Below are 57,169 nucleotides of genomic sequence, written 5' to 3' on the forward strand. Positions count from 1 at the left end.
CCGCTCGACCAGGTCGTGTACCGCTGGAGCTACAGCAGCCTGCTCGGCCGCAAGGGTATGGGCCCGGTCGCGACGTCCCTGACGTACGAGGAACTTCGGGACTGGCACGGCGAGTTGGACAACCACGTCTCGATGGACCGGTCGCTGCCCGAGACGCCGGCCTGGAGCATGTGCCGGGTGCGGTTGGAGGAGCGGTACGCGCTGATTCTGCGCGAGGCCGCGATACACGGCACCAACCGGCCCGGCAACAACGCGCACATCCTGCTCGACCCGGCGCGGACCGTCGAGTGGCACAGGATGCTCGCGACGGCGTGGCTGCACGGCCGGCGCGGGGGCGGACTGACCGGGTCGGAGGTGCCGCTCGCCGACGTGGCCGACGGGGCGCCGATGCGCGCCGCGCCGCTCCGCCGGGACGCGCTGGACGGGCACGTGTACGAAGAGATCCGCAGAACGGCGCGGGACAAGGCGGAGCTCCTGGAGGTCGTGCTCGCGGCCGTGCTGCGCGACCCCACCAAGGCGTTCACGCTGCACGTGGACGACGTCGGCGCCGACATCGTGCCGCTGCTGTGGGGCGTGTTCGAACTCGCCCAGCGGATCGCACCGGGCACCTGGACGTTCTCGACCTACGAGACCAGCGACGCATCGGTGAAGCCGCGCTTCGTGCTGGTGCCGCGCTGGCCCCACACGCCGGAACCGGCGAACCGGCTCCGGATCGACCCGGCGAGCGAACCGCAGCCCGGCCTGGACCAGTTCCGCAACGCGGCCGGCGTCCTGGTGCAACTGTTCTGCACCCTTCCGTGGCCGGAGGTGGACGCCAAGCTCGTGAAGGTCGCCGCGGCGGCGCGGGCGATGAACGCGTCGAACCGCGAGCGGGCGGTCCTGGTGCTCGAACTGGATCCGGACGCGACCGGGTTCGTTCAGGCTTTCGTGCCGCCGCTGCCGGTCGACGACCCGCCTCGGGGGTACCCGGCGCGGCCGGAACAGGGGCACGGGCGCGGGGACGGGCGCGGGGACGGGGCGTGGTTGGGATCGGGGCTGGAGCCGGGGCGGGGGGCGGGGGCGGAGTCGGGGGAGTCGGACGAGGGGGAGGCGTCCGGTTATTCCGATACCTGGTCCCGTCGGGACGAATCCGAAGAGTCGGGTGAATCCGACGAGTTCGGTGAGGTCGGCGAATTCGACGCGTCCGATGGGTTCGGCGAATCGGGTCGGTCGAGTCGGTCGAGTCGGTCGGGTCGGTCGGGTCGGTCGGGTCGGTCGAGTCGGTCGGGCGTCTTCGACGAGCGGGACGGGCGCGAGGACTGGGGCCGGCGGGACGAGCGGGACGAGCGGGATGTACGCGATGGGCGCGGCGAGTCGGACCGGCGGGATTCGGTCGGGTGGGCGCCTCGCCGTGAGCGGGACGAGTGCTATGAGCCGGATGACCGGGCCGCGCTGGGAGACCGGGCCGATCGGGTCGACTCGGGTGACCGGAGCGAACCGTTCTTCCGGGTGGGCGGGGGCGTGTCGATGGGCGACGCGGATCGGCCGGCCCGGCCCGTGCCACCGCGGCCGGAGCAACTCGCGCCCGCCCGGCCCGGGGTCGCCGCGGCCGGGAGCCGGCCGGCGCTGCCCTCGACCGGGGCCGACGGGCGGCCCTGCGCGGGGCGCCCGACTGGCCCGCGTGGGAGCGGCTGGAGGCGACCCGGGCCGGCTACGAAACGCTGGGGACGGCCGCGGCGGCGCTGGCCAGGGCCGGCGGGAGCGAGTCGCGCGAGTTCCGCGCCGCGCTCGAACAGGCGGACACCGCCTCGCTCACGGTGGCCCTGCTGCTGGCCGAGCCGCCGTTCCTGACCCACGTCGTGTACCGCCTCGACGAACTCGTCGGCCGGGCGTACGAGCAGAAGCGGCGCCCCGAACGGCACACCAGGGCCGCCTACGTGGCCGTGTTGACCCGGCTGCACGAGGACATCCGAACCCTGGACGAATGCGGGATACCGCGTGCCCTGCTGGGGCGGCTGATCTACCGGCTGACCCGGCTCACCATCGACCGAGTTCGGGATCACTCGAAGTTCGGCGCCAGGGTGGCGGGCACGGTCTGGGGTCTCAATACGTCATACCGGTTGTACGCCGAATACCAGCGGGCCTTCGTATGGGCGCTCTGGGGCACCGGCTACCAGGAACCGTTCCTGGCCGAGTACGGCCGGCTGGCCGTGGACCACCTCGACCTCACGCCCCAAGGGACGGATCGGGAGCAATGACGCTACGGACGGCGCAGCCGGGAGGGAACGACATGGTGGTCGATGCCGGCACGACCGGGTTTCGGCAGATCGTCTACCGGCGCCAGGACGACAGTCTGCTCGGCGGGCGCGGCCTGGGACCGATCGCGACCTCCGTGACCCGGGACGAACTGCTGCGCTGGCACGACGAGGTGCGCGAGCACGTGGCGATCGACGCGGACGACCGCGGCGCGCCGGTGACCAGCGTCGCGCTCGTGCACACCGGCCGCGGCGCCGCGGTGATCCGGCGCGAGTACGTGGTCGACGGCAACAACGCGCGCGTCCTGCTCGATCCCGGGCGCGACCTCGGCCCGCACGCGGCCCTGGTGCTGACCCAGGACGCGGTGTGGGCGGGGGAGCCGGCCCTGGAGGACATCCCGCGCGGCTACGGCCTGGCGCCGCTCGCCCCGGACTTCGTCGCCCACGCGCTGGACGGGCACGCCGAACGGCTGCGCGGGCGGGCCCGCGACCAGGCGTACCTGCTCGAGGTCGCGGTCGCGGCCGTGCTGCGGCACCCGGGCCGGTTCTTCTCGTTCCGGCAGGCGGACGTCGGGATCGATCCGGTGCCGATGTTGTGGGGCCTGTCCGACCTGTTGCTGTGGCTGGTGCCGGTCTCGTTCACGTTCTCCACGTTCGAGACGCTCGACCACTCCGGCAAACCGAGGTTCGTCGTGCTGCCGCGTCGGCCGCGCGAGGCACAGCCGTGGGCGGGCCGCTACCGGCTGGCGGTGCCGGAGGAGCCCAAGGCCGGCTCGGACGTGCACGGGCACGCGGCGGCGCTGCTGGTCAGCCGGTACACGGATACCGACTGGCCGGGCATCCACCGGCTCCTGGAGGGCATGCGCGACCTGCGCCGGTTCCCGCACGAGCGGGCCGAGGAGCGGTCGCGGGAGATCTGCGCGCGGCTGGGCAAGCCGACGTCCGCGTCGCGGGTACCGGTTGCGAAGGTCGTCGAGCGCGAGCCGGAGCGCGCCCGCGAGCCGGAGCGCACCCGCGAGCCGGAGCGCGCCCGCGAGCCCGAGCCGGAGCTGGTCGCGGCGGTGGCGCCGGTGCGGGTGGAGCGGGAGCCGCGCGTGGTCACGGTGTCGGCGGCCGAGGAGGAGCCGGCGTTCCCGTACACGGCGGAATCGGCGCGGCCGAAGCCGGAACCGCGGCCCGAGCCGCGGCCCGAGCCCGAGGACGTGACGTGGTACGCCGACGACGGCGCGGTGTTCGAGGAGATCGAGGACGCGTTCGCCGGGCCGTGGCCGGGCTTCGAGGAGGAGCGCGGCGAGTTGCCGATACCGGCACTGCCGCTTCCGGACGAGCCGGAGGACGACGACCTCGACGCCGACTTCGACGCGTCGGCGCCGGAGAGTCCGCCGACCCCGGGCGCGCTGCCCACGAGTGCCGGGAACGCGCCGTGGAGCATGTGGGCGGGCTACGGGATCCCGGACACCGAGGTCGACAAGATCCGGCGGGCCGTCAAACGCCTCCCGGAGAAGCCGACCCTGCGCGAACGCGCGTTGGGTGGCGGGGCGGCGAAGACCGCGGTGGCCGGCATCGACAACATCGTCACGCTCGCGGTCGCGTTGCGGTTGGCCGACCTGCGGGTGCTTCCGGTCCTCGCGGACCGGTTGACCACGCGGCTGGAGCAGCGGCGCCGTCAGCTCGCCCCGGAGGCATGGAACCCGGACGACCTGGTCGCGATGCGCGAAACGCTTCTGGACGCCGAGCAGTTCGGCGATCGCCTCGAGGCATCCGGCGCGGGCGAGAAGCGCACCCGCAAACTCCTCGAACAACTCCTCGTTGTCGTTCTGGCGCCCAAGACCGACACCAAGGGCGTCCTCCGCCAAATCGCGATCTGCGTTCTCTCCGACCGCCGAGACCGTTCCCCGAACCCCCTGATCGAGGAGATCCTCCTCAACTCCCAATGGTCCGAAGACTTCCGCACCGAACTCGGCCGCCGCTGGTCCGAACAAAACCCCCCACGCTGAGCGCCGTGCGGCACCTGGGTTGGCCTCAAGCGCATAGCGCCGTGCGGCACCTGGGTTGGCCTCAAACGCATAGCGCCGTGCGGCACCTGGGTTGGCCTCAAACGCATAGCGCCGTGCGGCACCTGGGTTGGCCTCAAACGCATAGCGCCGTGCGGCACCTGGGTTGGCCTCAAACGCCGGCCGGGCTGATCGACCCGGCCTTCGGCCGAGGTGGCCTCAAGCGCCGGCCGGGCTGATTCGGCCTCAAGCCTATTCACAGCCCGTCCGGCGTTTGAGGACAGCGGGCCGCAGGCCGGTCCGGGAGGAGGCGGGGCTTTCAAGCCGGTTCGGCGATTGAGGACGCCCGAGCCCGGCCGGCGATTGAGGCCGCCCCGTCAGCGTTGGACCGTCCAGCCGCCGGTTCGCAGGGCCACCGTGAGGGCCTCGGCGCGCGTCGGATCCACCTGCAATTCGACCAACCCGGCCGGGCGGCCCTGAGCATGGTCGATGCGGATGTCCTCGATGTTGACCTCCGCCCGCCCCACGTCCGCGAACAAGCGCGCCAACTCCCCCGGCTTGTCCCCCACGACCACCGGCACCGCCTCATACCGCGCCGCCGGCTGCCCATGCTTGCCCGGAATCCGCGCGTGCCCGGCATTGCCACGCCGCAGCACCCCCTCGATCCCACGCGCGCCCACGTCCCGCTTGGCCTCGTCGTCCGCGGCCAGCGACCGCAGCGAGCCGACGACCGTGTCCAGGTCCGCCGCGAGGCCGGCGAGCACGTCCGCGACCGCGTTCGCGTTGGCGCCGAGGATGTCGATCCACAGCTGCGGGTCCGACCCCGCGATCCGGGTCACGTCCCGCACGCCCTGGCCCGCGAGCCGGGTGTCGGTGTCCCGCGCGTACTCCAGCCGCGCGGCCATCAGCGCCGACACCAGGTGCGGCGCGTGCGACACCAGCGCCACCGCGTGATCGTGGTCGCGCGGCGCCATCACCACCGGCACCGCGCGGCACAGCGACACCATCTCCAGGGCCCGGTTCAGCGTCTCGGTGTCGGTGTTGCGCGACGGCGTGAGCACCCACGGCCGACCCTCGAACAGGTCGGCCCGCCCCGCGAGCGGCCCGGAGCGCTCGCGCCCGGCGAGCGGATGGCCGCCGATGTACCGCGAGACGTCGCACCCGAGCGCCTCGATCTCGTGCAGCGGCTGCTCCTTGACGCTCGCGACGTCGGTGTAGCTCAGTGCGAGGTTCTCCGCCTGCACCACCTTGAGCGTCTCGCCGATCCGACCCGGCGGGACCGCGAGCACCGCCAACTCCACCGGCTCCGGCGGCACCGCGTCGAGCCCGGCGCCCATGGCCGCGGCCGTCTGTACCGCGGTGCTGTCGTGGTCCCGGAGATACACCGTGACCCCACGCGAGGTCAGCGCGAGCGCGACGGATGTACCGATCAGTCCGGTGCCGACCACGGCGGCGGTACGCATGACGGGAACTCCAGGGGGCGGGTGACGGGATAATGGGGTAACCGATGAAGGCTATCCGTGACGGTACCCTCGGGCGGTGTCCTATCGCCTTTCGGTATCCGCCCCGCCGCCGCCCGGCTCGGCGATACCTTCGGCAACACCCATGCCGGCAACACCCGTGCCGGCAACAATCGAAAGGTCCGCGACCGTGGAAGCCCGTACGCCGCTCGCGACAGCCGTGGTCGCCATCGACGGCCCGTCAGGGTCCGGCAAGTCCAGCGTCTCCCGTGCGGTCGCCGCCCGGCTCGGACTGCGTTACCTCGACACGGGCGCGATGTACCGGGCGATGACCTGGTGGATGCTGGCCAACGGCGTCGACGTGCACGACCCGGTCGCCGTGGCCGCCGCCGCCGACAAGCCGCAGATCCTCTCCGGGACCGCCCCCGAAGCGCCCACCATCACGGTGGACGGCCAGGACGCGGCCGGCCCGATCCGCACCGACGCGGTGACCAAGGCGGTCAGCCCGGTCAGCGCCGTCCCCGAGGTGCGCACGCGCCTGGTCGACCTCCAGCGCGCGGTGATCGGCGAGGGCGGGATCGTCGTCGAGGGCCGCGACATCGCGAGCGTGGTCGCGCCCGACGCGCCGCTCAAGGTGTACCTGACCGCGTCCGAGGCGGCCCGCGCGGCCCGCCGCAACGCCGAGCTGGCCGGCGCCCAGGCCATGAGCGTCGAGGACACCCGCGCCGACCTCGCGCGCCGCGACGCGCTCGACTCGGGCCGGGCGGTCGCGCCCGCCGGGATGGCCCCGGGCGCGATCCTGGTGGACACCACCGAGCTGAACCGCGAGCAGGTCGTCGACCACCTGCTGGCCCTGGTCGCGGAACACGTGCGGTGACGGCGGCCGTCGGGACCACCTCGAAGCCCCCGCTGGCCGGGGCCGCGCACTTCATCGGCGAACCGCTGCTCCGCAGCTTCTGGCGGATCCGCGCGCTCGGCTCGTGGCACGTGCCGATGGCCGGCTCGGTGATCCTGGCCGGCAACCACGCCAACTTCGTCGACGGGCCGATGCTGTTCGCCTTCGCGCCGCGGCCCACCCAGGTGCTGGTCAAGCGCGAGATGTTCGCCGGCGCGCTCGGTCCGATACTGCGCGGGATCGGCCACATCCCGGTCCAGCGCGGGGTCGCCGACCGCAAGATGATCACCGATTCGCTCGCCGTTCTGGCAGGCGGCGGCGCGCTCGGGGTGTTCCCGGAGGGCACGCGGGGACAGGCCGACTTCTCGGCAGTGCACAATGGACTTGCATATCTGGCATTGCGCTCCGGGGCACCCATCGTCCCCGTGGCCTGCCTCGGCACCGGTGCGCGGGGATCCTCGATCGGTGCATTGCCGGGTCTGCGCTCCCGGATCGACGTGGTCTACGGCAAGCCGTTCCAGGCGGTCGAGAACGCCGACCGCCGGGCCACCCGCAAGGCCGTCCAGGCCGCGTCGGACCGCATCGTCGAACGGCTCACCGCGCACCTGCGCGAGGCCGAGCGGATGACCGGCCGCGCCGGCTGACCGATTTTTGACCCGTACAGCTACCCGAACGAGGAACACCCCCATGGAGCAGCACGCCGACGCCACCACCGAGGGCGCCTTCGACCCGGAGGCGTGGGAGGCGGGCTACGACCCCGAAGAGTGGGTGGACCTCGACGGGGACGCCCCCAACCGCTCCGACGGCGACGGGGAGTCCGGCGGCCCGCTGCCGGTCCTGGCCGTCGTGGGGCGGCCCAACGTGGGCAAGTCCACGCTGGTCAACCGCATCATCGGGCGCCGCGAGGCGGTCGTGGAGGACACCCCCGGGGTGACCCGCGACCGCGTGCACTACGAGGCCAACTGGAACGGCCGACGGTTCACCGTCGTCGACACCGGCGGCTGGGAGCGCGACGTCGTCGGGATCGACCTGTCGGTCGCGGTCCAGGCGGAGTACGCGATCGAACAGGCCGACGCGGTCATGTTCGTGGTCGACGCGATCGTCGGCCCGACGGACAGCGACGAGGCCGTGGTCCGGGTGCTGCGCAAGGCCGGCAAGCCGGTCGTGCTCGCCGCCAACAAGGTCGACAACATGGCCCAGGAGGCCGACGCGGCCGCGCTGTGGTCGCTCGGCCTGGGCCAGCCCTGGCCGGTCTCGGCCGTGCACGGCCGCGGCAGCGGCGACCTGCTCGACGCCGCGCTGGCGATTCTCCCCGAGGCCCCCGCGCAGCGCTTCGGCCTGCAGGAGGGCGGCCCGCGCCGGGTCGCGCTGCTCGGCCGCCCGAACGTGGGCAAGTCCAGCATGCTGAACAAGGTCGCCAACGAGGACCGCGTCGTCGTCGACAAGGTCGCCGGCACCACGCGCGACCCGGTCGACGAGCTGATCCAGCTCGGCGGCAAGACCTGGAAGTTCATCGACACCGCGGGCATCCGCCGCCGTGTGCACCTGACCCAGGGCGCCGACTTCTACGCGTCGCTGCGCACCACCTCGGCGCTGGAGAAGGCCGAGGTCGGGGTCATCCTGATCGACGCCAGTGAGCGGCTCACCGAGCAGGACACGCGGATCATCACGCTCGCGGTCGAGGCCGGCCGCGCGATCGTGATCGCGTACAACAAGTGGGACCTCATGGACGAGGAGCGCCGCTACTACCTCGAACGCGAGATCGAGCAGGACCTCGTGCAGGTCACCTGGGCACCGCGGGTGAACGTCTCGGCGCTCACCGGCCGGCACATGGAGAAGCTCGTCCCGGCGATCGAGACCGCGCTGGCGAGCTGGGAGAAGCGGATCCCCACGGGTCAGCTGAACGCGTTCCTGGGTCAGCTGGTGGCCGCCCACCCGCACCCGGTCCGCGGTGGCAAGCAGCCGCGCATCATGTTCGCGACCCAGGCCGGCACCAAGCCGCCGCGCTTCGTGCTGTTCACCAGCGGCTTCCTGGAGGCCGGCTACCGCCGCTTCATCGAGCGCCGGCTGCGCGAGGAGTTCGGCTTCCCGGGCACGCCGATCGAGATCCGGATGAAGGTCAGGGAGAAGCGCGGCCGCAACAAGCCGACCCGCTGACCCGACCGCACCACGCACGACCGCACCACGACGAGGGCCCGGACGCACCACGCGTCCGGGCCCTCGGGCATGGCCGTCCCACCTCCCGCGCTACAACGGAAGGTGGCCCTGCGGCGGGACGCGCGGGGGCTGGGCGGGGACCAGGGAGGTGCCGCGGTGGCGCCCGTAGGCGGTGTAGCCGCCAAGGTCGCCGGTGGCCTGGACCGGCAGGGTCAGGCTCGGGTACGGGAGGTCCTGCGCGTACGTGTTGGTGATCGCCGGAGGCGCGCCGTACGAGGGGCGGCTCGCCGCGTAGTCCTCGTTCGAGCGCTCGTGCGGAATGGCGCGGAACATCCGCCGCCACTCGCTCTCCAGCGAGTTGTAGATCGGGGTCAGTAGGTCGTGGGTCGGCGCCGCGGGGACATCCACGGCGACGACGGGGTGGCCGAGGGCCCGGCTGCTGATGGAGTCATCGAAGCTGAACACACCAAGCCCAACGAACGTGACGCGCAGGCGTTGCGGTCTCGACCCCGAACCGTCACCAAAGCCACACGCGACGCGAGCGCGTCGATGGGTGTCCGGGCCCGCCCGGGCCCTGTCCGGGGGACCTCGGCCGGTCCGACGACCACCTCGCTACGCGAGCCCGCGGACCACGTCCACCATCGCGCCGGTCACGGTCGCCAGATCGTCCGGGCCCATCACGTACGGCGGCATCGTGTAGACGAGCCGCCCGAACGGCCGGATCCACACGCCCCGTTCGACGAACGCGGGCTGGACGACCGTCATGTCCACCGGCTCGGCCAGCTCGATCACGCCGATCGCGCCCAGGACCCGGACGTCGGTCACGGCCGGCAGGTCGCGGGCCGGGGCCAGGCCCTCGCGCAGGCCCGCCGACAGGGTTCCGACGGTTTCCCGCCACGGCCCGGACAGCAGCAGGTCCACGCTCGCGCCCGCGATGGCCGCCGCGAGCGGATTGGCCATGAAGGTCGGGCCGTGCATGAACGCGCCGCCCTCGCCGCGCGAGATGACCTCGGCCACCTCGTCCGTGCACAGCGTCGCGGCCATCGTCAGATAGCCGCCGGTCAGCGCCTTGCCCAGGCACATGATGTCCGGCGCGATCCCGGCGTGGTCGCACGCGAACAGCTCGCCGGTCCGCCCGAAGCCGGTGGCGATCTCGTCCGCGATCAGCAGCACGCCGTGCAGGTCGCACAGTTCGCGCACGCGGCGCAGGTAGGCGGGGGAGTGGAAGCGCATGCCGCCCGCGCCCTGCACGATCGGCTCCAGGACCACCGCCGCCACGGTCGAGCCGTGCCGGTCGAGCAGGTCCTCGATCGCGGCGGTGTCCTCGGCGCGCGGGTCGGTGTCGAAGCCCGCCGGCGGAATCGGCGCGAACAGGTGCGCCGGCAGCACGCCGGAGAACAGGTGGTGCATCCCGCCGACCGGGTCGCACACCGCCATCGCGCCGAAGGTGTCGCCGTGATAGCCGCCGCGCACGGTCAACAGCCGGGTGCGCTCGGGCCGGCCGCGACCGCGCTGGTATTGGAGCGCCATCTTGAGCGCGACCTCGACCGCGACCGAGCCGGAGTCGGCGAAGAAGACCTTGTTCAACGGCTCGGGAGTGATCTCGACCAGGCGCCGCGCGAGCCGCACGGCCGGCGGGTGGGTGAGCCCGCCGAACATCACGTGCGCCATCGCGTCCACCTGGGCGTGCGCGGCCGCGTTCAGGACGGGGTGGTTGTACCCGTGGATCGCCGCCCACCACGACGACATCCCGTCGACGAGCTCGCGCCCGTCGGCGAGCCGGAGCCGGACACCCTCGGCGCCCACCACGGGAAACAGCGGCGAGCTGCCGTCCGTACTCGCGTACGGGTGCCAGATGTGCCGCCGGTCGTAGGAAACCAGTTCGTCGCCGTAGGCCGCGTCGTAGTGCTCCATAGGCCCGGCACGCTATCGGAACTCGGGAGGCGGCCCGGAATCGGCCGCCTCCCGATCACGCGCGGGGCGACGACCGTCGGGTCCTCGCCCAAGGTGATGGCTCGTCAGATCCCGCTGACCGGCACCGATCCGGCCGCGAGCAGGTTGCGCCGGCCGGCCTCGTCGAGCGCGGCGGCGAGCTCGTCGTTGCCGGTGTGGATGCCGATCGTGCCGACCGGGGCCGCGAACAGGAGCACGACGCCGTGCGTCTTCGCGGCGTTCAGCCACGCCTCCGGCACCTCGGCCGGGGTCTGCGCCTGCCACCACGCCTCGGTCCGGCCGCCCGCGCCCGGGAACAGGACCGCGGTCAGGTAGCCGTCGCTCATCTGTACCGACCAGCCGCCGAGCAGCGGCGGCAGCGTCTCGTCGGGGGTGGCGATCGGGGCGAACCCACGCTCGCCCAGCAGCGACAGGAACTCGTCCTGTGCCCCGGGCGTGCCCGGGCGGGCCACCGCCGCGCCGGGCTCGACCACGAGCGCCGCGTAGGTCACGCCCGCGCACACGACCATGCTGCCGGTGATCGAGATCGGCACCGGGCCGCCCGGCACCACCGTCTGCACCGCGAGCCCGGGGTTGGCCTGCGCCGCGAGCAGCGGTTCGACCGCGGCCTCGGACACCGGGATCACCTGCGAGGGGATGCAGCGGGTGTGCGCGAACGCGAGCACGGCCGTCTCCTCGGCGAGGTACAGCAGCGCGCTGGTCTCCACGGAGGTGGTGTCGCCCTCGCCGCGGCAGGAGGCGCACGCGTAGGTCTGGGGGCCGGTCTCCCCCGCCACCAGGCGGGCGGCCTCGTCGTCGCCGATCTCGGCGCGGACCTCGGGGCTGACGTCGAGCAAGCGTGACACGGAAGGCTCCATCGGTAGGGGGGTGCGCGGGGAACGTGGGGGATCTCCGTCTGCGTTGTCGCGCCGGGACGTTACCGCCTGGTGACGTTGTGTCACCTGGTGATTGGGAGAACGTCACCCCTATGGGGCATGCGCGCCCTGAAAGCGCCTGGGCCATTCGGGGCACGGCGCCGGAGTGCGCGCCCGGGCACGAGCGAGTGCGGCACGAGGGGTTCGATCTTTGCTTCACGTGCGCGAATAATCACGCAGAGTTGATTTGATATCGAATCGGTTGCTTATTGATCACCGGAGAGTCACGGGAAAAACGATAGGCAAAGTGCGGCGATATACCCATGAAACCGGACATAAAACCACCTATTTATGCGATGAGAGCCTCGGTATGTTTCCCTGAAGAGACCCCCGGGCAAGTCACGCCCGGTAACAAGTGCGGGATACAACCTTCCCTCGGGACAGCCTGAGGGAGAGGGCGTTCCACCCCGGACGTAACGCCGCTGCCGTGACGTTTTTGCGGCGGCCGTATCCCGCACCCGTAGCCCGCGACGCCGGTGTCCTCATCACGGCGGCACACCGGCCCGGAACCGAAATTTTCGGTTCCGTCCCGTCGCGGCCCTAATGACGAGGTGCATGTGTCCAGACTCCGGGCCGAAGGCCTGTACAAGATTTTCGGCCGACGGGCCGACGACGCGGTCAAGCGGCTTCGGGCCGGCGAGAGCCGCGACGATGTCCGCAAGAACAACGTCACGCCCGCCGTCATCGACGTCTCCTTCGAGGTCGCCGAGGGCGAGATCTTCGTCGTGATGGGCCTGTCCGGCTCCGGCAAGTCGACACTCCTGCGGATGCTCAACGGCCTCCTGGATGCCACCGCCGGCGCCGTCTACATCGACGACCGGGATCTGACCTCGCTGCCCGGCAAGGAACTGCGCGACGTGCGCGCCCGGCGCATCAGCATGGTCTTCCAGCACTTCGCGCTCTTCCCGCACCGCACGGTCCTGGAGAACGCCGGCTACGGCCTCTCCGTCCAGGGCGTCCCGGCGGCCGAACGCGACCGGCGCGCCCGTGAGGCGCTCGCGCTGGTGGGTCTCGAAGGCTGGGAGGACTCCGCGCCCGGTCAGCTCTCCGGCGGCATGAAGCAGCGGGTGGGCCTGGCCCGCGCGCTCGCCACCGACGCCGACATCCTGCTGATGGACGAGTCGTTCAGCGCGCTCGACCCGCTGATCCGCCGCGAGATGCAGGACCAGCTCCTGGAACTCCAGGAGAAGCTGCACAAGACCATCGTGTTCATCACGCACGACCTCAACGAGGCGATGCGCCTGGGCGACCGGATCGCGATGATGCGCGACGGTCGCGTCGTCCAGATCGGCACCGCCGAGGACATCCTGACCGACCCCGCGAACGACTACGTGGCGTCCTTCGTCGCCGACGTGGACCGCACCCGGGTGCTGACCGCCGGATCGATCATGGAGGACTCGCGCGCCACGGTGACGTGCGGCGAGGGGCCCCGGGTCGCGATGCGCACGATGCGCGAGGCGCAGACCACGGCGGCCTTCGTGGTGGACACCCGCGAGAACGGCCGCCGCCTCCTCGGCGCCGTCACCGACGCGGCGGTCACCGAGGCCGCGCGGGTGGGGGACCGGACGATCCAGCCCGAGCCGGGCCTGGACGTGGTCACCGTGACCCCGCAGACGCCGGTCGCCGAGCTGTTCACGCCCTGCGCCGAGAGCCGGCTGCCGCTCGCGGTGGTCGACGAGGCGATGCGCCTGGTCGGGGTGATCCCGAGGGTGAGCCTGCTGGCCGCGCTCGGCAACGCGGCGCAGACGATGTCGACCGACTCCGACGGCACACTCGGGGTGACCGACACCGGCAGCGTCAAGATGCTCGTGCCCGTGGGCGCGGGGGAGAAGCTGCTCCCGGTCGGCGCCGAGACCGCGGACGGCGAGGTGCGTCACGATGCCTAGGATCCATCTCGGAGACTGGGCCGAGAGCCTCGTCGACTTCATGCGTGACAACTTCGGGTGGCTGTTCGACTTCATCACCGACGTCGTCGGCGGTGCGGTCACCCACCTGGCCGACTGGCTGACCGACTCGCCGCTGCCCGCGGTGGTCGTGCTGTTCGCGGCGATCGGCTGGGCCGTGCGCGGCCCGGTGTTCGGGCTGATCGCGGTGGCCGGGTTCCTGCTGATCGACGGCCTGGACATGTGGGCACCGGCGATGGCCACGCTGGCCCTGGTGCTCGTGTCGGCGGTCGCCGCGCTGATCATCGCGATCCCGCTGGGCATCCTGACCGCCCGCAGCCGCGCGGTCGGCACGGTGGTCAAGCCCGTGCTCGACTTCATGCAGACCATGCCGGCCTTCGTGTACCTGATCCCGGCGATCACGTTCTTCGGTATCGGTGAGGTACCGGGCGTCGTGGCCACCGTGATCTTCGCGCTCCCGCCGGGCGTGCGGATGACCGAGCTGGGCATCCGCAGCGTCGACGCGGAGATGGTCGAGGCCGGCGAGGCGTTCGGCACCAGCGAGTGGAGGATCCTCAAGGACATCCAGTTCCCGCTCGCGCTGCCGACCGTCATGGCCGGCGTCAACCAGGTCATCATGCTGTCGCTGTCGATGGTGGTCACCGCCGGAATCGTCGGCGCGGGCGGCCTGGGCAGCGAGGTGTTCGGCGCGTTGTCGAACAACAACGTGGGCCTGGGCGTCGAGGCCGGTGTCGCGGTGGTCGTGCTCGCGATCTACCTCGACCGCACGGTCAGCGCGGCCGGAGAGCGGGTCGAGGCCCGCGCCCGGCGCGCCGCCACCGCGCGCTCCTCGGCGGCCTTCACCCCGCAGTGGTTGCTCGACTGGCGTCCGCGCCCGGTCGTCGCGGTCGGCGGCGTGGTCACGATCGCGCTGATCGCGGGGCTGATGGGCGGTTTCGGGCTCGGCGCCGCGGACGACGGCAAGAAGAAGATCACGATCGGCTGGATCCCGTGGGAGGAGGACGTCGTCGTCACCCACGTGTACAAGCAGCTCCTGGAGAAGCGCGGCTACGACGTCACGCTCAAGCAGCTCGACGTGGGACCGCTGTTCCAGGGCCTGGCGCGCGGCGACATCGACCTGTTCATGGACGCGTGGCTGCCGACGCTGCACAAGAAGTACATGGACGAGTACGGCGCCAAGCTCGAAGAGATCGGGCAGTGGTACCAGAACGTCGACGTCCAGCTCGCGATCCCGAAGAACCTGCCGTACAACACGGTCGAGGAACTCAAGGGCCACGAGAAGGAGTTCGGCAACCGCATCGTCGGCATCGAGCCGGGCGCGAACATCATGGACCTGACCGAGAAGAAGCTGATCCCGGACTACGGGCTCGACTTCGACCTGGTCAAGAGCAGCACGCCCGCGATGATCGCCGAGCTGGACCGCGACATGGCGGCCAAGAAGCCGATCGTGGTGACGATGTGGCGTCCGCACTGGGCGTACACGAAGTACGACATCAAGCCGCTGGCGGACCCGAAGAAGTCCTATGGCGAGGCGGGCTGGATCAGCTCGATCGGCCGCAAGGGGTTCGCGAAGGACTTCCCGGAGCTCAACGGGTGGATCAAGAACCTGAAGATCGACGACACGATCCTCGGGCCGCTGGAGAAGAAGGTCTTCGTCGACTTCGACGGGAAGCCGAACGCGTCGGAGGAGGGCGTCCGGGCGTACCTGAAGGAGAACCCGGAGGTCGAGGCGAAGTTCCTGTCCCAGCTGCCGCCGGCGAACGGCGAGCAGCCGAAGAAGGACGGGGACCCGGCCAAGGACGCGCAGCCGCAGTCGCTGCCGGCGCTGACGCGCGAGACGGCGGGGGTCTCCTGACCCTCGGACCGCCCGCGGGCGGGTGAGTACGCGAAGGGCGCCACACGGAATCCGGAATCCGTGTGGCGCCCTTCGCGTGTTTCGTCGGTGCGGTTCGCGGTTGCGGACGCGCGCCTCACGCCTTGCGCCTCACGCCTTGCGCCTCGCGCTCGCGCCTCGCGTCAGTCGAGGATCCGCCAGTCGGCGTTCGGGGCGATCGGCACGCAGTTGAAGCCCCACTTGGAGGCGCCGTTCGCGAACGCCTTGAAGAACGTCTCGGCCGGCTGACCGAGGATCTGCCCCCGCGAGTCCTCGCCGTTGTGCCGGCTGAGTTGGTAGGCGACCGTGTGCCCGTCGCAGCCGCTCATGACGGTGACCTTGCCCACGACGGTGCCCGCGAGCGCGGCGTCGTTGGGGACGCCGATCGCCGGCAGGCGCTCGCTCAGCGTGCCGCGCTCGCCGGGATACTCGGTGCCGGGCGCGAGGTAGCCGTGCACGATCGCGAAGGACAACACGCGGGTGCCGTCCAGGAACAGGTCGCAGCCCTGGATCGCGCCGGGGCCCTCGGGCGTCGCGGACGCGGTCCACCGACCGCGCTGATCGCCGGCGGCCTGTGGGCCGAGCGCGGCGGGGTCGAGCATGCCGCACACGGGCGCGTCGGTGATCGGCTTCGGCTCGCTCGCGGGTGGGATCGTGCCGGGGCGGGGCGTCTCGGGCTCGCCGCAGCCGGCCGCCTTGGAGACCCCGTTGGCGATCGCGACCGTCAGCTCGGCGAGCTGTTGGCGCTGGTCCGGCGGGGGTGTGCCGCCCGCGGGCCCGACCGTCCGGGCCCGGATCAGTATCGGCACCGGGTCGGCGACGTTCTGCACCCGGCACTCGCGGACCAGCCACGCGTCGTCGGCGCCGGCCATCCCGTAGAGCCGGTTCTGCCCATTGCCGATCGGCGCGGACCTGGTGGTGGTCAGGCCGGGGAGTTGTACGCGCTCGGCGCCGGCCATGTTGAACAGGAAGGCCGAGCCGATGAACGTCCGGCCGCCGGCGGTGACCTGGCAGCGCAGCACCGGGTAGTGGGGGAGGGGCGGTTGGTCGGTGCTCGTGGTGGCGTCGCCCGCCGGGAGCAGGCCGGTGATCGCGGTGGTCGGCAGCAGGTCGCCGCACACGGTGGCGCCGGCGGGTTGCAGCCCGGACCCGGTGGGTGTGCCGGCGGAGGGCTCGGCGGTGGTCCGTGAGGGGGAATCCGAACAGCCGGCCGCGAGCAAGCAGGCGGTCACCAGGCTCGCCACGTGCAAGGCCGGACGCAGCCTGGAGCGAAGCATGGGGTCAGGGTATCGGGCCGCTCAGCGCCGGTTGCCCTTCACCCACCAGCCGGTCAGCGCCCCGGCCGCGAACGCCCCGATCAGCACGATCCACATCGGTGCGGCCAGCGTGGGGATCCAGAACCGGATGGTCGCCGACTTGGTGTTGGCCAGCACGAACCAGACGCTCAACACGACGATCGCCGCGATGCAGAGCGTGCGATAGGAGACGCCGCCTACGTTGCCGCCTCCGGCGCCCGATTTCGAGGTCTTTGCCATATTTCAGATTGTATTACGCAATCGATCGATCACGCTCGGGCATGCCGGCTTGACCATCTCTTGAAAGTTGCTTGCAGCAACAAAGCACGCTATGGTTGTACCAAGCAACGAGTGTCGGGGGTGGGGAAGCCGCGTCCGGGCGCAGAGCATCCGAAGCAAGAGGGGCACGCATGACCAACGCACCGGCCGCGGAGGCATCGGCGGAACCGATGTCGCACCGGCAGATCATGGAGGCCCTCTCGGGGCTTCTGCTCGGGCTGTTCGTGGCGATCCTGTCGTCCACGGTGGTCTCGAACGCACTGCCGCGGATCATTTCCGACCTGCACGGCAGCCAGACCTCGTACACGTGGGTGGTCACCGCGACGCTGCTCGCGATGACCGCGACCACGCCGATCTGGGGCAAGCTCGCCGACCTCACCAGCAAGAAGCTACTGGTCCAGCTCGCGCTGGTGATCTACGTCGCGGGCTCCGCGCTGGCCGGTCTGTCGCAGAACACGAGCATGCTGATCGGGTGCCGGGTCATCCAGGGCGTCGGCGTCGGCGGGCTGACCGCGCTCGCGCAGGTCATCATGGCCGCGATGATCTCGCCGCGGGAGCGCGGCCGGTACAGCGGCTACCTCGGCGCCACGTTCGCGCTCGCGACCGTCGGCGGGCCGCTGATCGGCGGCGTGATCGTGGACACCCCGTGGCTGGGCTGGCGCTGGTGCTTCTACGTCGGCGTGCCGTTCGCGGTGGCCGCGATCGTGATCCTGCAGAAGACCCTCAAGCTTCCGGTGGTCAAGCGGAAGGTCACGATCGACTACCTGGGCGCGACGCTGATCAGCGCGGGTGTCTCGCTGCTGCTCGTGTGGGTCTCGCTCGCGGGCAAGAACTACGACTGGGTCTCCTGGCAGACCGCGGTGATGGTGTTGGGCTCGCTGGCCCTGCTCGGCTTGGCCGTTCGGGTCGAGGGTCGGGCGGCCGAGCCGATCATCCCGCTGTGGCTGTTCAAGGAGCGCACGATCGTGCTCGCCGTGATCGGCAGCCTCGCGGTGGGTCTGGCGATGATGGGCGCGTCGGTCTTCCTGAGCCAGTACTTCCAGATCGCGCGGGGCAAGTCGCCGACCCTGTCCGGCCTGATGACGCTGCCGATGATCGGCGGCCTGGTGATCGCGTCGACCATCGTCGGCAAGCTGATCACCGCGACCGGCCTGTGGAAGCGCTACCTGGTGATGGGCGGCGTCTCGCTGACCATCGGCCTGAGCCTGATGGGCACCGTCCGCGCGGACACCGACCTACGGGTGCTCGCGGTGTACATGTTCCTGGTCGGCGTGGGCGTCGGCGCGCTCCAGCAGAACCTGGTGCTGGCCGTGCAGAACGCGGTGCCGATCCACCAGTTGGGCGCGGCCAGTTCGGTCGTGGCGTTCTTCCGCAGCCTCGGCGGCGCGGTCGGCGTCTCGGCGCTGGGCGCGGTGATGGCGAGCAAGGTCACCGGCTACCTCGCCGACGGCGGGCTCAAGGCGGGTGCCGGCGGCGGCGCGGGTATCCCGAACGTGCGGGAGCTGCCGGAACCGGCCCGCGGCATCGTCGAGGGCGCGTACGGCCACTCGGTCGGCGACATCTTCCTGTTCGCGGCCCCGTTCGGGCTGATCGCGCTGATCGCGGTGCTGCTGATCAAGGAGGTCCCGCTGCAGAGCTCGCAGGCGGTGGTGGTGGCGAAGGCCGAGCCGCAGACGCCGACGGCGGACGTCGCGGCGGAGATCGAGAAGCACGCCCCGGTGGACGTCCCGGCGGACGGGGACGAGGGCGCCGTGCGCTTCGACAAGGTCGAGGCGCGAACGCGATAGCCCTTCCGGGCAGAGACGACGTCAGGGCGGCCCCTCGCTTCGGGGCCGCCCTGAGGTGTGCTCGGATCAGTACTGGTAGAAGCCGCGCCCGCTCTTCTTGCCGAGCAGGCCGGCGTCGACCATGCGCAGCAGCAGCGGCGGCGAGCTGTACAGCTGCTCCTTGAACTCGTCGTAGAGGCTGTCGGCGACGGCCTTGATCGTGTCCAGGCCGATCAGGTCGGTCAGCCGCAGCGGGCCCATCGGGTGCGCGCAGCCCAGCACCATGCCGTTGTCGATGTCCTCGGCCGAGGCGAAGCCGGACTCGAACATGCGGATCGCGGACAGCAGATAGGGCACCAGCAGCGAGTTGACCACGAAGCCCGCGCGGTCCTGGGAACGGATCACGGTCTTGCCGAGCACGTCGGCCGCGAACGCCTCCGCACGGGCGGCCGTCGCCTCGTCGGTGAGCAGCGAGGGCACCAGCTCGACCAGCTTCTGCACCGGCACCGGGTTGAAGAAGTGGATCCCGACGACCTGTTGCGGGCGGGCCGTGGCCATGCCGAGCTTCATGATCGGGATCGAGGACGTGTTCGACGCCAGGATCGCGTCCTCGCGCAGCACCACCTTGTCCAGCGTCGCGAAGACCTGCGTCTTGACCTCTTCGATCTCGGCCACGGCCTCGATCACCATGTCGCGGTCGGCGAACTCGCCGAGATCGGTGGTGTAGGTGATCCGCGCCAGCGCCGCGTCCCGATCGGCCTCGGCGAGCTTGCCCGCCTTGACCCCGCGGTCGATCGACTTGGCCACCCGGGCCCGCCCGGCCTCCGCCGCGGCCTGACTCGTCTCCGCCACCAACACGTCGAGCCCGGCCTTCGCACACACCTCGACGATCCCGGACCCCATGAGCCCGGCCCCTACCACCCCTACACGTCGTACATCGGACACCGTGCACACCTCGTTCCACTTGCTGCCGTCGGCCTCCCCGGCATCCTCTCAGGTGGTGGTCAGCGGGCGTCGATGCGCTTGACGGGTTGGCCGGTGAGCTTGGCGATCACCTCGAAGTCGCGGTCCGCGTGGAGCAGCACAAGGTTGTGTCGGGCCGCCGTGATCGCGGCCACGAGATCCACGACGCTTGCGCATTCGTGTTGCGACTTCTCCCAGAGGCGGTGCTGTAGCGCTGCAGCTTCGGTCCATACGGATTCCGGCACGTGGAAGTAGGGCAGCATGTCGTTCGTGAGCGTGTCGAGCGCTTCGTACGCTGCCTGTGGACCCACACCACGCAGAAACTCGAGCCGGATCGGCTCGCACAGGCCGACCCGTCCGGCCGCGAACGGCTCATGCCATGCTTCGCTGGTCTGCCTGCGGAAGAACCGTACGAGCGCCGAGGTGTCCGCGAGGTAGAGATCCTGGGTCACCGCGAGTCCTGCGGGGGCTCGTACTCCTCGGGCAATCCGAGCACTTCCATGTTCAGAGCACCCTCTGCGACCAGCTCTCTTATCCGGTCGATGGCTACCGTTCGACGCTCGATCTCGGCGGCGGCGATCCGTCGTAGGGCTGTGTTGATCGTGTCGCGCGTCGTCGTGGTGCCCAGCATCCGAGCGACTATGCCCAACGCTTCGTCGTCGACGTCGATCAATGTCTCGGACATGGTGGCTCCTCAGGTGGATTCCGCCGCTGAAGAGAGCATATTCCCACCTTTCGGAGCCCTACCGTTGAGCTGAACGGCCCAGTTCCCGTGTATGCCCTCTGACCAGTGCGAAGTCACCTTTGGGCGTCCTTTTGGTTCACCCGAAGGAGCGAGTCTCGTCCACCGATCTCAGTGCGGTGCCGCGTCCATGTCCGGCAAGGGGTACGGGAACTTGGCGCTTACCGCGCCGTCGACCGTGAGGATTTGGCCGCTGATGTAGCGGGCCAGGTCGCCGGTGAGGAAGAGCAGGGGGCCGGCGATGTCGGCGGGGAGGGCCACGTCGTTCAACGGGGCGTTGGCGGCGTTGGCGTTGCGGCCGGGTTCGCCGAGGTAGGCCGAGACGCGTGGGGTCCACACGACGCCGGGGGCCACCGCGTTGACCCGTACGCCGCTCGGGCCCAGTTCCACCGCGGCCGAGCGGACCAGCGAGATCAGGCCCGCCTTGGCCGCGCCGTAGGCCGCGTGCATCGGGGCGCCGGTCAGGCCGGAGACCGAGGCGACGAAGGTGATCGCGCCGCCGCCGCGCGCGGCCATGTGCGCGCCGCCGAGCTGGAGGGCGAGCAGGGCGTGTCGCAGCACGATGTCCTGGTGCCAGGTCCAGTCCTCGTCGGTGGTCGAGAGCAGGTCGGCGTACTTGCTCATGCCGATGATGTCCACCACGGCGTGCGCCCGGCCGAGTTTGTCCTCGACGTCGGACCACAGCCGCGTCACGTCCGCGCGCGAGGTCGCGTCGCCGGACCACGCGATGCCGTCGACCTCCTTGGCGATGTCCCGTGCGAGGTCCGGTTCGCGGTCCACCGCGAACACCCGGGCGCCGGCCTGGGCGAGGGCGTGGGTGGCCTGGCGGCCGATGCCCTGGCCCGCGCCGAGGACGACCACGCTGCGGCCGTCGAGTCGCAGGCGGGTGGGGTAGTCGGGGACCTCGGAGTCGTCGGTTCGGGTCATGGCGCCGACGCTAGGCAGGACCTGACGCACTGTCAATCGTTGTTCGGGGCGGATGGGTCAGCCGAACTGACGGACTGTCAATCGTTCTCCCGGCGTGGCAATGTTTGACCCAGGCAATCAAAATTTCGGCGTTAGGGAGTCCGTCATGGGCGAGCACATGGGACATGGCGTCAAGCAGCGCGACCGGGTCCGGATGACCGAGGAGGAGGTCGCCGCGTTCCTCGCCGAGCGGCACTCGATGACGATGTCGACGCTCGCTGCCGACGGCAGCATCCACTCGGTCGGCATGTGGTACGGGTTCCTGGAGGGCGAGATCGGCCTGGAGAGCAAGGCCCGCGCGCAGAAGGTGCTCAACGTGCGCCGCAACCCGACCATCACGTGCCTGGTCGAGGCGGGCGACTACTACGAGGAGCTGCGCGGCGTGTCCATCGTCGGCCAGGCCGAGGTGGTCGAGGAGCCGGAGCGGATCTGGGAGCTGGGGGTGAGCGTGTTCAGCCGCTACGCCGCGCCGTACATCGAGGAGATGCGCCCGGCCGTCGAGATGATGCTGAACAAGCGTGTGGTGATCAAGGTCGTCCCCGACCGCATCGTGTCGTGGGACCACCGCAAGCTCGGTCTGCCCTCCACGCGCCCCAGTTGACCGGCGCGTACCCGTTGGCCGGTGGATCTGGCGACGCCGGATCCAGTCAGGTAGCCTGTCCGCTTACTTGATCGAGACAAGTATTGGTGAGGGAGTACACAGTGCCGATCGGATTCGCCCCAGAGCATCAGGCGTTCGCGGAATCGGTCGCCGGTTTCGTCGCTCGCCACGCCTCGATCGAGGACACCCGCCGGGCCGTCGACGACCTGTCCGCCGGCGCGCCCCCCGCGTGCTGGGACGCCCTGGTCGGCCAGGGCCTGACGGCCGTACACCTGCCGGAGGAGCACGGCGGCGCCGGCGCGGGCGTGCTCGAACTGGCCGTCGCCCTGGAGGAGGCGGGCCGCGGCCTGCTGCCCGGCCCGTACCTGCCGACCGTGCTGATGAGCGCGATCCTGGACCGGTACGCGGGCGTCGACGCCGGCAAGGTGCTGCTGCCGCTGTTCGCCGAGGGAGCCACCGGCGCGGTCGCCGTCGCGCCGAGCCTGACGGCCCATCAGACCCAGGTCGGCTGGGAGATCAACGGCGTCGTCGAGCCGGTCCTGGGCGCCGTCGGCGCGAAGTACCTGCTGCTCGGCGCGAACACCGACACCAACCCCGGCCGTGACGAGCAGATCTGGTTCGTGGTCAAGCCCGGCACCAAGCGCACCATCGAGGTCGACCCGCTCGACCCGGTCGACCTGGCCCGCGGCGTCGCCCGGGTCACCGCGCGCGGCCTGGAGATCACCGCGTCCCAGGTGCTCACCGGCATCACCACGGCGCGCGTGCGCGAGCTGGCCGCGATCCTGGCCGCCGCCGAGGCGGTCGGCGTGGCCCGCTGGTGCTTCGATACCGCGCTCGCCTACGTCAAGATCCGCGAGCAGTTCGGCGTCGCCGTCGGCTCGTTCCAGGCGATCAAGCACAAGGCGGCGAACCTCTTCACCCGGATCCAGCTGGCCACCGCGGCCGCGTGGGACGGCGCCCGCGCCGCCGACGACACCGCCGAGGACGCCGCCGAGCAACTGCGCCTGGCCGCCGCCGAGTCCGCCGTGGTGTGCCTGCCGCTGGCCCGCGAGATCGCGCTGGACTGCATCACGATGCTCGGCGGCATCGGCTTCACGTGGGAACACGACATCCACTTCTACTGGCGTCGCGCGGTCTTCCTCGCCCAGTGGCTCGGCCCCTCGGGGGAGTGGACCGCGCGGCTGGGCCGGGCCGCCCTGGAGAGCATCGGCGGCGGCCCGACCCGCCGCTTCGACCTCGAACTCGACGAGGGCGACATCGCGAACTTCCGGGCCGAGGTGGCCGCGAACCTCGCCGCGGCCCGCGACCTCGAGGAGCCCGCCCGCCGGCAGCGCCTGGCCGAGTTCGGATATGTGTCGCCGCACTACCCCAAGCCCTACGGGATCGCCGCCACCCCGGCCCAACAGGTGGTCGTCCAACAGGAGTTCGCCCGGATCGGACTGACCCAGCCGAGCACCGTCATCGGCGAGTTCGCGCTGCCGACGATCATGTCGCACGGCACCGACGCGCAACGCGACGCGTACGTCCCGGCCGCGCTCCGCGGCGACATCATCTGGTGCCAGCTCTTCAGCGAACCCGGTGCCGGCTCCGACCTCGCGTCGCTGACCACCCGCGCGACCAGGGTCGAGGGCGGCTGGCGGCTCAACGGCCAGAAGGTGTGGAACTCCAAGGCGCACGAGGCGCAGTTCGGCATCTGCCTGGCCCGCACCGACCAGGACGCGCCCAAGCACAAGGGCATCACGTACTTCATCGTGGACATGTCCACGCCCGGTATCGACGTGCGCCCGCTCAAGCAGTCCAACGGCCAGTCGGAGTTCAACGAGGTCTACCTCGACGACGTGTTCGTGGCCGACGACCAGGTCGTCGGCGACGTCAACGCCGGGTGGCGGATCGCCCGCACCACGCTCGCCAACGAGCGGGTGATGATCGCGGGCGGGCCCGGCATGCAGGCGTTCGGCAAGCTGCTCGCCGACCTCGGCGAGACCGGCGCCGCGTGGGCGGACACCGCGCTCGCGAGCAGCCTGGGCGGCTTCGCGGCGGAGAACTTCGCGCTGCGCGCGCTGACCCTGCGCTCGACCCTGCAGCAGTTGTCCGGGCTCAACCCCGGCGCCGCCTCCAGCGTGCTCAAGCTCGCGGTCACCGAACACCAGCGGGCGGTCGTCACCGCGCGGCTGGACCGGATCGGCGCGGGCGGTACGCACAACGACGCTCTCGGCGGCGAACTGCTCACCGCCTACCTCTCCCTCCCATCGGTCCTGCTCGGCGGCGGTACCCGGGAGATCCAGCTCAACGTCGTCGCCGAACGCATCCTGGGCCTGCCCAGGGGCTGACCCGACGTCACTTCGCCTGCGCCACCGCATTTCCCGGCTACCACCGCAGTCCACGGCTATCAGGGAGACCACGTGCACATCGCCTACACACCCGAGCAGGAGGACCTGCGGCGGGAGCTGCGCGAGTACTTCGCGCGGATCATGACGCCCGAGATCCGGGCCGAGCAGGCCGCGGGCGAGACCAGCCTGATGGGCAAGGAGGGCGCGTACTGCCGCGTCGTCAAGCGGATGGGTGAGGACGGCTGGCTGGGCATCGGCTGGCCCAAGGAGTACGGCGGCCAGGACCGCTCGATGCTGGAGCAGTTGATCTTCACCGACGAGGCCACCCTCGCCGGCGCGGCCGTACCGTTCCTGACCATCAACACCGTCGGCCCGACGCTGATGGAGTACGGCACGCAGGAGCAGCGCGACTTCTTCCTGCCGAAGATCCTCGCCGGCGACATGCACTTCTCGATCGGCTACTCGGAGCCCGGCGCCGGTACCGACCTGGCCGCCTTGACCACCAAGGCGGTTCGGGACGGCGACGACTGGATCATCAACGGCCAGAAGATGTGGACGTCGCTGATCCACGTGGCCGACTACGTGTGGCTCGCCGCGCGCACCGACCCGGAAGCGCCCCGGCACAAGGGCCTGACGATGTTCCTCGTGCCGACGAACGCCGAGGGCTTCTCCTGGACCCCGATCAAGACCATGGGCGGCCAGACCACGTCGCAGACGTTCTACGAGAACGTGCGGGTGCCCGCCTCGGCGATGGTCGGCGAGCTCAACGGCGGCTGGAAGCTGATCACCGGCCAGCTCAACCGCGAGCGGGTCGCGCTGTGTTCGGCCGCGGCCATCCAGCTCGCGCTGCACGAGACCCGCCGCTGGGCCGAGCGGGCCGTGCTCGCCGACGGCTCGCGGGTGATCGACCGCGAGCACGTGCAGGCCAACCTCGGCCGCGTGCACGCCAAGGTCGAGTTCCTCAAGCTGGTCAACTGGAAGATCGCCTGGTCGGTCGACCACGGCACCAAGGTCGGGCCGGCCGACGCGTCGGCGACGAAGATCTTCGGCACCGAATTCGCCACCGAGGCATACCGGTTGCTCATGGAGTGCATGGGCGAGGACGCGTACGTCCAGCAGGACTCGCCGGGCGCGGTACTGCGCGGCCGGCTGGAGAAGATGCACCGCACCGCGCTCATCCTCACCTTCGGTGGCGGCACCAACGAGGTGCAGCGCGACATGATCGCGATGCTGGGCCTGGGCCTGCCGCGACCGCCCCGCTGACTGACCCGCCGTCACCACGCTGACAAGGACAGGTGAAATGGACTTCGGTTACACGGAAGAACAGCAGGACCTGGTGGGCCTGGCGGGGCAGATCCTCGGCGAGCGGGTCACCCACGAGGCGCTCACCGCGCTGGACAGGAAGGTCGAGGGCGACGGCGCGCCGCGCCTGGACCGCGACCTGTGGGCGGAGTTGGCCAAGGCCAACCTGCTCGGGATCGGGCTGCCCGAGGAGTTCGGCGGTTCGGGCTACGGCGTCTTCGAGCAGTGCCTGATCCTGGAGCAGGTCGGACGCACGCTCGCGCCGGTCCCGTTCGGGCCCTCGATCGCGGTCGCCGCGTCGACCCTGAACCGGCTGGGTACGCAGGAGCAGAAGCAGACCTGGCTGCCCGACGCCATCGCCGGGACGAAGATCCTGACCTACGCGCTCGCCGAGCCGTTCGGTCGGGACGGTGCCGCGCCGGACACCAAGGCGGTGCAAACGGACGGCACTTGGCGCCTGGACGGGGTCAAGACCGGCGTGCCCGCGGCGACCGTCGCGGACCTGCTGCTGGTGTCGGCCCGCATCGAGGCCGGCGCGGGCGTGTTCCTGGTCGACCCGACGGCCGCGGGGGTGCGGATCGAGCCGCAGCTCACCACCGCCAAGGAGATCGCCGGCCTGGTCACCCTGGAGGGCGTGGTCGGCGTGCCGCTGGGCGGCCCCGACGCGGCGATCGAGCTGCGTGACCGGGCCACCCTGGCGCTGTGCGCGACCCAGCTCGGGGTGACCGAGAAGGCGATGCGCGAGACCGCGAAGTACGCGAGCGAGCGGATCCAGTTCAAGCGCCCGATCGGCTCGTTCCAGGCGGTGGGACACCGGCTCGCCGACGCCTACATCGACGTCGAGGGCATTCGGCTGACCACGTGGCAGGCCGCGTGGCAGGAGGCCGAGGGGCTGGACGCGGCGGAGGCGATCGCGACCGCGAAGTTCTGGGCGGCCGACGGCGGTCACCGTGTCGCGCACGCGGCCGTGCACGTGCACGGCGGGATGGGCGTGGCGGAGGAGCACTTCATCCACCGCTACTTCAACCACGCCAAGCAGATCGAGCTCTCCCTCGGCGGCGCGACCGAGCAGGCCCTGCGGATCGGCGCGGGCTTCGCGGCCACGCCGGCGGGCGAGTTCGCCTGATCGGGCTCGGGGTTCTCGGACCCGAGCCCCGACCTTGCATGGTGCAGGCGCACTCCCGTGATGCCTGCGATTTCTGCGATGCCCGCAATTTCCGTGCTTCCCGTGCTTCCCGTGATTCCTGGAGACGAAGAACATGAGCGAACCCCACGCCCTCGTCGAGCGGGACGGCCACGTCCTGATCGTCACGATGAACCGCCCGGAGGCCCGTAACGCGGTCACCGGCGAGATGATCGAGATCCTCGAAGCCGCCTGGGACGAGGTCAACGAAAACCCGGACATCCGGGTCGCCATCCTCACCGGCGCCGGCGGCGCGTTCTGCGCGGGCGCCGACCTCAAGGCGATGAGCAAGCGCGCCCCGGGCGACGCGTTCAAGGGCAGCGGCGACGGCAGCAAGCCCGCGATGGACATGTCCGTCATGAAGTGGTGCCTCAAGGGCTTCACCCTCACCAAGCCCCTGATCGCCGCCATCGAGGGCCCCGCCATCGCGGGCGGTACCGAGATCCTCCAGGCCACCGACATCCGGGTCGCCGGCGAATCGGCCCGGTTCGGCGTTTCGGAGGTGCGTTGGGGCCTGTTCCCGCTCGGCGGCTCCGCTGTGCGCCTGCGCCGACAGATTCCGTACACTGTCGCCGCCGACCTGCTGCTGACGGGCCGCCACATCAAGGCGCCCGAAGCAAAGGAGCTCGGCCTGATCGGTCATCTCGTACCGGACGGAAGCGCGCTGGAGAAGGCGAAGGAGATCGCCCACCAGATCGCCGCCAACGGTCCGATCGCCGTTCAGGCGGTACTGCGCGTTCTGCGTGAAACCGACCAGTTGACCGAGGAAGATGCGTTCAAGCTGGAATCGCAGATCGGAATGCGGGTATTCATGAGCGCCGACGCGAAGATCGGCCCGCGAGCCTTCGCGGAGAAGAAGACCCCGGAGTTCAAGGGCACCTGATGTGCCATCGGAAGACTTCGGCTTGAAACGGGCCCGCCGGGTCAGGGACGGCAATCCCCCGGCGGGTCCTCTCATGTTCACGCCCGAGCGGTTACGCGGGTTGCGTCGTTCCGTGCGGAATTTGCGTCGGTGCCGCCGCGGGCACACTGCGTGCCTGTACCTCCTGGGCGAGCACGACCACCGCGAGCAGGCCCAGCGCGACCCCGAGACCGATCACGTTCGTGCCGTTGCCGACGGATCGGCACGACCAGCCGATCAGGGTCGCGAACAGCCAGAACGCCGCGATGTACAGGCCCGGCGCGTCCCGACGGCGCAGGAACGCCACCAGGAAGAGCACGGCGAGCAGGATGAACGGCGCGATGGCGGCGAACTCCTGGCTCTTGAGGTCGCTCGCCGTCCAGCCGTCCGCGTCGCCGAAGGCGGAGAACGCCTGGTGTCGGTGGACCCTGTGGCTGGACGGCGCGAACGGCGCGGAGACCAGGCCCGCGAGCGGGCCCCACACCAGCAGAACGGCCAGCCGGGCGGACCACAGCAGCGCGACGGCCGCGGCCAGGCCCGCCCCGAGCGCGTCGGCGACGTCGCGCGCGATCGCCACCGTGCGACCGATCGGCAGCGGGCCCTCTTGCAGGGCCTCGGCGAGGGTGCGGCCGTCGACGAACTCCATCACCAGGAAGGGCGTCGGCTCGTCGCCGGTGAGGTCCTCGCCGACGTCGTACAGCGTCGCGACGCCGGGGTGCGACAGCGCGGCCACGGTCCGGGCCTCGCGGCGGAAGCGGTCGCGGAACTCCTGTTGCCTGGTCAGCTCGGCGGGCAGCACCTTGACCGCGACGGTGCGGCCGAGTTCGCGGTCGACGCTGCGCCAGACCGCGCCCATCCCGCCGCGCCCGACCGCCTGGCCCAGTTCGTACCGTCCCCCCAGAACGCGCATGTCTCCCCCGGAGCATCGTGAAGCGGGCTTGCGTGGATCGCGCGAGGCGCGGTTTCGAGCCGCGGTATTGCGAAGCGTGGTTTCAGGCCGTGGTTTCGAGGCTGGTTTCGGAGCGTGATTTCGGGGCTTTCGTGGCGAGAAAGTACCGCCGGACGCCGGGGTCTCGGGAGTGCTTTGCCGGATCGTGTCCGAAGACCGTCGGGTAAAGTGACTCAGTCAAGGAATTTGGGGGGTGGGCGTGGACGCGGACGTCATCGTGGTCGGCGGCGGGACCAGCGGCGCGGTGCTCGCCGCGCGGCTCTCCGAGGACCCCGGCCGGCGGGTGCTGCTGCTCGAACAGGGGCCCGACGACAGCGCGTACGACGACTCGGTGTTGCGCCCCGAGCGGGCCGGCGCGGTGTGGGGCGGGACGCCGTTCACCACGTCGTACGCGATGCGCGGCGCGGATCGCACGGTCGACATGGTGCGCGGGCGGGTGCTCGGCGGGACGTCCGCGATCAACTACATGGCCACCGTGCGCGGCCAACCCGGCGACTACGACGCGTGGGCCGCGCGCGGGCTGCCCGGGTGGGGCTGGGACGACATCCTGGCGACCTTCCGGGCGATGGAGACCGACCTGGATCACGGGTCCACCGAACTGCACGGCCGCGCCGGTCCGTTGCGGGTGCGGCGGTGGCGCCGCGAGCAGTTCGCGCCGTGCCACGCGGCGCTCGTGGACGGGCTGCGCGAACTCGGCGTCGGGTGGACCGAGGACGTCAACGACCCCGCGTCGCTGCCCGCGGTCGGCGCGTTTCCGGCGACGGTCGATCCGGTCACGGGCGAACGACTCACGGTGAGTCGGGCCTACCTGACACGTGCCGTGCGGGAGCGCGGGAACCTCACCGTGAGGGTGGGCGTGACGGTCGATCGGGTGCTGTTCGACGGCGCGGTGGTCCGGGGCGTGCGTACGGCGGACGGTGGTGGGTTCACCGCGCGCGAGGTGGTGGTGTGCTGCGGCGCGATCGAGTCGCCGGCGCTGCTGTTGCGCTCGGGCGTCGGGCCGGGCGGCGCGGTCGCGGAGCTGCCGGGCGTGGGGGCGAACCTCCAGGACCACGTGGGTCCTTCGCTGCTGTACCGCCAGGCCGAACCGGTTCCGCTCGTGGGCAGCCCGGCGCAGACGTTGTGGTTCGGGCGCACGCCGGGCGCGCCGCGGATCGACTTCCACGTGCTCGCGATCCCGGTGGACGACGTGCACTTCGCGATCGTGCCGTTCCTGCTCGACATCGCCGGGCGCGGCGCGGTGACGCTGGACGACGCGGGGGCGGCGGTCGTGACGATGCCCGAGCCGGACGCGGCCGACCGCGAGCGGCTGCGCTGGGTCGTGGGCGAGCTGGCGAAATGGGAGCGGACGAGCGCGTACCGGGCGCTCGGGGCGACCCGGCTGCTGCCGGCGGGCGAGTTGACGGTCCCCGAGGGCGTGATCAGTTACGGCCACCTGGGTGGCTCGTGCGCGATGGGTCCGGACGGGGATCCCGGCGCCGTGCTCGATCGGGACTGCCGGGTCAGGGGGGTCGAGGGGTTGCGGGTCGTGGACGCGTCGGCGATGCCGGTGCTGCCGGCGGGGAACACGTATCTGGGCTGCGTGATGATGGCGGAGCGGGTGGCCCGGTCGGTGGGGTGAGGGTGCGGTCGGCGGAGCTATTCTTTTGACCAAGTCAAGGGTAAGTTGACCGTCCCTGCTTCGATCCGGACCGGATCCGCGCCTCGGCTTGGTCCTTCGACACCCGGGTCCCGAAGCGTCCGTTCATCCGCCGTGGGAGCCGACCATGACGCCCGTCAGCCCGTCGTTCAACCTCGCAGACCTCTTCGAGATCGTGGTCGACGCGATTCCCGACCGGACCGCGTTGGTCGCGGGCGAGGTACGACTGACCTACCGTCAGCTCGACGAGCGCGCCAACCGGGTCGCACACCACCTGCTCGGTGCCGGGGTCGAGCCCGGCGACTTCGTCGGCATCCACGCGTGGAACCGCGCGGAGTGGGTCGAGGCGATGATCGGCTGTTACAAGGCGCGCGCGGTGCCGATCAACATCAACTACCGCTACGTCGAGGCGGAGCTGCGCTACCTGTACGAGAACTCCGGGATGGTCGCGGTCGTCGCCGAGCGCTCGTTCGCCCCGCTCACCGCCGCGATCCGGGCCGACTTCCCGGCGCTGAGGCACGTGCTGATCCTGGAGGACGGCTCGACCGAGCCCGCCGAGGACACCGTCGGCTACGAGGACGCGCTCGCGGCGGCCTCGCCCGCCCGCGACTTCGGCGCGCGCAGCGGCGACGACGTGTACGGCCTGTACACGGGCGGCACGACCGGGATGCCCAAGTGCGTGCTCTGGCGTGGCGAGGACATCTTCTTCGCGGCCCTGCAGGCCGGTCGCGGCGCCCGGCCGAAGTTGGCGACGCCGGACGAACTCGCGGAGACGGTCCGCGAATCGGCCGGGCTGACCATGCTCGGCCTCGCGCCGATGATGCACGGCGGCGGGCAGTGGTCGATGTGGAACACCTTCTACATGGGCAACACCTTCCTGATGTGGACCGGGCGCAGCTTCGAGGCCGACACCGTGATGGCGCTCACGGCGCGGGAGAAGGCGCTGTCGATGGCGGTGGTCGGGGACGGCATGGGCCGCCCCATCGCGGACTGGCTCGCGGCCAACCCCGACACGTACGACCTGTCCGCGCTCGCGGCGATCAGCAACGGCGGCGCGCCGATGAGCACGGCGGTGCGGCAGGCGCTGGAGAAGGCCGGCCTGTTCGTCATCGACAGCTTCGGCGCGTCCGAGACCGGCGCGGCCGCGCGACAGACCGGCACGCTCGGCGCGGCCACCCGGTTCGCGTCCTCGGAGACCACGACCGTCCTCGACGATCGGCTCGTCCCGGTCGAGCCGGGCTCGGGTGTCGTGGGCCGACTGGCCGTCAGCGGGCACATCCCGCTCGGGTACCACGGCGACGAGGAGAAGACGAAGGCGACGTTCGTGCTCGACCCCGACGGGCGCCGCTGGGTGCTGCCCGGCGACTTCGCGCTGATGGAGCAGGACGGCAGCATCATCCTGCTCGGGCGCGGCAGTTCGACCATCAACACCGGCGGCGAGAAGGTCTACCCCGACGAGGTCGAGGGCGCGCTCAAGACGCACGCCGACGTGTTCGACGCGGTCGTGGTCGGCGTCCCGGACCCGCGCTTCGGCCAGGCGGTGACGGCGCTCGTCGTGGTCCGCGAGGGCACCTCCCCGGCGCCGGAGGCGATCACCGCGCACGCGCGCACCCAGATCGCCGGGTACAAGGCGCCCAAGCGGATCCACTTCGTCGAGTCGATCCCGCGCACGGCGGCGGGGAAGGTGGACCTGCGCGCGGCCAAGGCGCGGGCGGAGGAGTTGTCGGAGGAGCCGGCGCGGTAGGGCGGGCTTTTCGGGGCCGGGCGGGTGGGGCGGCGGGGCGGGGCGGGTCCGCCCCCGGCTCGCTCCGGCCCGGCCTGCTTGGTCGGTTCGGCCTGCTCGGCCTGCCCGGTGAGCCGGGTCGGCCCGGTCAGCTCAGGATCCGGGTCAGCGTGTGGATGAGCAGTCCCACCAGCGCGCCCACGACGGTGCCGTTGATGCGGATGAACTGGAGATCGCGCCCGACGTTGATCTCGATCTTGCGGCTGGTCTCCTTGGGGTCCCACGCGCCGACGGTGTCGGTGATCAGGGCGGTGATCTCGTCGCGGTAGGTGGTCACGATGTAGGCGGCGGCCTGCTCGATCCAGCGGTCCGCCTTGCCGCGCATGCGGGGGTCCTCGGCGAGCCGGACGGCCAGTGAGCGGACGGCGTCGGTGACCCGGCTGCGCAGTTCGCTGTCCGGGTCCTCGGTGGCCTCGACAAGCATCGCGCGGGCGGCGCCCCACACCGACGCGATCAGCTCCTGGACCGCCGGGTGCGCGATGGTGCGGTCCCGCAGACCCTCTATCTGCGCGATCATCCGGGGATCGCTCTGTAGGTCCCGGGCCACCTCGGCGAGGAAGTTGTCGATCGCGAGCCGGGCCGGGTGCTCCGGGTCGTCGCGCACCGCGGCCGCGAAGCGGACCAGTTCGCGGTGCACCTTGTTGGCGATCTGCTTGTCCAGGAAGCGCGGGGACCAGCCGGGGGATTCCTCGTTGACCACGCGCAGGACGGCGTCGCGGTGCAGGTCCAGCCAATCGTGCGCCTTGCCCGCGACCAGGTCGACGAGGCCGTGGTGCGCGCCGTCGCGGACCAGGCGGTCGAGCAGCTCGCCGATCGGCTGCGCCACCGCGTGCGCGGAGACGCGCCGGGTGATCGCCTGCCCGAACACGGTCTGCACGTCCTCGTCGCGCAGCACGGTCAGCGCGGCGCGGGCGAGCGCGCCGAGTTGCTCGGTGACCCGCTCGGCGTGGCCGGGCGCGGCGAGCCAGGCACCGGCCCGCCGCGAGACCTCCATCCGGGTCAGCCGCTGTCGGACCACCGAGTCGGAGAGGAAGTTCTCCCCGACGAAGTCGCCGAGATTGCGGCCGAGAGCGTCCTTGCGGGTGGGAATGATCGCGGTGTGCGGAATCGGCAGACCGAGCGGGCGCCGGAACAACGCGGTCACCGCGAACCAGTCGGCCATCGCACCGACCATCCCGGCCTCCGCCGCCGCCTGCACATATCCGGCCCAGGCTCCGGCCCCCCGCGACTCCGCCCACCGCGCGAGTATGTACAAAACGGTCGCGAACACCAAGAACCCGGTCGCGATCACCTTCATCCGCCGCACGCCCCGAAGCTTCTCCTCCTCGGAGGCCGTGCGAACCGCCCCACCGGACACGGAACGCGAAGGAGCGGGTGGCGGAGACTCGGCCGGATCAACCATGACGCCCATTCTGATCATCTGCCCACACGAGAGCCCGCACGACACCGCCACATCGACGTGGCCACCCCGACATGTGTGCTCGCACGTCGGGGTGGGTATGAGTCAGGCGTTATATTTGATAGGTGCCATGGGAAATCTGCCTTCTGGAACCGGTCGAGAGCTGGTTCCTGAAGCTATGCGAGACCGAACCGGATTCGGCGGCCCTCATTGCGGAGGCCATCGACCTACTGGCCGAACGGGGACCGGCGATAGGCCGGCCGTTGGTGGACACCCTTCAAGGGAGCCGACTGCCGAATCTCAAGGAACTGCGTCCGGCTTCACGGCGGCGAACCGAGATTCGCATACTGTTTGTTTTCGATCCGGACCGACAAGCGATCTTCCTCGTGGCCGGTGACAAAGCCGGCCGGTGGTCGCGGTGGTACGAAGAAGCGATCCCGCTCGCGGAAGCTCGCTATGACGAGTACCGCACGGAGCAAAAGGAGCAAGGATCATGAGTCCCGCGCGGCGCTGGCAGGATGTGAAGGCCGAGGCCCATCGAGTCGACCCGACGTTGGCGGACCCGGCGGTGCAGTCGCGGGCTCGTGCGGAAATGGACGCCTATGTCGTCGGTTTTCACCTGAAGGAACTTCGCAAGTCGTTGGGAAGGACCCAGGCGGAGGTCGCGGCGGTGCTCGGAGTCTCCCAGTCCCGGGTCTCGCAGATCGAGACCGGGGACCTGGAAGCGATGGAGTTGGAGACTCTGCGTTCGTATGCGGCCGCGTTGGGGGGCCGCCTCGATGTGACGGTGAGCATCGGTGACCTGTCGTTTCGGGTGGCGTGAGGCGATCGGCGTCACAGCGTCCACAGGCCCTTGGCCAGGGTGACGGTGCCGCCGGCCAGGGCCAGCCACAGAACGGTGGTCTTGGCGCGGTGTTCGGGGGTGCGGGCGGCGAGGAAGCGGCCGATGCCGGCGCCGGCCACGAGGGCCGCGGTGGTGGTGGTCCAGGCCGGGGTGGTCAGGTGCGGTGGGGTCTTGCTCGCGACCGAGAGGATGTTGACCACGACGCCGTAGAACTGGGCGTTCGGGAGGAACTCGGCGGCGGTCCAGCCCGCGTCGAGGGCGTACAGGGATACCGCCGGGCCGCCGACGCCGGCCGAGGAGTTCATGAAGCCGCTCGCGGCGCCGGCCGCCACCGCGCCGCGGCGGGCCCGTAGGGCCGGTACCTGTACACCGCGCATCACGAACAGGACGGCGACGCACACCGCGGCGCCGACACCGGAGAGCAGCCATGGTTCGGGGAGGCGCTCGGCCACCCACGACCCGAGCGGCACGGTGCACCCGGCCGCGATCACCAGGGGCAGCATCGAGGCCAGGCGCACTCGGCGCCAGGAGCCGGCCAGGCCGATCGCGCTGATCGTGCCGGCGGCGAAATTGGACAGGACGACCCCCTGGGCCGGCCCGAGCAGCAGGACCAGGCCGGGGGCGGACACGAGGGCGAATCCCATGCCGGTGAGTCGTTGCACCGACGCGCCCAGGAGGACGATTCCGCCGAGGAGGAGAGCCACGGACCAGACATCGGACACGGAACATCCTCGGGCCGGCGGATTCTGACGACCCGACAGCTATACCGGACGTGGCGTGGCGGGTGGGCCGCGGGCCGGCCTCGCCGGATGGCTGTACCCCCTGGCTGATCCGGCGACGTGACCGGAAGGTTTGCCCGTTCTAGGTGATCCGGCTGCGGAAGCCTCGGCCCGTGGCGCGGAGTTGGCGGATCTCCAGGGCACTCAGGACGCTGACGCCGACGAGGGCCGCGATCGAGACGAGGTTCCCGAGCTGTTCGGGGGTTGCGATGACGCCGTCGGCGAAGCGGTCCACCACGATCGCCGCGATCACCAGGAACGGGGCCGCGAGGGGCGGCAGGATCGGGTGGGCGTTGCCCGCGTTGAACACCGAGCCGACCGCGAACACCGGCACGATCAGCAGGAACGCGATGGTCGGCACGATCAGGATCAGCACGACCGGGATCTGGATCAACTCGTTCCCGCGCAGATCGACGACCACGTGCGTCCACGCGAACATCACGCCTGCGGCGGCCAGGGCCAGGGCCAGGATCGTGGCCACCGGCCCGATCCCGTCGTCGCTCCAGGCCAGTCGCCGCGCGCGGTTCCACCGATCTCCCGGTTGGCCGAGCGAGATCATCACAATGCCGAGCAGCGGTACCAGGGACGCGGCCACGAGCGCCATCGCCGCGTACTTGTTCAGCAGGAGCACCGTGAACTTGCCCATCCCGTGCGGCCCGAAGCCGTAGCGCCAGGCCAGGAACAGCGTCACGCCGGTGGTCACGGCCGAGCGAACCATGCCGTACGAGGTCCACCCGGCCGCACGCGCCGTCAGCGTCAGCAGGATGCCGACGAACGCGAACACCCAGACGAACACGATCTGCGTCAGACCCCACCCGAAGCCCAACAGCCAACCCAGCATGGATTACCAGCTCCCCCCGAATCCGCGGAGACCGGGTCGGCGTCCGCACGAGCGGGGTTCAGTGAAGCGCAACGGCCGCCCCGCGCGCGGGGATTTCCGGACGCCGACCGGAACCCGGCCCGAACGCGCCCCGACTTCGCCCGGGTTCGGTCCGCACCCGCCCGTTCGACCCTGGCAGGCTGCTCGTATGGGCCATGTGTACTCGTTCCTCGTCGGCATCGACACGTATCCGGTGACACCACTCAAGGGCTGCGTCAACGACGTGGACGCCGTGGAACGCCGGCTCGATCGCATGGGTCTGCGAGCGCCCGCGGTTCGGGTCCTGCGCAACCGCGAGGCGACTCACGCGGCGGTGCTGGCCGGCCTGCGCACGCACCTCGGGCAGGCCGGGGCCGGTGACACCGCGCTGTTCTGGTTCTCCGGGCACGGCATCGACGGGCGGACGGACGATCCCACCGAGGGGACCGGCCGCGGTCAGGCCCTGGTCTGCGCGGACAGCCTCGACCCGGGCGGATTCTGCCTGCCCGACAAGGAGTTGGGCGCGCTGCTGGACGACATCGCGCGAAAGGGGGTGCATGTCGTCGCGGTGCTCGACTGTTGCTACTCGGGCGGCGCCACCCGGAGGGGGGCGACCGTGCGGGGTCTTTCGGGGACGTGGACGGGTGGGCCCGCGGGTGGCCGTGGACGCGGAAACGGACATGGGCGCGAAAGTGGCTATGGGCCGGGCAGTTGGCGCGGGCCGGGCAGTGGTAACGGGTCCGAAAGCGCCGACGGGGTGGCGAGGTTCGCGCTCGATCGGGGCGCCGGGACGCCCGGTCCCGAGCTGCCGCGTCATGTCGCGATCGCCGCCGCGCGGGTCGATCAGCCGGCACACGAGGGGGTGATCAAGGACGTCGTGCGCGGATACCTCAGTCACACGCTCCTGCGTGTCCTCGACGAGGCCGGTCCCGGCTCGTCCATCCGTGAGCTGCACGCGCTGACGGACGCCGGGGTACGGAGGTTGCGCCCCGATCAGAACCCCACGCTCGTCGGCTCCGGCGATCTGCCGCTGCTCGGCGGATCGGCCCGGGTGCCCGCTGTTCGCGGTACTTCGTCGTTCCTGCTTCGACGGGTGGGTGGGGAGTGGGAGATCGATTGCGGTAGCGCACACGGACTGCGCGGCGTGGGTGGGGAGTTCGTCGTGAGGGCCGACCAGCGCGCGTCGGGTGTGGCCGCACCCGACGCGCCCACCGACACCCTTGACGTCGTCGAGGTCGTCGAGGTCCGTCCGGAGGCGTGCCATGTGCGGCCTCTCGACTGGCGGCCCGATCCGGCCCGGGTGTATCCGGTCACCCCGTCCGCGCTCGCGCTGCCCGGGCCGACCGTCACCGTCTCGGGGGAGCGGTACGGCGCGGGTCTCGTCCAGGACGCGCTCGCCGTGTCGGGCTTCGAGGCGCCGACCGGCTCGGGCGGACTCGACCTGCGCGTGGTCGCGCATCGTCGGGTCGCGGAGATCCTCGGCGCGGGCGGCGGGCGCCTGGTCGAACCGCTCCCGTTGACCTCACCCGCGGACGCGGAGCGCGTCGTCGCCTGCCTGGCCCACGTGGCCCGCTGGCACCGCATCCGCGACCTGGCCAACCCCGATCCCTCGTTGTCCGCTCTCGTGGAGATCGAGATCGAGCCGCTGGTGGGCGGCCTGACCTTGGGCCCGGGCGGCGAGTTCGTGTGCTCGTACCTGCCCGACGGCGGCAGCCCGCCGCAGGTCCGGGTCCGCCTGCACAACCACTCCGATCGCAAGCTGTGGTTCGTGCTTCTGGACCTGACCGACAGCTACGCGTCGCAGCCCACGCTGTACCCGGGCGACTTCGTCGGACCGGGCCGCGCGGGGTTGGCCCGCGAGGGCAAACCGGTGTGGCTCTACCTCCCGAAAGGGCGCGCGGTACGACCGGGCGCGAGCGTACGGGACTGGCTGCGGCTGGTGGTCGCCGAGAACGAGCTCAACATCGAGCCGTTCCTGGTGCCGGCGTGGGATCCGCACACGGCGGCGGCGCGGGGAGCGGGCGGGGGAGTCGATCCGGAGGGAGTCGCCGGCGTGCTGCGTCTGACCGTGCCCGAGTCCGTGAGTGGGCCCCGCGACATGGGAGCCGCGCCGCGCCCGGTCGCACGCTGGGGGACCACCATGGTCGAGGTGCGCACCGTCGTGCCGTGACACGAGGGTGCGCGCCGCCGTGCCCCGAGTCACCAGCCCAGGTGCGTGAAGCCCGCCCAGCCCGCGAGATCCTCGCCGTCGATGCCGCGTACCCGCGCCGCGAGATCGGCCGGCATCCCCGGCGGGGCCGTGCGCCCGTCGTTGATCATCCACAACTGCGCGCTGCGCAGCGCCTGGCCGGGTGTCTGCCGTTGCTCCTTCAGGTAGTGGTGCGTCATGTACATCAACAACGACGTCGCGTCGTCGGGCACCGGCCACAGCGAGCCGAGGACCGAGCGGGCGCCGGCCACCAGGAACGCGGTGGCGAGGCTGTACGCCTCGTCGTAGCCGCGCCCGGAGACGTTCGTCAGGCACGCGGCCAGCACCACGAGATCGGGGCCGCCGTGGGTCCCCGGACGCTCCGTCAGATCCTCGGCGGCCAAATCCCCTCGGGCGAGGCTCAGCCACGCGGTGCGCGGTCCGTCGGGGTCGACCGTGCCGTGGCAGGCGAGGTGCAGCGTGCCGCCGGCGGTTCGGGCGAGCCAGGCCAGGACCTCGGCCGGCGTGCCGTCGCGATGGTCCAGGAAGCGGGCGCGCGGGTGCAGCACGGAGTGGATCGCCCGGGCCTCCTCGCCCGCGTGCCGCAGGTTGCGGGTCGGGTCGCCCACGATCAGCACGTCGTCGGCTCGGCCGGCCGTCCCGGTCCCCGTCTCGCGACCGGCGACCTCGCACAGCAGTCGCGCGGAGGGGATCGAGGAGAACTGCGCGTCATGTGTCGCGTAGCGCCGCTTCCCGTTCGCGAGCGTGTACGCCGCGTGCCAGGGCACCAGGCCGAGCTGCCCCATCGGCACCAGCACGACGGACGGCACCCGCCCGAGGGGCCGGGGCAGCGCGGGCAACAGCTCGGCCATGACGCTCTCTCCGGCCCACGCGCACAGCCGGTCCAGCGCGGCGCGCGCCTGGCGGGACGTATGCGGGGGCGGCGCGGCGGGTGGCGGGGTCGGTTCGTCGATCGGGCCGCCGGCGTCGCGGCCCGGTGACCCGGCGGCCTGATACGCGGTCAGAGCCGGTGCGACCGTGCGCAGTTCGGACAGTTCCAGGACGTGCGGAGAGCCCTTCGCCGGGACGATCAGCGCGGCGCCGTGGGTGATGCCGAGACTGTCGGAGCCGTCCCCACCGTGCTCGTCCGCCGGGATCAGGTACACGAGCGCGTCCGCGTGGATGCGGTCCAGCGCCGCGGTGATCTCCGCGAGCGGCGGCACCTCCAGCAGTCGGCGTGCGTACGGGGTGCCGTTCAACGCGGCCAGGACTCGACGCCGCAGTTCGCTCGGTACGCCCGTCGACGGGGCGGAGAACCCGTCCGCGATGGGCTGTTCGACGGCGCCGACGCGGCGCCACTCGGCGGCGAGCGCATCGTGCCCCGCCGCGTCGAGCAGCGTCGGTACGGTGCGCGACACGGTGGCCGCGTGCAGCACCAGGCCCCGCCCGGCGTCCAGGGCGCGCACGGCGTCCTCGTACGCCTCGTCGGCCACGCACCAGCGGGCGATCGCGATCGCCTCGCCGGCGGCCTGGGCGCCCGACGCCGTCGCGTGCGCGGTTCCGGACTGGAGCAGCACGGACCACGTGAATGCCTGGAGGGCCTGCAACCCGACGCGGCGCGAGGCCGCGAGGTTCGCCAGCCCGTATCGCGAATCGGCGCCGGCCGCGTCGCCGCGCGAGCGGTACGCCCGGCCCAGGGCCGCGGCGGCCTGCGCCCACGCGGGATCCTGCGGCCCGTCGAGCAACCGGACCGCGCGGGCCAGGCAGGAAACGCTCTGGTCGAGCAGCGCCGCGTCCTCCTTCAGGACGGCCAGGAAGTGTTGGATCCCGCCGAGCAGGCACAGGAAGTGCAGCCGGGTCGCGCCCTCTTCGGACGCTTCCAGGGTCTCCTCCAGGAGTTCGACGGCCTCGGCGAGCATGAGCGCGTCCCGGCGGCCGACCCCGTGCATGGCCCGTGCGTAGGCGGCGTGTACGAGAATGACCGCCTGCGCGCCGGGCAGTTCCCGAGCCGCCCGCCTGCGCACCTCGGCGATGGGTTCCGGGACGAAGTCCGTCGCATCGTCGAGGTATTCGGTGGCGGGTCGGGCCACGCTCGCCAGCAGCGGTCGGTTGGCGGCCAGGAATCCGTTCATGTCCTCACGACCCACCTCCGCGCCGTCCACCAGCGTCATCGCGGACGACAGCCGCTCGGTCGCGGCGGCGAGCGCCGCGGGGTCGTGTCGGGCCTGGGCCTGTTGTGCCTCGCAGATCGCGATCCGGACGTCCAGCAGCCGCCGTGACTGGTCCGGCAGTTCCGGGAGTGCGCGCAGGCGCTTGAGTTCGACCACCGAGCGGTCGAAGTCGTCCCCGGCGTTGTCCAGTTGGGCCAGGTACGACACGAGCGTCGCGTATCCCACCTCGAACGTGGCGTGCCGTGCCGTTCCGGGCGGCCCGGCGGCGGCCCGGTTGCGTTCCATGTCCAGGCGGGCGGCCTCCAGTTGGGCCCGGTCGACGGTCGCGGTGCCGAAGCCGTCGCCGGCTCCCTGGTTGGCGAGGGAGATCAGGTCCCACATCGGGGAGGGGGTGGTGTCCGCGGTGGCGACCTCGGGGCCGGTCTCGGGTTCGGACGCCGCGGCGGCCCGGAGCCTGCGGTCCTGTTCCGGGGTCACCCGAGCGCCCTGCATCCGCATGAGCGGGACCAGTTGGGCGATGTTCGTCGCCTGCACGCGGCGATGTGCCGATCCCTGCGGTAGTTCGAGCCAGTCCTCGTACAACCGATGGAAGGCGTCGTCGATCGTCGCGCACTCCATGTGCGCGCGGATCAACGCGGCCAGTCTCGAGAGTCGCTCCGGATCCATCAGGCCGGTCAAGCCGGACTCGTGGATCTTGAGCATCAGTTCATCGACGCGGTTCGGTCGACCCGGCATCCCGTCACATCCCCGTTACCGTCTCCGCGGCCGAAACCGGCCTGCTGGGTAAGGGTTCCGACCGTAGTTCACGGATGCGCCCGGGGTACCGCGCCGACCGACCGACCCCCGGGCGAATCGTGGGCGGATAGCGGTCGGCCGAGGTCCGATCACTCCTCGGCGGGGGCGGGGGTGCCCACGATGCCGTTGAGCAGTACGTCGATCGACCACGCGTCGCGGACGTCGCCGGAGCCCCGGGTGAGCGCGTCGCGCATCGACACCATGTGCGGGTGGTCCGCGGCCGACAACTTCGCGAACTCCTCGTCCATCGCCGCGACCGCGCTCTCCTCGGTCAAGCCCTCGGCGCCCTTGTCGAAGTACGCGGACTGCTCGGCCGCGGCGGCCGTGATGTACAGGTTGATCAGATCGAGGGCGAGCGAGCGGGCGAAGTCGTCGATGCCCGAACCGGCGAGCAGGCCCAGGATCGTCTCGGCGACCGCGAGCGCGTTCGGGCTGGTGGGTACGTCGCCCAGGGCCACGGTCGCGATGCCGCGATGGCCGCCGAGGATGGTGATCGCGGCCTGGATCAGCTCGACCAGCTCCTCGCGCCACCGCGGGTTGGGCGCGCCGACCGGGCCGACGGCCGGCAGCGGGATCTCGCCGAGCACGCGGTCGTAGACCAGCGCGAGCAGCTCGTTGCGGTTGGCGACGTACACGTACAGCGAGGCGGGGCCGGTATCCAGGGCCTGTGCGACCCGGCGCATGGTCACCGCGTCGAGCCCGTCGGCGTCCAGGATCGCGAGCGCGGCGGACACGAGCGCGTCCGCGCTCAGCGCGGCCTTGGCCGGTCGGGTACGCCGGCTGACCGGCTCGGAGGTGGGCGGTCGGGATCCGCTGGGTGATTTCGGCATGCCCTGAGTATACGCCTTGACGGAACAGCGTTCGCGACGTACGTTGTTCGTAACGAACGGTGTTCTTCGAGAAAACGACTTCCGAAACCGAAGAGCGCGGACACCACTACGAAGGAGTACCGATGACCATCGCCACCGCATCCGAAGGGGCCGCTCCGTTGGCCGCGTCCCCCGCCGGGTCCCCGGCCGCGACCATCGAGCCCGTTCGGTCCTCCGCGCATGCCTGGCGCTGGCGGATCCTCGCGATCATCCTGGTCGCCGAGGTCATGGACCTGCTCGACGCCACCGTCACGAACGTCGCCGGCCCGTCCGTCCGCGACGACCTCGGCGGCGGCGCGTCGCTGCTCCAGTGGCTCGCCTCCGGCTACACGCTCGCGTTCGGCGTCCTGCTCGTGATCGGCGGCAGACTCGGCGACCGCTGGGGCAGGCGACGATTGTTCCTGCTCGGCGCCGGCGGCTTCGCCGTCGCCTCCCTCCTCTGTGCGCTGGCCCCGTCACCCGAACTGCTGGTGGCCGCCCGCGTCGCCCAGGGTGCCTTCGGCGCCCTGCTCATCCCGCAGGGCCTGGGCATCCTCAAGTCCGTCTTCCCGCCCGGCGAGACCGGCAAGGCGTTCGCCGCGTTCGGCCCCGTGCTCGGCCTCTCCGCCGTCGGCGGACCCATCCTCGCCGGCGCGCTGATCCACCTCGACCCGTTCGGCACCGGCTGGCGCTCGATCTTCCTGATGAACGTCCCGCTCGGCCTCGCCGCGGTCCTCGGTGGCATCCGCTACATCCCCAAGGACGACCCCAACCCCGGCGTCCGGATCGACCTCGTCGCCGCCGCGCTGCTCACCGTCGCCTCCACGCTGGTGATCTTCCCGCTCATCCAGGGCCCCGAGGCCGACTGGCCCGCCTGGACGTTCGGGTGCCTCGTCGCAGGCGTCCTCGCCTTCGCGGGCTTCATCCTTCGCGAACGCCGCAGCACCCACTCGCTGATCGAGTCCTCGCTGCTGCGCAACCGGGCCTACAAGACCGGCATGCTGTTCGGCCTCGCGTTCTTCGCCGGCACCGCCGGCTTCATGCTCATCACGTCGCTGTTCGTCCAGCTCCACCTGCACTACGGCCCGCTCAAGGCCGGTCTCACCCTCGCCCCGATCGCGGTCGGCATCGTCGTCGCCTCGATCGCGAGCTTCGTACTCATGGCCAAGCTCGGCCGCTACCTGCTGCTGATCGGTGTCGCGATCAACATGGCCGGATTGATCGGTCTCGCCGTGGTGGTCACCCACTACGGTCAGGACACGGCGAGCGTCGACCTGATCGCGCCGCTGTTCGTCGCCGGCCTCGGCATGGGCGCCGTGTTCGCCCCCCTGTTCGATGTGATCCTCGCGGGTGTCGCCGACCACGAACTCGGCAGCGCCTCCGGCTCGTTGTCCGCGATGCAGCAGCTCGCCGGCGCCCTCGGCGTCGCCGGGATCACCACCTTGTTCTTCCAGCTCGCCGAACACCACTCCGCCGCCTACGCGATGGCCGCCGGCTCGCTCGCCGTCGCCGGCCTCGGCCTCCTCGCCGCAGCCCTGGTCTTCCTCCTGCCGCGCCACGCCCGGCCGCACGAGGGCTGAGTAGCCTGCGTCTTCGGCGCTTCGGCTCCTTGCCCCTCGGCTCGTTCGCTCACCGACTCGAAGACTTACCAATCCTGATTTACCGACTCACAAAGGATATTCACTGTCATGACCACTCTCGTCACCGGAGCCCGCGGCAGTGTCGCTCGTGGCGTCATCGCCCGCCTCGTCGCCGCCGGTCACAGCGTCCGGATCGCGAGCAGTGACCCGGCCGAGCTCGAACCGGTCGCCGGCGTCGAAGCCGTGCGACTCTCGCTGCGCGAACCCACCACCGCCGCCGAGGCGTTGCGCGGCATCGACAGCGTCTTCCTCTACGCCGAGGCCTCCGGCATCGCCGACTTCGTCAAGGCCGCCCAGGCCGCCGAGGTCCGCCACATCGTGCTGCTGTCGTCGTCGTCCGTGGCCGTGGCCGACCCCGAGAGCAACCCGCTCGCGGCGAGCCACCACGCGGTCGAGGTCGCGGTCGTCGAGTCCGGAATCCCGTACACGGTGCTGCGCCCCGGCGCCTTCGCCGCCAACGCGATCGGCTGGAAGTACCAGCTGATGGGTGGCGGCCCGATCCAACTCCCGTACCCCGAGGCCCAGGTGGCCTCGATCCACGAGGACGACATCGCCGACGTCGCCACCGCCGTGCTGGTGGCGGGCGACCACCTCGGCGAGACGCTCGACCTGACCGGTCCCGAGTCGCTGTCCTTCGTCGAGCAGATCGCGATCCTGACCGAAGTACTCGGCCGCGACCTGCCGTTCGTCGCCGTCACCCGCGAGGAGGCGCTCGCGCAGCTCACCAACTTCATGGCGGACGGCTACGCGAACGCCCTGCTCGACCTGTGGCAGGCGGCCGTCGACCCCGAGCCCGTCTCCGGCACGACCGAGGCGATCACCGGCAAGCCCGGCCGTACGTTCCGCGAGTGGGCACAGGCTCGCCGCGCGGACTTCGCGATCGCATAGTGCGGTGACCGGTACTTTCGCCGGTCCGCCCACGCACGCCGGACGGGCGGTTCGAGCCCGTCCGGCGTGCCAAAACCGTACAGACATGACGACTTCGTACCGTCCGGCCAGGCGTGATCCGCCTGGTCGGACCATGCTTTGGTGGGGTTCTCGGTCCCTCCCGCCCCACGAGGTTGTCGCTCTGTCTACCCTGCTGTCCAGACCGGCCGATCTCCGAACTCTGGATGCACATGACCGTCGCGCTTCACACCGGCGCGGGTGCCGCAATCGAGGTACGCCGCGCGCTCCAGGCTGATGAAGCCAGGGACGTCCCCGAGCACACGTGGGTCGGGCCGATCGTCCGGATCCGTCCGCAGGGCGAGCGGCACTACGAGGACATCGCGTACATCGAGGCGGCCCCCACCGACGGTATGGGCAGTTCCCCCTCGCGCCGACTGACCCTGTGGGCCGACCGCGCCCGCCGGCAGCGGATCGCCGCAGTGGGCACGGACTCGGCCGCCGCGGACTACGCGGTGTACAGCATCACGGGCGCGAACGGCGAGCACTTGGCCACGGTGTACCGCGAACAGGGCAGCGTCCGGCGGCTGCGACGGACCTCCTGGACGGTCCGGCCGGCACACGGGCCCACGCTGCACGCGGCGAAGGGGACGACGTTCGGGTGGATCGCGTGGTGGGCGCTGTCGCCGCTGTGGGGTCTGATGATGGCCGTGGCGGTCCTGGGCGGGAAGGCGCCGCGGCTGCCGATGCACACGATCTGGCGGCACAGCGGCACCCGCGTATTCGAGTACACGGGGAGCGTGGGCACGACGGACTCGTACGACCTCCCGCCGGGACAGGCGGACCCCCGAGTCCTGCTCGCCCTGGCCGCCCTCCACAACAGCCATCCGGGCTGGTACGACCGCCTGTAGGGCTGTGGCCGTGCCCTGCTCCGGAGTGCGGGCTCCCGGAAGCCGGTGAGGGCGGTCGCGACTAGTTCAGCCCGGTGATGAACTCGCTGAACAGACGGTTCGCCGATTCGGACTCGAACAGGCGCTCCAGGTCCGCCCGGGCGATCTGGCGCCGGAACTCACCTTGATACGAAGCGTCCCCGGAGTTGTGCACCAATTCGGTCCACCACGCCGCGAACGCCTGATAGTTCCATACATGACGAAGACACGTCGACGAGTAGCTGTCCAGCAGGCTCGAATCGTGATCCTTGTTCTGGTAATGGAGTACGGCGTTCGCGAACACCTCGGCGTCGTGCAGGGCGAGATTCATTCCCTTCGCGCTCATCGGAGGAACAATGTGAGCGGCGTCCCCGAGCAGATACAGCCGGCCGTAGCTCATCGGGCTGTTCACCACACTTCGAAGCGGCACCAGCTGTGTACTGGTGATCCGACCCCTGGTGGCGACGGGTTCACCGAAGCGAGTCTCGATCTCGTCCCAGATTTGCTCGTCCGTCCATTGCGACGTGGAGCTGTCGAGCGGGCACTGCAGATAGAAGCGACTTGCTTGCGGACCGCGAGCGAACTGCCCCGCGAATCCACGATGGTGTAGCGCCATCATGGATTGATGATTGGCGGGAACCTCCGCCAAGATGGTCAGCCACGCGTATCCGTACTCGTGGGAGTAACGCGTGAGAGAGTCGCTGGGGATGGCTGCCCTGCTGACGCCGCGGTCGCCGTCACAGCCGGCGACGAACTCGCAGCCGACCACCCTCGTCGAGCCGGCGCTGTCTCGATACCGAACGAGTGGGCGTTCGTCGCCGACGATGTTCTCCAATGAGACGTCGGCGTCGAAGCGAAGGTCTCCGCCGTCGCTGACGAAGACGTCGATGAGATTCCTGACAAGTACCTGCTGAGGGCAGAAACGCCCGTCGCCGTGATCCTCCGCTCCGAATTCGAGGGGACGCGTCTCGCCGTCGATCCGGAAGTTCATCACCAGCTCGAAGGGGACACCCCCGATCACCCTGTCTTCGAGTCCCCATTCACGGAACATGCGTACCGCCCGGGTGTCGATGACCCCGGCTCGCTGTCGTTGCTCGACGTACTCACGGCTGCGCTTCTCCAGGATTACGCAACCGATCCCACTGCGCAGCAGGAAGTTGCCAAGGGTAAGTCCGGCGACTCCCGCTCCTACGATTACTACGGTGGTGTTCTCGTCCGCTTCGGACATTGATTGAAACACTCCCTGGAAAAGGTGGTTGCAGGCCGACCGCGGCATGACTGCCCCACACTCGGGCATCGCCTTCTGCCCGGCGATTCGGGGAGCCGGGTCGGCCGTGGTGTGGAAATGACTTCAGGGCTTGGGCTGCCACCACTCGTTCGGTGTCCGAGCGGTCTCGCGTGTGCCCAGCTCGTTCGCACAGCGAAACCGGTGGGCCCGGCGTGGGGCTTCCGCGCCCCGTGAACGGGGCTGTGAAGCACCTCGTTCGTGGCTACTGCCGGCCCTGACGCCGGTTCGGTTGACTCGTTCAGGCGGATGCGCTCGGCGCGCAGGGCCGTGATGACGCCGACAGGCGGCGCCGCAACGAAGGTTGAGTGCGCGCGGGGCGCATCCACGGGGTCGCTGGGCTCTAGGGCCTGTCTTCAATCCCACGCCGAGCACCGCGACGCCCGGCACCGCACCTCGCCGCCCCGGTGAACCGCCCGAATAGAACCACTATGCGAGCGCTTCCCCGGCACGCCGATGCACGGCACCGGACGCCGCGGAGCCCGACGCGGGATTGAAGACAGGCCCTAGTGCCGGGCGCGGCACCAGGCCCAGGAATCAATGGGACGGCGACGAGCTTCGCGACACGGTTGGTCAGCTTCTGGAGGGTGGCGCCGGTGCGCGCGGCATGGGTGCTCCTCTACCATGAAACGAAGTTTGCACTCCGGATCATACGGAGTCATCACTCCGGATAGCAAGGGATGCTCGTACATGCGTCGAGACGGTGCGGCGAACCGAGAGCGCATCCTGCTCGCCGCCGAGCACGTGTTCGGGACGGGGGGCGCGGCCGCCTCCACCGAGGAGATCGCCCGCCAAGCCCAGGTTGGCATCGCCACCGTGTTCCGGCACTTCCCCACCAAGCAGGACCTGATCGAGGCCACCGCCGTGCGCTACCTCGAGAAGCTGGAGAACGAGACACGGCGACTCGCCGACGAGGCCGACCCCGGGCAGGCGTTCGCGTCGTTGGTGCGCGTCCTGGTGTCGACCGGACCCACCAAATTGACTCTGCTGAGCCTGTTGCCCGCCGACGGCCACGGGCCGACCGAGCCGGTCGACGCGGCGGCTCAAAGCTTCCTCGCCGCGATCCGGCTGGTGCTCGAACGCGCCCAGGCCGCCGGGGCCGCCCGCCCGGACGCCACGGTCGAAGACGTGTCCATGCTGGTCCGAGCCCTCGCCCACGTGGCGACACCCGGCGAGGGCGAGGCCGTCGACCGGGCCGTGGGGATCGTCCTCGACGGCCTCGGCGTACACCGCTGACCTGCTTGCAGCTCCACTGGCCGTGACCACCGGCGACCCCTGATCACGCCGACCATGCGGAGAAGTCGACCCTGCGTCAGGGTCAACCGTCGCGGCGACACCGTGGGCATACGCGTGCGGGGCCGGGTCGATCGCTATGCCGGTGTTCGGGCGCGCAGTGCCCGGACGAACCAGTCGAGCGCCGGGGTCAGGCTCTCCGGGGCCGGCCAACCGTTGATGACCGAGAGTCGTTCGAGGTATTGCTCCCGGCGAGGGTCGTTCACGGTCTCCAGCCAGGTCGAGAGTCGGCGCCGGATTTCGGCGTCGTCGGGGAGGCCGAAGACGTGCGCGTATCGGGCCGTGACCTCCGCGACAACCGGATCGGCCTGGGCCGAGGCCGGGTCCAGGCCGGCCACCAGGGCCGGCCGCACCCGATCACGGACCATCGCGGCGATGTCGCGGCGCGGGCCCGTGGGGTCGCCCTGGGCGCGCTCGGCCGTGTACTGCTCGGCCATCCGCCGCATGGCGGCGCGGAAGTCCGGATCCCGGGACAGTTCGGCCAACTCGGCCCATGCCTGGACCTGTTCGGCCTCGGGGTGGTCGGGCAACTCGGGGGTCAGCGAGCGAAGGATGCCCACGAATTCGGGGTGGGCATCCGGGTCGCCGAAGACGGTTTCGAGGAAGTCGCCGATCAGACGCCGACGTTCCTCCTCGGAGAGCTTGGCCAGTTTGTGCATGAGCTCCATCTCCTCGGGGGTCGACCCGCGCTCGGCCACTGCCGTCAGCACCGCGTGCCGCAGGCGCAGCGTGCGGATCCGCACCGCGAGCGCGTCGGCGTGCGCCGCGGCGACCTCGGGAAGCGAGACCTCCCGGTCCACGACCTTGCGGATCGTGGGCAGGTCCAGTCCCAGGTCGCGCAGCGTTCGTACGAGGTCCAAGCGGGCTACGGCATCGACGCCGTAGCGGCGGTAGCCGGCCGGGCTGCGGTCGGTCGGCGGCACGATTCCGCGGTCGGAGTAGAACCGAATGGCCTTGACCGTCAGCCCGGTCCGTCGGGCCAGGTCACCGATCGAGTAACGCGTGTGGCCGTCCATGTCCTCACCCTCGTGTCTCCCCTGGGCGGAGACTCAAGCCCATCGGCCCGGAGCGGGCAAGTCCGAGCCCGGGCAGGGGGCTTGGTGCGGCGTCGAAGGGGCCGAGGGAACCGGCCCGGGTCTCGTTCCGTCACACGGCCATGCGAAACGACGACCGCTCGAAACGCGGACTTTCGACCCTCTGGACGCCCTCGCCGGTCGCGGGCCCGCCGGCGCGGTCCGGTGGTGCCGGTGTCCTGCCGGGCGGTGGCGCGTGAACATCGAGCCGATGAGCCCCGCGGCCCCGCCCGACCCGCCCGCGCCCTCGGATCGCGCGCGTTACTGGTGGGCGCTCCCGACCGTCGTCACCCTGCTGCTCATCCCCGTCACGGGCTTTCTGGGCTTGATGTACATCTTCGTACCCAGTAGCTGCACCGAGGAGAGCGGGTGCCGGGCCACGTGGCAGCAGTCCGGCGGGTTGATCCTGCTGTCCGTGGGCGTGGCGCTGGTCTCGTGGGCGTGGCCCCACACCCGCCGCGGCAATCTCTGGCGATGGTTGACCCTGGCCGCCTACGTGGTTGCCGTGGCGGCCTCCGTCTACATGCTCCGCCGGCTCCCGCAGTTGGAGAGCGATTGAGCCCTCGCGAAGCCTCGGGGCCAAACCGAGCGGTGCACCAACTTGCGCGATTGGTCGGGCAGTTGGCGATATCGGGCAATGTGGGTGGCGCGCGGGAGAGCCGGTTCGTCCCAGTCGATCGCGGTGACCTCGGGCCAGTCGAGCCACGTGCTGCCGAAGGCGACATCGCACCGGTCAGCGAGTTCGGCGCGGGTGGTGGTCGATGCGTCGGATGGCAGGCCGCGGTCGGCGGCGACGGGCCGCCAATGGCCCGAGGCGCGGACGCCGAACAGGCAGTCGAAGACCTCGTATTCCCGGTTCAGGCCAAGGAGCGACAGGTCGATGGCGGCGCACCACTCAACTTCTCCGACGGCGCGGCCCGGGCGCCACGTACGGCACTCCACGAAGCCGTGGATGTCTGTTCCCATGCCGGGCATTGTTTCCGTTCTGTGTAAAGGGAGTCTGTGACATGTCGAGCAGTCCGGGAAAGCGATTGGGCGGGACGTTGGCCGTGGTGCTGGTCACCGCCGCGCTGAGTGTCGGTTGCGGGCGGGAGGACGGGCGGACGGATTCGGGATCGGCCGGATCGGCCGAATCGGCCGCACCGAACCGATCGGCGGGGCCGGGGCCGTCGACCGCGCCGAACCTGCCTGCCGGCGGGGGGCCGTCGGGTATGCCGTCGGGTGATGTGCCCGGGTCCGGTGAGGTACGGGCCGCTGCCGATCGGGTGCGGGGGAGCGGGGAGCAGTTGGGGCCCAAGGTCTATTCGGGTATATCCCTGGAGTCGGACGGCTTCACCGTGTACCGCGTGCCCGATGCCGGATTCGACGCCAAGGTGCGGGAGTTGGCGGCGGGCACGACCGTCCGGTTCCGCGACACGCGGTACTCGCACCAGGACGCGGAGCGGATCCGGCAGGACGTGATGGGGATGACCACGACCGGCTTCGATGTCTCCTCGGTGTCGATTCCGCAGGACTGCGAGGTGCTGAAGGTCGGGGTGCGTGGCGACCTCGCGACGGCCAAGCGGACGCTCGAAGCACGATTCGGCGCGCGGGTGCGGGTCGAGGCGCGGACGGTCGTGCCGGTGGCGGGCTGAGTTTCGGCGGTCAGGTCGGCGACGTACGCAGGATGCCGGCCAACCGGGCGCCGTCGACCAGCCGTTCGCCCACGGGTGGACGGCGCCAGTGCAGGGGCCAGGTCTCGCCGTAGAGGCCGGGGATGCCGATGTAGGCGTCCTGGGTCCTGCCGGTGCGGCTGGTCAGGCAGGTGACGCCGGCCGGCCAGGTGTGGGCTTCGGCGGAGCCGGGGGCGATCAGGAAGTACATCCAGCGGTTGCGGTCGCGGATGATCGGGCCCTGGTCGCCTTTGGCGGCGGCGATCAGGCGGGCCGCGATGTCCTCGCCGAGGGGGAGTGGGACGCGAACGGCGTCGAAGAACACGCCGACCTTGCGCAGCGAGTGGCCGGTGGGCGGTACCCAGATCGGGGGAGGGGCCCATACGCGATCGGGCCGCAACCAATCAATGTTGCACGTGGCCGGGGTCGACGTTTCGCAATCTTGTTCGGATTCCTCATTTGGAGTCCGGTTTTCGAGATTCATGAGAAAAGCGTCGGCATTCCTCCCTAACGTGCGAAGTGCATTCGCGGGCACAGCAGGACGCTGTGCGATCGCAGGGGCGGCGGTGTGGGCGGATGTGGGCCCTGGATGGTGTTGTGATGTCAGCGGCGGATCGATCGGGTGGTGACCCCGCCCCCGAACTGCGCTTCTTCGGCGAGGTCGTGAGGAAGTTGCGGGTCGCGAAGGCGTGGAGCCAGGCGCAGTTGGGCGAGGCGGTCGGCTACTCCGAGTCCCAGGTGGGGATGGTGGAGCGCGCGGAACGGATCGCGAGCGCGGAGTTCGTCCGGCAGGCGGACAAGGCGTTGGTCGCGAAGGGGGTGATCTTGGCGGGGTTGCCGATGCTGGAGGCGGCTCGGTATCCGGCGTTCTTCGCGAAGTTCGCGTTGCTGGAGGCCGGGGTCATCAGCATGTACAAGTACGAGTCCTTGGTCGTCCCGGGGATTCTGCAAACGGAGGAGTACGCGCGGGCGATCTTCGGGGCACGGTGTCCGCCTCTGGACGACGATGAGATCGAACGCCGAGTACAGGGCCGACTGGACCGCCAGAGGCTTCTCACGCGGAAGCCCGCGCCCATTTTGGGCTTCGTGATCGAAGAATGGGTGCTGCGCCGCCCAATCGGCGGAAAAGCCGTACGGCATGAGCAGCTGTCCCGGTTGCTGGAGGCATCGCGGATGCGCAACGTAACGATTCAGATCATGCCGCTGGACCGTGAGGAGCATGCCGGCTTTGACGGCCCGATGACGTTGATCGAAACGAAGGACCGTAAGTCTCTTGCGTACGTTGAGGGGCAGGGGCGCAGTCAGCTGATGTCGGACCCGGAGACGGTAAGCATTCTGACACAGCGATATGGGATCCTGCGCGCGCAGGCACTCCCGACCGGAGAATCTGCGCGCCTCATCGAGCAGCTGCTAGGAGACTCATGAGCATTGATCAATACGCGCGTTCCAGTACTGGGCTGCTGTGGATCAAGAGCAGCTACAGCGGCAGTGAGGGCGGAGACTGCGTCGAAGTCGCGTGGCGCAAAAGCTCCCACAGCGGCAATGAAGGCGGCCAATGTGTCGAGGTCGCCTGGCGCAAGAGCTGCTACAGCGGAAACGAAGGCGGAGACTGCGTCGAGGTCGCTTGGCGTAAGAGCCCCCACAGCGGCAGCGAAGGCGGCCAATGCGTCGAGGTAGCCGCCTGCACCTGTGTCCACGTCCGTGACTCCAAGGTCGCCGCCGGCCCGATTCTCGACTTCGGCCACGACCAATGGCACACCTTCCTGGCCCGCGCCGAAGCCTGACGCGTCCCCAAGAGCCGGAGCCCGCCCACGGGTTCCGGCTCTTGGCGTGTCAGGACCCCTCACCATCGCCACCGTCAACGTCTGGAACCGCGTCAACGCCGCCACCCGCCAGGTCGCCGGCGCCGCCTGGTGAACCGACCACGATGCGCGCATGAGGGCTGCGCACGGGCGTTGTCCGCATCTTGACCGCGACGCTCCGGAGTTCATAGGCTCCACCGGGTAACCACTGCGCGAGGGGGCGGCCATGGCCGGCGATCACCTGGCCCCAACGCAAGCCCGGACGCCGCCCCGGCCGGACGACCTCGCCCGCTCGTCGTGCACTCCACGCCCGTGCACGCCGAACTGGTCCGCCTCGCGCCGGATCTCCTGACGCGCCATCACGCACGGCACTACCGGGGCTTCGCGAACACGCAATGGCGGCTGTTCGAGCGGACCGGCGAACTCAAGCCGCTGCTTTACACGTTGCGAGTGCTCCTGACCGGCATTCATCTGATGCGCAGTCACGAGGTGGTCGCCGACCTGCCCATGTTGACCGGACTCGTGCCGGCGCCCGCGTACGTCGACGATCTCGTACGGGCGAAGTCGGCCGCCGAGCACGGGCTGTTGAGCGCGGTATCCGGCGCCCCGGACCATGACCGGATCGCCGAGGACGTTGCCGCTCTCCACGCCGAGCTGGATGTCGCCGAAGGGCTCACGGCGTTGCCCGAGGCGCCGCAAGTCCGCTCCGAGATGAACGAGTTGGTGGTTTCGGTGCGGCTCGGGACGGTGGGGTGAGGCGGTCGATGCTCTTCGATGTGGACCGCGACACGCTCTTGGAGGTCTTCCCCGAGGCGCAGGTGATCCGGGCGTCGCGTGATGCGTTGGACGGGATCGAGGTGCGGGCCGAGGATCTCGATTTTCTGTGCGAAGTCGGCATCCCCCAAGGGCTGTTTCAGATCTGCCCGCCGATCGCCGCCGATGGCGGGCTACAACGATCGCGCATGTTGGATCTCGGTGACGAGGACGACGCGGTTCCGTTCGTGGACCTCGACGGGGTCGGGCCGGTCGTGCTGCTCGGGGGGATCCAGTACTGGTACGTCTTCCTGTGCGTGGCCGACGGAGTGATCCACTCCTTCGCGGAGGACGGCGACGAGTACTACCCGATCAACGGGGACCTCTCCGCCCTGTGCCGCATGCTCCACCTCCTCGAACGGGAGCACCCGCGCACCCATCGGACCCCCGGCGTCCCGTACACCGGGCCGTCCCACGAGGAGTACCGGCGCGCCGCCGAACTGATCCGGGCGGAGATCGAGCCGCGCGATCCGACCGCATATGCGGACGGCAGTCTCTGGCCGCACTACTTCGACTCCTTCACCGACGGGCTGTATCCGAAGTACACGTGACAGCTCGCCCGTTGCTGCGCCGCCGGAGTCGGTTCGAGGTGTATTCACGAACAGGCCGATCAGGGCCAGCCGGGGTACGCCCGCCGCGACGAGGTCGGACAGCAGGACGTCGTTCGTCTCGGCGAAGAAATTCGGGATCCAGCCGAGACCCTGCGCGCGATGGAGCGCGACGGCCTCGTCACCCGAACGGCGTACGACGAGAACCCGCCGAGGATCGAGTACGAACCGACCACGCTCGGCCGCCGCCCGCTGCGCCTGGTCGAGGTGGCGCGCGCCTGGAGCCGCGACCATCTCCCGACACTGCTTGCCGCCCGCGCGGCGTACGACGATTCGCCGGCCGGTAACCGGCCGGACCCGCACGGCACCTGACGGCGGGGCCGGCGATCCGCGATTCCCGTCGGCGCGAACCCGTGCCCCGGTCGTCTTGACTTCGGCCCCCGGCGTCGGGACCCTGCCGGCGGGCGGCAGGGTTACATAGCGGCCCTACGGGACTACCGGGAGGAACCGCGCGTGAGCCACAACACCGACGGAGCGTACGAGTCGGCCTATCGGCGAAGCCTCGACGACCCGGACGGGTTCTGGCTCGACGCGGCCGCGGCTATCGACTGGGTCACGCCGCCCACCCGGGCGCTGGACGACTCGCGGGCGCCGCTGTACCGCTGGTTCCCGGACGGCGAGCTGAACACCTGCTTCAACGCGCTCGACCGGCATGTGGCGGGCGGGCGCGCCGACCAGGCCGCACTCGTGTACGACTCGCCCGTGACCGGCACCCGACGGACCTACTCCTACCGGGAGTTGCTCGACCTCACCGCCCGCTTCGCGGGCGTCCTGCGCGATCTGGGCGTCGGCAAGGGCGACCGGGTCGTGCTCTACATGCCCATGGTGCCCGAGGCCGTCGTCGCGATGCTCGCGTGCGCGCGACTGGGCGCCGTGCACTCCGTCGTGTTCGGCGGCTTCGCCGCGCACGAACTGGCCGTGCGGATCGACGACGCCCGACCCAGGGTGATCGTGGCCGCGTCCTGCGGGATCGAGCCGACCCGGACGATCGCCTACAAGCCGCTCGTGGACGCGGCGCTGGCGGAGGCCGCACACACGCCCGAGCGCTGCGTGATCCTGCAACGCCCGCAGCTGCGGGCCGAGCTGACGGACCATGACCTGGACTGGGACGCGGCGATGGCCGACGCCGAACCCGCCGGATGCGTGCCCGTCGCGGCCACCGATCCGCTCTACATCCTCTACACGTCCGGCACCACCGGCCCGCCCAAGGGCATCGTGCGCGACAACGGCGGACACGCGGTCGCGCTGCGCTGGTCCATGGAGAACGTGTACGGCGTGCGGCCCGGCGACGTGAGCTGGACCGCGTCCGACGTGGGTTGGGTGGTCGGGCACTCCTACATCGTCTACGCACCGCTGCTGACCGGCGCCACGTCGGTGCTGTACGAGGGCAAGCCGGTCGGCACCCCGGACGCGGGCGCGTTCTGGCGGGTGCTCGCCGAGCACCGGGCGAACATGCTGTTCACCGCGCCGACCGCGTTCCGGGCGATCAAGAAGGAGGACCCGGACGGGAAACTGCTCGCCGGGCACGATCTCTCCGCGCTGCGCGCGCTGTTCCTCGCGGGCGAGCGGCTGGACCCCGAGACCTACCGCTGGGCCGGCGACCTGCTCGGCATCCCCATCGTGGACAACTGGTGGCAGACCGAGACCGGTTGGCCGATCGTGGCCTGCCCGATGGGCCTGGAACCGCATCCGACCAAGCCCGGCTCGCCGACGCTGCCCGTGCCGGGCTACGACGTCCGCGTGCTGGACCCGATGGGGGCCGAAGTCCCGCCCGGAGTGGACGGATCCGTGGTGATCAAGCTGCCGATGCCGCCCGGCACGCTGGCCACGCTGTGGGGCGACGACGAGCGCTACATCGCCTCCTACCTGACCGCCTTCCCCGGCTACTACCTCAGCGGCGACGGCGGCCGCAAGGACGAGGACGGCTACGTGTACGTCATGGGCCGCACCGACGACGTGATCAACGTCGCCGGACACCGGCTGTCCACCGGTTCGATGGAGGAGGTCCTCGCCGCGCATCCGGACGTCGCCGAATGCGCGGTGATCGGGGTGGCCGACGAGCTCAAGGGCCAGGTGCCGCGTGGCCTCGTCGTGCTCAAGGCCGGCGTCGACCGCGAACCGGGCGAGGTGGCAGGCGAGTTGGTCGAGCTGGTGCGGGACAGGATCGGCGCGGTGGCCGCGCTGCGCCGGGTGGACGTGGTGTCGGCGCTGCCCAAGACCCGATCGGGCAAGATCCTGCGCCGCACGATGCGCGAGATCGCGGACGGCAAGCGGCCCGAACTGCCCTCCACCATCGAGGATCCGGCGGTGATCGAGACGCTGCGGCCGACCCTGGCGGGCGATCAGTCGGCGTAGGAGGCGGCCGGCGGGGGCTGCGCGCCCAGCGGCCCGGCGAGCCATCGGTCGTACAGCGCCTGCCAGGAGCCGTCCCGCTTCATCCGCTCCAGGAGCCCGTTGGCGAATCGGACGAAGTCCTGGTTCGCCAACGGGAAGGCCATGCCGTGTGGTTCGTCGGTGAAGGGCCGGCCGACCACCTCGGTGTCGGGGTCCTGGGCTCGAAGTCCGGCCAGCAGCGCGGACGTCGTCGAGATCGCGTCCACCTCGCCCTGCTGCAACGCGACCAGGCAGTCGGTCCAGTTGTCCACGGCGTAGGGCAGGACGCCCGCCGGATCGTCGCGCAGGAAGGCGATCGACGTGGTCGCGCGCACCGTGCATACGCGCTTGCCGCGCAGCTGTGCGAGCCCGGTGACGCCCGAGTCGTAGCGGACCAGGACCCGCTGGCCGTCGGTGTAGTAGTCGCTGCTGAAGGCCACCTGCTGCTTGCGAGCACAGGTGATCGTCATCGTGTCGATCACCACGTCCACCTGGCCGGTCGTGAGCACGGCGATGCGCTGCGCCTGGGTGACGACCTTGTACCGGATGCGCTCGTCGCCGTCGGGGCCCGTGCCGAAGATCGCCTTCGCGAGGGCCTTGGCCATGTCGATGTCGAAGCCCTCGATCTCGTGGCTGCGCCGGTTCAACTCCGCGAAGAAGCGGGTGTTCTGGTCGACTCCGACGATCAGGTATCCGCGCGTCCGGATCGTCTCCATGGTCGAACCCGCCGGCATCCGACCGGGGGCCGGGAGCGTGGCCGGCGGCGTGAGGCTCCGGCGCGGGTCGCACGCCGGGGCGGTCGAGAGCCGGGGATAGTCCTCCGGAGTCGCCGGACGCGCCCCGGACACGG

Annotated in this window: 51 protein-coding genes and 1 pseudogene (2 of these 52 running past the window's edge); 31 read left to right on the plus strand and 21 right to left on the minus strand. The window is 70.8% G+C overall.

Annotated features, from left to right (window positions below; all coding sequences use genetic code 11):
• The 3 genes in view from OG928_RS25975 to OG928_RS25985 are tightly spaced (each overlapping or abutting the next) and all read left to right on the plus strand, a layout consistent with a single transcriptional unit that may run on beyond the window.
• On the plus strand, window positions 1-1,830 hold the 3' portion of the coding sequence (locus tag OG928_RS25975) for a hypothetical protein (protein ID WP_406287907.1). Its footprint begins 27 nt before the window's first position; only the last 1,830 of its 1,857 coding nucleotides appear in the window; the start codon falls outside the window, past its left edge; its stop codon occupies window positions 1,828-1,830.
• The gene (locus OG928_RS25980) at window positions 1,797-2,237 is read left to right on the plus strand and encodes a hypothetical protein (RefSeq protein WP_406287909.1); all 441 of its coding nucleotides are present in this window, start codon (window positions 1,797-1,799) and stop codon (window positions 2,235-2,237) included. Before OG928_RS25975 ends, OG928_RS25980 begins: the two co-directional genes overlap by 34 nt.
• Window positions 2,234-4,231, plus strand: a complete 1,998-nt coding sequence (locus OG928_RS25985; RefSeq protein ID WP_406287911.1) for a hypothetical protein — start codon at window positions 2,234-2,236, stop codon at window positions 4,229-4,231. The genes OG928_RS25980 and OG928_RS25985 overlap by 4 nt, the downstream gene beginning before the upstream one ends.
• Window positions 4,232-4,605: 374 nt before the next feature.
• Here OG928_RS25985 and OG928_RS25990 read toward each other — a convergent pair whose 3' ends face one another.
• A complete protein-coding gene (locus OG928_RS25990) occupies window positions 4,606-5,691 on the minus strand; it encodes a prephenate dehydrogenase (RefSeq protein ID WP_406287912.1) in 1,086 nt (361 codons plus the stop codon).
• Window positions 5,692-5,878: 187 nt separating this feature from the next.
• Between OG928_RS25990 and cmk the strand changes: the two genes are divergently transcribed.
• Genes cmk through der form a run of 3 tightly spaced genes read left to right on the plus strand, consistent with a single transcriptional unit; the run spans window position 5,879 to window position 8,740 of the window.
• Window positions 5,879-6,565, plus strand: coding sequence for a (d)CMP kinase (cmk, locus tag OG928_RS25995; protein ID WP_406287914.1), 687 nt, complete (start codon window positions 5,879-5,881; stop codon window positions 6,563-6,565).
• The gene (locus tag OG928_RS26000) at window positions 6,562-7,227 is read left to right on the plus strand and encodes a lysophospholipid acyltransferase family protein (RefSeq protein ID WP_406287916.1); all 666 of its coding nucleotides are present in this window, start codon (window positions 6,562-6,564) and stop codon (window positions 7,225-7,227) included. The genes cmk and OG928_RS26000 overlap by 4 nt, the downstream gene beginning before the upstream one ends.
• A 43-nt stretch (window positions 7,228-7,270) precedes the next feature.
• Complete coding sequence (gene der, locus OG928_RS26005; protein WP_406287918.1) at window positions 7,271-8,740, plus strand: ribosome biogenesis GTPase Der; 1,470 nt, start codon at window positions 7,271-7,273, stop codon at window positions 8,738-8,740.
• A 90-nt stretch (window positions 8,741-8,830) separates the two neighbouring features.
• On the opposite strand, the gene OG928_RS26010 is transcribed toward der, so the two are convergent.
• From OG928_RS26010 to OG928_RS26020, 3 genes are all read right to left on the minus strand, one after another.
• A complete protein-coding gene (locus OG928_RS26010; RefSeq protein WP_406287919.1) occupies window positions 8,831-9,205 on the minus strand; it encodes a hypothetical protein in 375 nt (124 codons plus the stop codon).
• 147 nt (window positions 9,206-9,352) lie between these two features.
• Entirely contained in the window at window positions 9,353-10,654 is a 1,302-nt protein-coding gene (bioA, locus tag OG928_RS26015; protein WP_406287921.1) for an adenosylmethionine--8-amino-7-oxononanoate transaminase, read from the minus strand.
• 104 nt (window positions 10,655-10,758) lie between these two features.
• Window positions 10,759-11,538 carry a hypothetical protein gene (locus OG928_RS26020; RefSeq protein ID WP_406287922.1) on the minus strand — a complete coding sequence of 260 codons (780 nt, stop codon included), beginning with the start codon at window positions 11,536-11,538 and terminating at the stop codon, window positions 10,759-10,761.
• A 626-nt stretch (window positions 11,539-12,164) separates the two neighbouring features.
• On the opposite strand from OG928_RS26020, the gene OG928_RS26025 reads away from it, so the two are divergent.
• Both OG928_RS26025 and OG928_RS26030 read left to right on the plus strand, forming a co-directional pair.
• Window positions 12,165-13,493, plus strand: a complete 1,329-nt coding sequence (locus tag OG928_RS26025; RefSeq protein WP_406287924.1) for a glycine betaine/L-proline ABC transporter ATP-binding protein — start codon at window positions 12,165-12,167, stop codon at window positions 13,491-13,493.
• On the plus strand, window positions 13,486-15,366 hold the full coding sequence (locus tag OG928_RS26030; RefSeq protein WP_406287926.1) for an ABC transporter permease/substrate binding protein: 1,881 nt from the start codon (window positions 13,486-13,488) through the stop codon (window positions 15,364-15,366). Before OG928_RS26025 ends, OG928_RS26030 begins: the two co-directional genes overlap by 8 nt.
• Window positions 15,367-15,527: 161 nt before the next feature.
• On the opposite strand, the gene OG928_RS26035 is transcribed toward OG928_RS26030, so the two are convergent.
• Both OG928_RS26035 and OG928_RS26040 read right to left on the minus strand, forming a co-directional pair.
• Window positions 15,528-16,661: a hypothetical protein gene (locus OG928_RS26035; protein ID WP_406287928.1), complete on the minus strand. Its 1,134-nt coding sequence runs from the start codon at window positions 16,659-16,661 to the stop codon at window positions 15,528-15,530.
• Between the two features lie 21 nt (window positions 16,662-16,682).
• Window positions 16,683-16,919, minus strand: a complete 237-nt coding sequence (locus OG928_RS26040; RefSeq protein ID WP_406287930.1) for a lipopolysaccharide assembly protein LapA domain-containing protein — start codon at window positions 16,917-16,919, stop codon at window positions 16,683-16,685.
• A 170-nt stretch (window positions 16,920-17,089) separates the two neighbouring features.
• Here OG928_RS26040 and OG928_RS26045 point away from each other — a divergent pair, with 170 nt between their 5' ends.
• Window positions 17,090-18,745, plus strand: a complete 1,656-nt coding sequence (locus OG928_RS26045) for an MDR family MFS transporter (RefSeq protein WP_406287932.1) — start codon at window positions 17,090-17,092, stop codon at window positions 18,743-18,745.
• A gap of 66 nt (window positions 18,746-18,811) precedes the next feature.
• On the opposite strand, the gene OG928_RS26050 is transcribed toward OG928_RS26045, so the two are convergent.
• The 4 genes from OG928_RS26050 to OG928_RS26065 form a co-directional block, all read right to left on the minus strand.
• Window positions 18,812-19,669 (minus strand): 3-hydroxybutyryl-CoA dehydrogenase, encoded by an 858-nt coding sequence (locus OG928_RS26050; RefSeq protein ID WP_406287934.1) that lies wholly within the window; start codon window positions 19,667-19,669, stop codon window positions 18,812-18,814.
• Window positions 19,670-19,728: 59 nt separating this feature from the next.
• Window positions 19,729-20,139 carry a PIN domain-containing protein gene (locus tag OG928_RS26055; RefSeq protein ID WP_406287936.1) on the minus strand — a complete coding sequence of 137 codons (411 nt, stop codon included), beginning with the start codon at window positions 20,137-20,139 and terminating at the stop codon, window positions 19,729-19,731.
• Window positions 20,136-20,372 (minus strand): type II toxin-antitoxin system VapB family antitoxin, encoded by a 237-nt coding sequence (locus tag OG928_RS26060; protein WP_406287938.1) that lies wholly within the window; start codon window positions 20,370-20,372, stop codon window positions 20,136-20,138. The genes OG928_RS26055 and OG928_RS26060 overlap by 4 nt, the downstream gene beginning before the upstream one ends.
• Window positions 20,373-20,540: 168 nt before the next feature.
• On the minus strand, window positions 20,541-21,356 hold the full coding sequence (locus OG928_RS26065; protein WP_406287940.1) for an SDR family NAD(P)-dependent oxidoreductase: 816 nt from the start codon (window positions 21,354-21,356) through the stop codon (window positions 20,541-20,543).
• A gap of 145 nt (window positions 21,357-21,501) precedes the next feature.
• On the opposite strand from OG928_RS26065, the gene OG928_RS26070 reads away from it, so the two are divergent.
• The 5 genes from OG928_RS26070 (at window position 21,502) to OG928_RS26090 (ending at window position 27,694) form a co-directional block, all read left to right on the plus strand.
• Complete coding sequence (locus OG928_RS26070; RefSeq protein WP_406287942.1) at window positions 21,502-21,996, plus strand: pyridoxamine 5'-phosphate oxidase family protein; 495 nt, start codon at window positions 21,502-21,504, stop codon at window positions 21,994-21,996.
• Between the two features lie 101 nt (window positions 21,997-22,097).
• Window positions 22,098-24,326, plus strand: a complete 2,229-nt coding sequence (locus OG928_RS26075; RefSeq protein WP_406287943.1) for an acyl-CoA dehydrogenase — start codon at window positions 22,098-22,100, stop codon at window positions 24,324-24,326.
• 72 nt (window positions 24,327-24,398) lie between these two features.
• Window positions 24,399-25,589, plus strand: coding sequence for an acyl-CoA dehydrogenase family protein (locus tag OG928_RS26080; RefSeq protein WP_406287945.1), 1,191 nt, complete (start codon window positions 24,399-24,401; stop codon window positions 25,587-25,589).
• A gap of 37 nt (window positions 25,590-25,626) precedes the next feature.
• Entirely contained in the window at window positions 25,627-26,754 is a 1,128-nt protein-coding gene (locus OG928_RS26085; protein ID WP_406287946.1) for an acyl-CoA dehydrogenase family protein, read from the plus strand.
• Between the two features lie 133 nt (window positions 26,755-26,887).
• Window positions 26,888-27,694: a crotonase/enoyl-CoA hydratase family protein gene (locus OG928_RS26090; protein WP_406287948.1), complete on the plus strand. Its 807-nt coding sequence runs from the start codon at window positions 26,888-26,890 to the stop codon at window positions 27,692-27,694.
• Window positions 27,695-27,785: 91 nt separating this feature from the next.
• Here OG928_RS26090 and OG928_RS26095 read toward each other — a convergent pair whose 3' ends face one another.
• Window positions 27,786-28,622: a protein kinase domain-containing protein gene (locus OG928_RS26095; RefSeq protein WP_406287951.1), complete on the minus strand. Its 837-nt coding sequence runs from the start codon at window positions 28,620-28,622 to the stop codon at window positions 27,786-27,788.
• 232 nt (window positions 28,623-28,854) lie between these two features.
• Here OG928_RS26095 and OG928_RS26100 point away from each other — a divergent pair, with 232 nt between their 5' ends.
• Complete coding sequence (locus OG928_RS26100; RefSeq protein WP_406287953.1) at window positions 28,855-30,282, plus strand: GMC family oxidoreductase; 1,428 nt, start codon at window positions 28,855-28,857, stop codon at window positions 30,280-30,282.
• A 145-nt stretch (window positions 30,283-30,427) separates the two neighbouring features.
• Window positions 30,428-32,044 (plus strand): acyl-CoA synthetase, encoded by a 1,617-nt coding sequence (locus tag OG928_RS26105; protein WP_406287954.1) that lies wholly within the window; start codon window positions 30,428-30,430, stop codon window positions 32,042-32,044.
• A 127-nt stretch (window positions 32,045-32,171) separates the two neighbouring features.
• Here OG928_RS26105 and OG928_RS26110 read toward each other — a convergent pair whose 3' ends face one another.
• Window positions 32,172-33,380: a DUF445 domain-containing protein gene (locus tag OG928_RS26110; protein WP_406291214.1), complete on the minus strand. Its 1,209-nt coding sequence runs from the start codon at window positions 33,378-33,380 to the stop codon at window positions 32,172-32,174.
• Between the two features lie 227 nt (window positions 33,381-33,607).
• Between OG928_RS26110 and OG928_RS26115 the strand changes: the two genes are divergently transcribed.
• The gene (locus OG928_RS26115; RefSeq protein WP_406287955.1) at window positions 33,608-33,979 is read left to right on the plus strand and encodes a type II toxin-antitoxin system RelE/ParE family toxin; all 372 of its coding nucleotides are present in this window, start codon (window positions 33,608-33,610) and stop codon (window positions 33,977-33,979) included.
• A complete protein-coding gene (locus OG928_RS26120; RefSeq protein WP_406287958.1) occupies window positions 33,976-34,305 on the plus strand; it encodes a helix-turn-helix domain-containing protein in 330 nt (109 codons plus the stop codon). The genes OG928_RS26115 and OG928_RS26120 overlap by 4 nt, the downstream gene beginning before the upstream one ends.
• A gap of 11 nt (window positions 34,306-34,316) precedes the next feature.
• Here the strand turns inward: OG928_RS26120 and OG928_RS26125 are convergent, their stop codons facing one another.
• Together OG928_RS26125 and OG928_RS26130 are read right to left on the minus strand one after the other, a co-directional pair.
• Window positions 34,317-35,048 (minus strand): TSUP family transporter, encoded by a 732-nt coding sequence (locus tag OG928_RS26125; RefSeq protein WP_406287961.1) that lies wholly within the window; start codon window positions 35,046-35,048, stop codon window positions 34,317-34,319.
• A gap of 139 nt (window positions 35,049-35,187) precedes the next feature.
• Window positions 35,188-35,946 carry a hypothetical protein gene (locus tag OG928_RS26130; protein WP_406287963.1) on the minus strand — a complete coding sequence of 253 codons (759 nt, stop codon included), beginning with the start codon at window positions 35,944-35,946 and terminating at the stop codon, window positions 35,188-35,190.
• Between the two features lie 187 nt (window positions 35,947-36,133).
• On the opposite strand from OG928_RS26130, the gene OG928_RS26135 reads away from it, so the two are divergent.
• Complete coding sequence (locus OG928_RS26135; RefSeq protein WP_406287965.1) at window positions 36,134-38,134, plus strand: caspase domain-containing protein; 2,001 nt, start codon at window positions 36,134-36,136, stop codon at window positions 38,132-38,134.
• Between the two features lie 29 nt (window positions 38,135-38,163).
• Here OG928_RS26135 and OG928_RS26140 read toward each other — a convergent pair whose 3' ends face one another.
• Window positions 38,164-41,058 carry a CHAT domain-containing protein gene (locus OG928_RS26140; protein WP_406287967.1) on the minus strand — a complete coding sequence of 965 codons (2,895 nt, stop codon included), beginning with the start codon at window positions 41,056-41,058 and terminating at the stop codon, window positions 38,164-38,166.
• Between the two features lie 149 nt (window positions 41,059-41,207).
• On the minus strand, window positions 41,208-41,948 hold the full coding sequence (locus OG928_RS26145) for a TetR/AcrR family transcriptional regulator (RefSeq protein ID WP_406287969.1): 741 nt from the start codon (window positions 41,946-41,948) through the stop codon (window positions 41,208-41,210).
• Between the two features lie 122 nt (window positions 41,949-42,070).
• Between OG928_RS26145 and OG928_RS26150 the strand changes: the two genes are divergently transcribed.
• From OG928_RS26150 to OG928_RS26160, 3 genes are all read left to right on the plus strand, one after another.
• Window positions 42,071-43,546 (plus strand): DHA2 family efflux MFS transporter permease subunit, encoded by a 1,476-nt coding sequence (locus OG928_RS26150; protein ID WP_406287971.1) that lies wholly within the window; start codon window positions 42,071-42,073, stop codon window positions 43,544-43,546.
• Window positions 43,547-43,654: 108 nt separating this feature from the next.
• Window positions 43,655-44,494, plus strand: coding sequence for an NAD(P)H-binding protein (locus tag OG928_RS26155; RefSeq protein ID WP_406287973.1), 840 nt, complete (start codon window positions 43,655-43,657; stop codon window positions 44,492-44,494).
• Between the two features lie 230 nt (window positions 44,495-44,724).
• A complete protein-coding gene (locus tag OG928_RS26160; protein WP_406287975.1) occupies window positions 44,725-45,402 on the plus strand; it encodes a hypothetical protein in 678 nt (225 codons plus the stop codon).
• 61 nt (window positions 45,403-45,463) lie between these two features.
• On the opposite strand, the gene OG928_RS26165 is transcribed toward OG928_RS26160, so the two are convergent.
• Window positions 45,464-46,648 carry a 4-hydroxybenzoate 3-monooxygenase gene (locus OG928_RS26165; RefSeq protein ID WP_406287977.1) on the minus strand — a complete coding sequence of 395 codons (1,185 nt, stop codon included), beginning with the start codon at window positions 46,646-46,648 and terminating at the stop codon, window positions 45,464-45,466.
• 747 nt (window positions 46,649-47,395) lie between these two features.
• On the opposite strand from OG928_RS26165, the gene OG928_RS26170 reads away from it, so the two are divergent.
• A complete protein-coding gene (locus OG928_RS26170; RefSeq protein WP_406287979.1) occupies window positions 47,396-47,941 on the plus strand; it encodes a TetR/AcrR family transcriptional regulator in 546 nt (181 codons plus the stop codon).
• Window positions 47,942-48,075: 134 nt separating this feature from the next.
• Here OG928_RS26170 and OG928_RS26175 read toward each other — a convergent pair whose 3' ends face one another.
• Window positions 48,076-49,014: a MerR family transcriptional regulator gene (locus OG928_RS26175; protein ID WP_406287982.1), complete on the minus strand. Its 939-nt coding sequence runs from the start codon at window positions 49,012-49,014 to the stop codon at window positions 48,076-48,078.
• 268 nt (window positions 49,015-49,282) lie between these two features.
• Between OG928_RS26175 and OG928_RS26180 the strand changes: the two genes are divergently transcribed.
• Window positions 49,283-49,630 (plus strand): hypothetical protein, encoded by a 348-nt coding sequence (locus OG928_RS26180; RefSeq protein ID WP_406287985.1) that lies wholly within the window; start codon window positions 49,283-49,285, stop codon window positions 49,628-49,630.
• Here the strand turns inward: OG928_RS26180 and OG928_RS26185 are convergent.
• A complete protein-coding gene (locus OG928_RS26185; protein WP_406287986.1) occupies window positions 49,591-50,037 on the minus strand; it encodes a hypothetical protein in 447 nt (148 codons plus the stop codon). The genes OG928_RS26180 and OG928_RS26185 overlap by 40 nt on opposite strands.
• Before the next feature lie 320 nt (window positions 50,038-50,357).
• Between OG928_RS26185 and OG928_RS26190 the strand changes: the two genes are divergently transcribed.
• Window positions 50,358-50,705 carry a hypothetical protein gene (locus OG928_RS26190; protein ID WP_406287988.1) on the plus strand — a complete coding sequence of 116 codons (348 nt, stop codon included), beginning with the start codon at window positions 50,358-50,360 and terminating at the stop codon, window positions 50,703-50,705.
• A gap of 10 nt (window positions 50,706-50,715) precedes the next feature.
• Here the strand turns inward: OG928_RS26190 and OG928_RS26195 are convergent, their stop codons facing one another.
• The gene (locus OG928_RS26195) at window positions 50,716-51,123 is read right to left on the minus strand and encodes a hypothetical protein (RefSeq protein ID WP_406287991.1); all 408 of its coding nucleotides are present in this window, start codon (window positions 51,121-51,123) and stop codon (window positions 50,716-50,718) included.
• A 200-nt stretch (window positions 51,124-51,323) separates the two neighbouring features.
• Between OG928_RS26195 and OG928_RS26200 the strand changes: the two genes are divergently transcribed.
• The 6 genes and pseudogenes from OG928_RS26200 to OG928_RS26225 all read left to right on the plus strand — a co-directional run bounded on the left by OG928_RS26200 (window position 51,324) and on the right by OG928_RS26225 (window position 56,301).
• A complete protein-coding gene (locus tag OG928_RS26200) occupies window positions 51,324-52,148 on the plus strand; it encodes a Scr1 family TA system antitoxin-like transcriptional regulator (RefSeq protein ID WP_406287993.1) in 825 nt (274 codons plus the stop codon).
• Window positions 52,145-52,507: a DUF397 domain-containing protein gene (locus OG928_RS26205; RefSeq protein WP_406287996.1), complete on the plus strand. Its 363-nt coding sequence runs from the start codon at window positions 52,145-52,147 to the stop codon at window positions 52,505-52,507. The genes OG928_RS26200 and OG928_RS26205 overlap by 4 nt, the downstream gene beginning before the upstream one ends.
• 306 nt (window positions 52,508-52,813) lie before the next feature.
• Window positions 52,814-53,281: pseudogene (locus OG928_RS26210) on the plus strand (DNA polymerase beta superfamily protein); the annotation flags it as partial.
• Between the two features lie 8 nt (window positions 53,282-53,289).
• Complete coding sequence (locus OG928_RS26215) at window positions 53,290-53,889, plus strand: SUKH-4 family immunity protein (RefSeq protein ID WP_406287998.1); 600 nt, start codon at window positions 53,290-53,292, stop codon at window positions 53,887-53,889.
• A 150-nt stretch (window positions 53,890-54,039) separates the two neighbouring features.
• Window positions 54,040-54,258, plus strand: a complete 219-nt coding sequence (locus OG928_RS26220; RefSeq protein WP_406291216.1) for a winged helix-turn-helix transcriptional regulator — start codon at window positions 54,040-54,042, stop codon at window positions 54,256-54,258.
• 141 nt (window positions 54,259-54,399) lie between these two features.
• On the plus strand, window positions 54,400-56,301 hold the full coding sequence (locus OG928_RS26225) for a propionyl-CoA synthetase (RefSeq protein ID WP_406288000.1): 1,902 nt from the start codon (window positions 54,400-54,402) through the stop codon (window positions 56,299-56,301).
• Here OG928_RS26225 and OG928_RS26230 read toward each other — a convergent pair.
• On the minus strand, window positions 56,289-57,169 hold the 3' portion of the coding sequence (locus OG928_RS26230) for a glutamate ABC transporter substrate-binding protein (protein ID WP_406288003.1). 130 nt of this gene lie beyond the right edge of the window; the window shows 881 of its 1,011 coding nt (coding positions 131-1,011); its start codon lies beyond the right edge, outside the window; its stop codon occupies window positions 56,289-56,291. The genes OG928_RS26225 and OG928_RS26230 overlap by 13 nt on opposite strands.

This window comes from Embleya sp. NBC_00896 (assembly GCF_045207785.1).
In the GTDB taxonomy this organism is placed as follows: domain Bacteria; phylum Actinomycetota; class Actinomycetes; order Streptomycetales; family Streptomycetaceae; genus Embleya.

Coding starts and splice junctions, on each gene's coding strand:
- OG928_RS26160 (WP_406287975.1), top strand. CDS start 44,725: ATGACCGTCGCGCTTCACACCGGCGCGGGTGCCGCAATCGAGGTACGC.
- OG928_RS26215 (WP_406287998.1), top strand. CDS start 53,290: ATGCTCTTCGATGTGGACCGCGACACGCTCTTGGAGGTCTTCCCCGAG.
- OG928_RS26045 (WP_406287932.1), top strand. CDS start 17,090: ATGACCAACGCACCGGCCGCGGAGGCATCGGCGGAACCGATGTCGCAC.
- OG928_RS25985 (WP_406287911.1), top strand. CDS start 2,234: ATGACGCTACGGACGGCGCAGCCGGGAGGGAACGACATGGTGGTCGAT.
- OG928_RS26070 (WP_406287942.1), top strand. CDS start 21,502: ATGGGCGAGCACATGGGACATGGCGTCAAGCAGCGCGACCGGGTCCGG.
- OG928_RS26205 (WP_406287996.1), top strand. CDS start 52,145: ATGAGCATTGATCAATACGCGCGTTCCAGTACTGGGCTGCTGTGGATC.
- OG928_RS26140 (WP_406287967.1), bottom strand. CDS start 41,058: ATGCCGGGTCGACCGAACCGCGTCGATGAACTGATGCTCAAGATCCAC.
- OG928_RS26030 (WP_406287926.1), top strand. CDS start 13,486: ATGCCTAGGATCCATCTCGGAGACTGGGCCGAGAGCCTCGTCGACTTC.
- OG928_RS26120 (WP_406287958.1), top strand. CDS start 33,976: ATGAGTCCCGCGCGGCGCTGGCAGGATGTGAAGGCCGAGGCCCATCGA.
- OG928_RS25990 (WP_406287912.1), bottom strand. CDS start 5,691: ATGCGTACCGCCGCCGTGGTCGGCACCGGACTGATCGGTACATCCGTC.
- OG928_RS26105 (WP_406287954.1), top strand. CDS start 30,428: ATGACGCCCGTCAGCCCGTCGTTCAACCTCGCAGACCTCTTCGAGATC.
- OG928_RS26145 (WP_406287969.1), bottom strand. CDS start 41,948: ATGCCGAAATCACCCAGCGGATCCCGACCGCCCACCTCCGAGCCGGTC.
- OG928_RS26135 (WP_406287965.1), top strand. CDS start 36,134: ATGGGCCATGTGTACTCGTTCCTCGTCGGCATCGACACGTATCCGGTG.
- OG928_RS26130 (WP_406287963.1), bottom strand. CDS start 35,946: ATGCTGGGTTGGCTGTTGGGCTTCGGGTGGGGTCTGACGCAGATCGTG.
- der (WP_406287918.1), top strand. CDS start 7,271: ATGGAGCAGCACGCCGACGCCACCACCGAGGGCGCCTTCGACCCGGAG.
- bioA (WP_406287921.1), bottom strand. CDS start 10,654: ATGGAGCACTACGACGCGGCCTACGGCGACGAACTGGTTTCCTACGAC.
- OG928_RS26200 (WP_406287993.1), top strand. CDS start 51,324: ATGTCAGCGGCGGATCGATCGGGTGGTGACCCCGCCCCCGAACTGCGC.
- OG928_RS26170 (WP_406287979.1), top strand. CDS start 47,396: ATGCGTCGAGACGGTGCGGCGAACCGAGAGCGCATCCTGCTCGCCGCC.
- OG928_RS26110 (WP_406291214.1), bottom strand. CDS start 33,380: ATGAAGGTGATCGCGACCGGGTTCTTGGTGTTCGCGACCGTTTTGTAC.
- OG928_RS26035 (WP_406287928.1), bottom strand. CDS start 16,661: ATGCTTCGCTCCAGGCTGCGTCCGGCCTTGCACGTGGCGAGCCTGGTG.
- OG928_RS26065 (WP_406287940.1), bottom strand. CDS start 21,356: ATGACCCGAACCGACGACTCCGAGGTCCCCGACTACCCCACCCGCCTG.
- OG928_RS26090 (WP_406287948.1), top strand. CDS start 26,888: ATGAGCGAACCCCACGCCCTCGTCGAGCGGGACGGCCACGTCCTGATC.
- OG928_RS26085 (WP_406287946.1), top strand. CDS start 25,627: ATGGACTTCGGTTACACGGAAGAACAGCAGGACCTGGTGGGCCTGGCG.
- OG928_RS26060 (WP_406287938.1), bottom strand. CDS start 20,372: ATGTCCGAGACATTGATCGACGTCGACGACGAAGCGTTGGGCATAGTC.
- OG928_RS26040 (WP_406287930.1), bottom strand. CDS start 16,919: ATGGCAAAGACCTCGAAATCGGGCGCCGGAGGCGGCAACGTAGGCGGC.
- OG928_RS26180 (WP_406287985.1), top strand. CDS start 49,283: ATGAGCCCCGCGGCCCCGCCCGACCCGCCCGCGCCCTCGGATCGCGCG.
- OG928_RS26095 (WP_406287951.1), bottom strand. CDS start 28,622: ATGCGCGTTCTGGGGGGACGGTACGAACTGGGCCAGGCGGTCGGGCGC.
- OG928_RS26185 (WP_406287986.1), bottom strand. CDS start 50,037: ATGGGAACAGACATCCACGGCTTCGTGGAGTGCCGTACGTGGCGCCCG.
- OG928_RS26175 (WP_406287982.1), bottom strand. CDS start 49,014: ATGGACGGCCACACGCGTTACTCGATCGGTGACCTGGCCCGACGGACC.
- OG928_RS26155 (WP_406287973.1), top strand. CDS start 43,655: ATGACCACTCTCGTCACCGGAGCCCGCGGCAGTGTCGCTCGTGGCGTC.
- OG928_RS26165 (WP_406287977.1), bottom strand. CDS start 46,648: ATGTCCGAAGCGGACGAGAACACCACCGTAGTAATCGTAGGAGCGGGA.
- OG928_RS26150 (WP_406287971.1), top strand. CDS start 42,071: ATGACCATCGCCACCGCATCCGAAGGGGCCGCTCCGTTGGCCGCGTCC.